This window comes from Streptomyces sp. NPDC032822 (assembly GCF_055578825.1).
Window position 1 is genome coordinate 1 of record NZ_JBVIOL010000011.1, and the last position, 57671, is coordinate 57671.

At 70.6% G+C, this 57671-nt stretch carries 50 protein-coding genes (1 of these 50 running past the window's edge); 35 read left to right on the forward strand and 15 right to left on the reverse strand.

The annotated features are described in order from the left end of the window. Window positions 1-210 precede the first annotated feature (210 nt). The 3 genes from ACZ5VD_RS28355 to ACZ5VD_RS28365 all read left to right on the forward strand — a co-directional run bounded on the left by ACZ5VD_RS28355 (window position 211) and on the right by ACZ5VD_RS28365 (window position 4579). Window positions 211-912: an HAD family hydrolase gene (locus ACZ5VD_RS28355; protein ID WP_468552356.1), complete on the forward strand. Its 702-nt coding sequence runs from the start codon at window positions 211-213 to the stop codon at window positions 910-912. Window positions 913-1323: 411 nt separating this feature from the next. After that, on the forward strand, window positions 1324-2928 hold the full coding sequence (locus tag ACZ5VD_RS28360) for an ABC transporter substrate-binding protein (protein ID WP_468552355.1): 1605 nt from the start codon (window positions 1324-1326) through the stop codon (window positions 2926-2928). A gap of 70 nt (window positions 2929-2998) precedes the next feature. After that, window positions 2999-4579 (forward strand): ABC transporter substrate-binding protein, encoded by a 1581-nt coding sequence (locus ACZ5VD_RS28365; protein WP_468683715.1) that lies wholly within the window; start codon window positions 2999-3001, stop codon window positions 4577-4579. A gap of 71 nt (window positions 4580-4650) precedes the next feature. Here the strand turns inward: ACZ5VD_RS28365 and ACZ5VD_RS28370 are convergent, their stop codons facing one another. Both ACZ5VD_RS28370 and ACZ5VD_RS28375 read right to left on the reverse strand, forming a co-directional pair. Continuing rightward, on the reverse strand, window positions 4651-5322 hold the full coding sequence (locus ACZ5VD_RS28370; RefSeq protein WP_086728460.1) for a response regulator: 672 nt from the start codon (window positions 5320-5322) through the stop codon (window positions 4651-4653). Window positions 5323-5336: 14 nt separating this feature from the next. Beyond that, window positions 5337-6344, reverse strand: coding sequence for a RecB family exonuclease (locus tag ACZ5VD_RS28375; protein ID WP_468552353.1), 1008 nt, complete (start codon window positions 6342-6344; stop codon window positions 5337-5339). A gap of 176 nt (window positions 6345-6520) precedes the next feature. Here ACZ5VD_RS28375 and ACZ5VD_RS28380 point away from each other — a divergent pair, with 176 nt between their 5' ends. From ACZ5VD_RS28380 to ACZ5VD_RS28390, 3 genes are all read left to right on the forward strand, one after another. Further along, the gene (locus ACZ5VD_RS28380) at window positions 6521-8083 is read left to right on the forward strand and encodes a site-2 protease family protein (RefSeq protein ID WP_468552352.1); all 1563 of its coding nucleotides are present in this window, start codon (window positions 6521-6523) and stop codon (window positions 8081-8083) included. Between the two features lie 38 nt (window positions 8084-8121). Beyond that, on the forward strand, window positions 8122-9024 hold the full coding sequence (locus tag ACZ5VD_RS28385) for a tRNA (adenine-N1)-methyltransferase (protein WP_468552351.1): 903 nt from the start codon (window positions 8122-8124) through the stop codon (window positions 9022-9024). 209 nt (window positions 9025-9233) lie between these two features. Further along, the gene (locus ACZ5VD_RS28390; RefSeq protein WP_468552350.1) at window positions 9234-9812 is read left to right on the forward strand and encodes a hypothetical protein; all 579 of its coding nucleotides are present in this window, start codon (window positions 9234-9236) and stop codon (window positions 9810-9812) included. A gap of 59 nt (window positions 9813-9871) precedes the next feature. Here the strand turns inward: ACZ5VD_RS28390 and ACZ5VD_RS28395 are convergent, their stop codons facing one another. Next, window positions 9872-10177, reverse strand: a complete 306-nt coding sequence (locus ACZ5VD_RS28395) for a ferredoxin (protein ID WP_468683716.1) — start codon at window positions 10175-10177, stop codon at window positions 9872-9874. Window positions 10178-10433: 256 nt separating this feature from the next. On the opposite strand from ACZ5VD_RS28395, the gene arc reads away from it, so the two are divergent. The 5 genes from arc (at window position 10434) to prcA (ending at window position 16121) form a co-directional block, all read left to right on the forward strand. After that, complete coding sequence (arc, locus tag ACZ5VD_RS28400) at window positions 10434-12200, forward strand: proteasome ATPase (RefSeq protein ID WP_468552348.1); 1767 nt, start codon at window positions 10434-10436, stop codon at window positions 12198-12200. A 233-nt stretch (window positions 12201-12433) separates the two neighbouring features. Beyond that, entirely contained in the window at window positions 12434-13945 is a 1512-nt protein-coding gene (gene dop / locus ACZ5VD_RS28405; RefSeq protein WP_468552347.1) for a depupylase/deamidase Dop, read from the forward strand. A gap of 156 nt (window positions 13946-14101) precedes the next feature. Next, window positions 14102-14317 (forward strand): ubiquitin-like protein Pup, encoded by a 216-nt coding sequence (locus ACZ5VD_RS28410; protein WP_030606474.1) that lies wholly within the window; start codon window positions 14102-14104, stop codon window positions 14315-14317. Window positions 14318-14466: 149 nt separating this feature from the next. Continuing rightward, the gene (gene prcB, locus ACZ5VD_RS28415) at window positions 14467-15312 is read left to right on the forward strand and encodes a proteasome subunit beta (protein WP_468552346.1); all 846 of its coding nucleotides are present in this window, start codon (window positions 14467-14469) and stop codon (window positions 15310-15312) included. Between the two features lie 62 nt (window positions 15313-15374). Then, window positions 15375-16121 (forward strand): proteasome subunit alpha, encoded by a 747-nt coding sequence (gene prcA, locus ACZ5VD_RS28420; protein WP_468552345.1) that lies wholly within the window; start codon window positions 15375-15377, stop codon window positions 16119-16121. 54 nt (window positions 16122-16175) lie between these two features. Here the strand turns inward: prcA and ACZ5VD_RS28425 are convergent, their stop codons facing one another. Next, window positions 16176-17192, reverse strand: a complete 1017-nt coding sequence (locus ACZ5VD_RS28425; protein ID WP_468552344.1) for a LacI family DNA-binding transcriptional regulator — start codon at window positions 17190-17192, stop codon at window positions 16176-16178. A gap of 116 nt (window positions 17193-17308) precedes the next feature. On the opposite strand from ACZ5VD_RS28425, the gene ACZ5VD_RS28430 reads away from it, so the two are divergent. The 12 genes from ACZ5VD_RS28430 to ACZ5VD_RS28485 all read left to right on the forward strand — a co-directional run bounded on the left by ACZ5VD_RS28430 (window position 17309) and on the right by ACZ5VD_RS28485 (window position 29633). Continuing rightward, a complete protein-coding gene (locus ACZ5VD_RS28430) occupies window positions 17309-18568 on the forward strand; it encodes an MFS transporter (protein WP_468552343.1) in 1260 nt (419 codons plus the stop codon). Between the two features lie 9 nt (window positions 18569-18577). Then, on the forward strand, window positions 18578-19939 hold the full coding sequence (pafA, locus tag ACZ5VD_RS28435; RefSeq protein WP_468552342.1) for a Pup--protein ligase: 1362 nt from the start codon (window positions 18578-18580) through the stop codon (window positions 19937-19939). Window positions 19940-20067: 128 nt separating this feature from the next. Next, window positions 20068-21072, forward strand: coding sequence for an FKBP-type peptidyl-prolyl cis-trans isomerase (locus ACZ5VD_RS28440; RefSeq protein ID WP_468552341.1), 1005 nt, complete (start codon window positions 20068-20070; stop codon window positions 21070-21072). Window positions 21073-21132: 60 nt separating this feature from the next. Then, entirely contained in the window at window positions 21133-21504 is a 372-nt protein-coding gene (locus ACZ5VD_RS28445) for an FKBP-type peptidyl-prolyl cis-trans isomerase (RefSeq protein ID WP_020128331.1), read from the forward strand. 129 nt (window positions 21505-21633) lie between these two features. Continuing rightward, window positions 21634-22587: a helix-turn-helix transcriptional regulator gene (locus ACZ5VD_RS28450; protein WP_468552340.1), complete on the forward strand. Its 954-nt coding sequence runs from the start codon at window positions 21634-21636 to the stop codon at window positions 22585-22587. Between the two features lie 14 nt (window positions 22588-22601). After that, window positions 22602-23642 (forward strand): helix-turn-helix transcriptional regulator, encoded by a 1041-nt coding sequence (locus tag ACZ5VD_RS28455; protein ID WP_468552339.1) that lies wholly within the window; start codon window positions 22602-22604, stop codon window positions 23640-23642. Window positions 23643-23821: 179 nt separating this feature from the next. Further along, window positions 23822-24055, forward strand: a complete 234-nt coding sequence (locus tag ACZ5VD_RS28460) for a hypothetical protein (RefSeq protein ID WP_468552365.1) — start codon at window positions 23822-23824, stop codon at window positions 24053-24055. A gap of 9 nt (window positions 24056-24064) precedes the next feature. After that, window positions 24065-24259, forward strand: coding sequence for a hypothetical protein (locus ACZ5VD_RS28465; protein ID WP_468552338.1), 195 nt, complete (start codon window positions 24065-24067; stop codon window positions 24257-24259). 261 nt (window positions 24260-24520) lie between these two features. Beyond that, a complete protein-coding gene (tatA, locus tag ACZ5VD_RS28470; RefSeq protein ID WP_468552337.1) occupies window positions 24521-24811 on the forward strand; it encodes a Sec-independent protein translocase subunit TatA in 291 nt (96 codons plus the stop codon). A 47-nt stretch (window positions 24812-24858) separates the two neighbouring features. Beyond that, on the forward strand, window positions 24859-25809 hold the full coding sequence (tatC, locus tag ACZ5VD_RS28475; RefSeq protein ID WP_468552336.1) for a twin-arginine translocase subunit TatC: 951 nt from the start codon (window positions 24859-24861) through the stop codon (window positions 25807-25809). Between the two features lie 31 nt (window positions 25810-25840). Beyond that, window positions 25841-26731 (forward strand): diacylglycerol kinase, encoded by an 891-nt coding sequence (locus ACZ5VD_RS28480; protein ID WP_468683718.1) that lies wholly within the window; start codon window positions 25841-25843, stop codon window positions 26729-26731. 40 nt (window positions 26732-26771) lie between these two features. After that, window positions 26772-29633 carry a DEAD/DEAH box helicase gene (locus ACZ5VD_RS28485; RefSeq protein ID WP_468552334.1) on the forward strand — a complete coding sequence of 954 codons (2862 nt, stop codon included), beginning with the start codon at window positions 26772-26774 and terminating at the stop codon, window positions 29631-29633. 72 nt (window positions 29634-29705) lie between these two features. On the opposite strand, the gene atzF is transcribed toward ACZ5VD_RS28485, so the two are convergent. From atzF to ACZ5VD_RS28505, 4 genes are read right to left on the reverse strand one after another with little or no spacing between them, the layout of a single operon-like run. Continuing rightward, entirely contained in the window at window positions 29706-31361 is a 1656-nt protein-coding gene (atzF, locus tag ACZ5VD_RS28490) for an allophanate hydrolase (protein WP_468552333.1), read from the reverse strand. 21 nt (window positions 31362-31382) lie between these two features. Continuing rightward, entirely contained in the window at window positions 31383-34919 is a 3537-nt protein-coding gene (locus ACZ5VD_RS28495) for a 5-oxoprolinase/urea amidolyase family protein (protein ID WP_468683719.1), read from the reverse strand. Next, on the reverse strand, window positions 34916-35557 hold the full coding sequence (locus ACZ5VD_RS28500; RefSeq protein ID WP_468552331.1) for an urea amidolyase associated protein UAAP2: 642 nt from the start codon (window positions 35555-35557) through the stop codon (window positions 34916-34918). Before ACZ5VD_RS28500 ends, ACZ5VD_RS28495 begins: the two co-directional genes overlap by 4 nt. Beyond that, window positions 35554-36378 carry an urea amidolyase associated protein UAAP1 gene (locus tag ACZ5VD_RS28505; protein ID WP_468552330.1) on the reverse strand — a complete coding sequence of 275 codons (825 nt, stop codon included), beginning with the start codon at window positions 36376-36378 and terminating at the stop codon, window positions 35554-35556. Before ACZ5VD_RS28505 ends, ACZ5VD_RS28500 begins: the two co-directional genes overlap by 4 nt. Window positions 36379-36584: 206 nt before the next feature. Here ACZ5VD_RS28505 and ACZ5VD_RS28510 point away from each other — a divergent pair, with 206 nt between their 5' ends. The 6 genes from ACZ5VD_RS28510 to ACZ5VD_RS28535 all read left to right on the forward strand — a co-directional run bounded on the left by ACZ5VD_RS28510 (window position 36585) and on the right by ACZ5VD_RS28535 (window position 42097). Then, window positions 36585-37220 carry a TetR/AcrR family transcriptional regulator gene (locus tag ACZ5VD_RS28510; RefSeq protein ID WP_468683721.1) on the forward strand — a complete coding sequence of 212 codons (636 nt, stop codon included), beginning with the start codon at window positions 36585-36587 and terminating at the stop codon, window positions 37218-37220. A gap of 314 nt (window positions 37221-37534) precedes the next feature. Next, complete coding sequence (locus ACZ5VD_RS28515; RefSeq protein WP_468552328.1) at window positions 37535-39130, forward strand: sensor histidine kinase; 1596 nt, start codon at window positions 37535-37537, stop codon at window positions 39128-39130. Next, window positions 39127-39534 (forward strand): roadblock/LC7 domain-containing protein, encoded by a 408-nt coding sequence (locus tag ACZ5VD_RS28520; protein WP_468552327.1) that lies wholly within the window; start codon window positions 39127-39129, stop codon window positions 39532-39534. Before ACZ5VD_RS28515 ends, ACZ5VD_RS28520 begins: the two co-directional genes overlap by 4 nt. Continuing rightward, on the forward strand, window positions 39531-39947 hold the full coding sequence (locus tag ACZ5VD_RS28525; protein ID WP_468552326.1) for a DUF742 domain-containing protein: 417 nt from the start codon (window positions 39531-39533) through the stop codon (window positions 39945-39947). Before ACZ5VD_RS28520 ends, ACZ5VD_RS28525 begins: the two co-directional genes overlap by 4 nt. Beyond that, window positions 39928-40548 carry a GTP-binding protein gene (locus ACZ5VD_RS28530; protein WP_468552325.1) on the forward strand — a complete coding sequence of 207 codons (621 nt, stop codon included), beginning with the start codon at window positions 39928-39930 and terminating at the stop codon, window positions 40546-40548. The genes ACZ5VD_RS28525 and ACZ5VD_RS28530 overlap by 20 nt, the downstream gene beginning before the upstream one ends. Before the next feature lie 55 nt (window positions 40549-40603). Beyond that, window positions 40604-42097: a cytochrome P450 gene (locus ACZ5VD_RS28535; RefSeq protein ID WP_468683723.1), complete on the forward strand. Its 1494-nt coding sequence runs from the start codon at window positions 40604-40606 to the stop codon at window positions 42095-42097. 67 nt (window positions 42098-42164) lie between these two features. Here ACZ5VD_RS28535 and ACZ5VD_RS28540 read toward each other — a convergent pair whose 3' ends face one another. From ACZ5VD_RS28540 to ACZ5VD_RS28555, 4 genes are all read right to left on the reverse strand, one after another. Continuing rightward, window positions 42165-43100: a pseudouridine synthase gene (locus tag ACZ5VD_RS28540; RefSeq protein WP_468552323.1), complete on the reverse strand. Its 936-nt coding sequence runs from the start codon at window positions 43098-43100 to the stop codon at window positions 42165-42167. A 60-nt stretch (window positions 43101-43160) separates the two neighbouring features. Further along, window positions 43161-44687, reverse strand: coding sequence for an amino acid permease (locus ACZ5VD_RS28545; RefSeq protein WP_468683724.1), 1527 nt, complete (start codon window positions 44685-44687; stop codon window positions 43161-43163). Window positions 44688-44993: 306 nt separating this feature from the next. Continuing rightward, on the reverse strand, window positions 44994-45839 hold the full coding sequence (locus ACZ5VD_RS28550; protein ID WP_468552321.1) for a siderophore-interacting protein: 846 nt from the start codon (window positions 45837-45839) through the stop codon (window positions 44994-44996). A gap of 180 nt (window positions 45840-46019) precedes the next feature. Continuing rightward, window positions 46020-46949: a 5'-3' exonuclease gene (locus ACZ5VD_RS28555; protein WP_468552364.1), complete on the reverse strand. Its 930-nt coding sequence runs from the start codon at window positions 46947-46949 to the stop codon at window positions 46020-46022. A gap of 196 nt (window positions 46950-47145) precedes the next feature. Here ACZ5VD_RS28555 and ACZ5VD_RS28560 point away from each other — a divergent pair, with 196 nt between their 5' ends. From ACZ5VD_RS28560 to ACZ5VD_RS28575, 4 genes are all read left to right on the forward strand, one after another. Then, window positions 47146-48234: a quaternary amine ABC transporter ATP-binding protein gene (locus ACZ5VD_RS28560; RefSeq protein WP_468552320.1), complete on the forward strand. Its 1089-nt coding sequence runs from the start codon at window positions 47146-47148 to the stop codon at window positions 48232-48234. Further along, window positions 48227-50842 (forward strand): ABC transporter permease/substrate binding protein, encoded by a 2616-nt coding sequence (locus ACZ5VD_RS28565; RefSeq protein ID WP_468683726.1) that lies wholly within the window; start codon window positions 48227-48229, stop codon window positions 50840-50842. Before ACZ5VD_RS28560 ends, ACZ5VD_RS28565 begins: the two co-directional genes overlap by 8 nt. 433 nt (window positions 50843-51275) lie before the next feature. After that, complete coding sequence (locus ACZ5VD_RS28570; protein ID WP_468683727.1) at window positions 51276-51881, forward strand: helix-turn-helix domain-containing protein; 606 nt, start codon at window positions 51276-51278, stop codon at window positions 51879-51881. Further along, a complete protein-coding gene (locus ACZ5VD_RS28575) occupies window positions 51878-52597 on the forward strand; it encodes a helical backbone metal receptor (protein ID WP_468683728.1) in 720 nt (239 codons plus the stop codon). The genes ACZ5VD_RS28570 and ACZ5VD_RS28575 overlap by 4 nt, the downstream gene beginning before the upstream one ends. On the opposite strand, the gene ACZ5VD_RS28580 is transcribed toward ACZ5VD_RS28575, so the two are convergent. Then, window positions 52509-53681, reverse strand: a complete 1173-nt coding sequence (locus tag ACZ5VD_RS28580; protein WP_468683729.1) for a TDT family transporter — start codon at window positions 53679-53681, stop codon at window positions 52509-52511. The two genes, ACZ5VD_RS28575 and ACZ5VD_RS28580, sit on opposite strands and share 89 nt — an antisense overlap. A gap of 70 nt (window positions 53682-53751) precedes the next feature. Between ACZ5VD_RS28580 and ACZ5VD_RS28585 the strand changes: the two genes are divergently transcribed. Continuing rightward, window positions 53752-54687 carry a LysR family transcriptional regulator gene (locus ACZ5VD_RS28585; protein ID WP_468552315.1) on the forward strand — a complete coding sequence of 312 codons (936 nt, stop codon included), beginning with the start codon at window positions 53752-53754 and terminating at the stop codon, window positions 54685-54687. 19 nt (window positions 54688-54706) lie between these two features. On the opposite strand, the gene ACZ5VD_RS28590 is transcribed toward ACZ5VD_RS28585, so the two are convergent. Next, the gene (locus ACZ5VD_RS28590) at window positions 54707-55471 is read right to left on the reverse strand and encodes a gamma-glutamyl-gamma-aminobutyrate hydrolase family protein (protein WP_468552314.1); all 765 of its coding nucleotides are present in this window, start codon (window positions 55469-55471) and stop codon (window positions 54707-54709) included. A 66-nt stretch (window positions 55472-55537) separates the two neighbouring features. Further along, complete coding sequence (locus ACZ5VD_RS28595) at window positions 55538-56272, reverse strand: FadR/GntR family transcriptional regulator (protein ID WP_468552313.1); 735 nt, start codon at window positions 56270-56272, stop codon at window positions 55538-55540. A gap of 95 nt (window positions 56273-56367) precedes the next feature. On the opposite strand from ACZ5VD_RS28595, the gene ACZ5VD_RS28600 reads away from it, so the two are divergent. Next, on the forward strand, window positions 56368-57671 hold the 5' portion of the coding sequence (locus tag ACZ5VD_RS28600; RefSeq protein WP_468552312.1) for a glutamine synthetase family protein. 61 nt of this gene lie beyond the right edge of the window; the window shows 1304 of its 1365 coding nt (coding positions 1-1304); it begins with the start codon at window positions 56368-56370; its stop codon lies beyond the right edge, outside the window.

Genomic DNA, 57671 nt, shown 5'->3' on the forward strand with positions numbered 1-57671 from the left:
GGCGTCCACCTCTCCGAGGAATTCCAACTCCACCCCGAACAGTCCACCGACGCCATCGTCATCCACCACCCCGAAGCCAAGTACTTCAACGCACGATAAGAAGTGCGCCGAGGCGCGCGCTGATCGGACGAGACGTATACTTGTCGGTCCACCGCAGGCCGGTTCCCTTTCGGGAACCGGCCTGATCGTCCCTCAAGGAGGTGCGCCCGGATGACCAGTACGGTCCCAGCGCCAAACACCCGTACGGCCGAAGGCTCAGCACTGCAGGCCGTTCTCCTCGACATGGACGGAACCCTGGTGGACACCGAGGGTTTCTGGTGGGACGTCGAGGTCGAGGTCTTCGCCCGTCTCGGTCACACCCTCGACGACTCCTGGCGGCATGTCGTGGTCGGCGGCCCCATGACCCGCAGTGCGGGATTCCTGATCGAGGCCACCGGCGCCGACATCCCTCTCGCGGAGCTCAGCGTGCTGCTGAACCAGGGCTTCGAGAAGCGCATCGACCGTGCCCTGCCGCTGATGCCGGGGGCGGCCCGGCTGCTCGCCGAACTCGCCGCGCACGAGATCCCCACGGCCCTGGTCTCCGCCTCGCACCGGCGCATCATCGACCGGGTACTGTCCTCGCTCGGCCCGCAGTACTTCGCCCTGACGGTCGCCGGTGACGAGGTGGGGCGTACCAAGCCGTATCCCGACCCGTATCTGTTCGCCGCCGCCGGACTCGGCGTGGACCCGGCCAGATGCGCGGTGGTCGAGGACACCTCCACCGGTGTGGCGGCTGCGGAGGCCGCGGGATGCCATGTGGTGGCGGTGCCGTCCGTGGCGCCCATCGCCCCGGCCGCCGGGCGCACCGTCGTGACCTCGCTGGAAGAGGTCGACCTGGCATTTCTCCGCGGCCTGATGACGGAAATGCGCTAGGGCGTTCACCCAGCGTGCCGTGTCGATTGGGCGCGAATTACCCAAGGGGAATTCGACCGTGCAGGATGGCTGAATTCCGGCTTGGCGGCAGACTGTTGTGTATGTGACGTTCCCCACTCGCGCAGGGGTCGACAGGGTATTGAGAGGTGTGGTCCCGCCTCCCTTGTGGTGGGTCGAGGCGTGCCCTTGTGTCCCGATTCATGAAACCCTGCACTAATCCTTCCACCCTCGGGTTTTCGGACTGTCCGCAGCCGGTTTCGCTGCGTGATGGGGTCTCAACTCCGGTGACCGCGAACCTTCGTGCGGGTCCGGACTAATCTCCTAGCGAGAACATCGCCCTTACCCCGTGATCCGCTGCGACACCCCTGCATGCCGGGTACACGGACTCGACAGCTCTGGAGAAACTCGAGCATGAACCGCAAGACTTTGGTGCTGCCGGCCGTGATCGGTCTGCTCGCGCCGGTGCTCGCCGCATGCGGGGGGTCCGGCAGCGGGAGCGACAGTGACGGTGCGATCGTCGTCGGTACCACGGACCGGTTCACGGCATCGAAGGACGCCCCCGCGCCCGTCGACCCGGCGTACGCCTACGACGTCGGCACCTGGAACATCCTGCGCCAGACCGTGCAGACGCTGATGATCCAGCCCAAGGGCGATGGCGAACCGGTGCCGGAGGCCGCCCAGAGCTGCGGCTTCACCGACTCGGGCAACGAGCGATACGCCTGCAAGCTCCGCGACGACCTCAAGTTCGCCGACGGTGACGCCGTCACGGCCGAGGACGTGAAGTTCTCCATCGACCGCGCCCGGGCCATCAAGGCCGACAGCGAGGTGTTCGCCCTGCTGTCCACCATCGACACCGTCGAGGCGAAGGGCGACAACGAAGTCATCTTCCACCTGAAGACCGCCGACGCCACCTTCCCGTTCAAGCTGTCGACCCCCGTCGCCGGCATCGTCAACCCCGACGACTACGAGAAGGACAAGCTGCGCGACGGCTTCGACGTGGACGGCTCGGGCCCGTACACGATGAGCGCCAAGGTCGAGAACGACGAGCTCGTCGAGGCCGTGTTCACCAAGAACCCCCATTACGAGGGGACGCTCAAGGTGAACAACGAGAAGGTCAGCATGCGCTCCTTCGAGGACGCCGACGCCATGGGTGCCGCGCTCAAGAAGGGCAGCATCGAGGTGATGACCCGCACCATGTCGCCGGAGCAGATCGACAAGCTCACCAACACCTCGGGCAGCGACATCGACGTCGTGGAGACGGCCGGTCTGGAGATCCGCTACCTCGGCTTCGACACCGATGCCCCGTCGGTGAAGTCCAGGGCGGTCCGCCAGGCGATGGCGCAGCTCATCAACCGCAGCGAGCTCGTCTCCAAGGTCTACGGCTCCCAGGCCGATCCGCTGTTCTCGATGGTCCCGGCCAGCATCACGGGTCACTCCAACGCGTTCTTCAACATGTACGGCGACCCGAACACCACCAAGGCCAAGTCCCTGCTGACCGCGGCCAACATCACCACCCCGGTGAAGCTGACCCTGCACTACACGACCGACCACTACGGTCCGGCCACCAAGCAGGAGTTCGAGGTGCTGCAGAAGCAGCTCAACGACAGCGGCCTGTTCGACGTCGGCATCGAGGGCACTCCGTGGGCGACCTTCCGTCCCGCCGAGAAGAAGGGCGCGTACGACGTCTACGGCATGGGCTGGTTCCCCGACTTCCCGGACGCCGACAACTACCTCGCGCCGTTCCTGGACAAGGACAACACCATCGGCTCGCCGTATGTGAACAGCGAGATCCGCAACACCCTGATCCCGGAGTCCCGCAAGGAGGCGGACCGTATCGCCGCCGCCACCAGCCTGACGGACATTCAGGACATCGTCGCCCGCGACGTCCCCGTACTGCCGCTGTGGCAGGGCAAGCAGTACGTGGCCGCCCGCGACGACGTCACGGGAACCGCGTACGTGCTCAACTCCTCCTCGACGCTCCAGCTGTGGGAGCTCGGCCGTGGTGTGAGCAGCTGACACCGCCCCGCCCGGCCCGGGCCCGGGAGGACGGCCCGGGGCACCGACATCGACGACAAGGCACCCCCACGTGAATGTGCGCAACCAGTGGCCGGTCCTGCCCCTCGTGGCGGGACTGGCCTCCGGCCTGTTGACCGGCTGCGGAACGGAGTCCGGCGGCTCCGGGGACAGCGGCTCCTCGGTGGTGATGGGGATGTCCGACGACGTCCTGGCCACCGACCCCGCCTCCGGCTACGACCCCGGGTCCTGGCTGTTGTTCAACAACGTCTTCCAGTCGCTGCTGAGCTTCCCCAAGGGCGCCACCGAACCCCAGCCCGAGGCCGCCGAGAACTGCTCCTTCACGGACACCCGGACCCAGGTCTACGAGTGCACCCTGAAGGACGGCCTCAAGTTCAGCAACGGTGACTCGCTGACCTCGGAGGACGTCAAGTTCTCCTTCGACCGGATACTGAAGATCAACGACGACGCCGGTCCCGCGATCATGTTCCCCATGCTGGACAAGGTCCAGACACCGGACGCGAAGACCGTGGTCTTCCGCCTCAACACGCCGGACGCCACCTTCCCCAGCAAGATCGCCTCGGGTGCGGGCTCCATCGTCGACCACACCCAGTACGACGCGGACGGGCTGCGCGAGGACGGCGAAGCGGTCGGCTCCGGTCCCTACCGGCTGGACTCCTTCGGCGAGGACGAGGCCGTCTTCTCCGTCAACGAGAACTACCAGGGCACCGCCGACGTCCAGAACACCGGCGTCAGCCTGAGGTTCTTCCACGGCGACCAGTCCGCGCTCAAGGCCGCCCTGCTCGACAACAAGGTCGACATCGCCTACCGAGGCCTGTCCGCGGACGCCATCGCCGACATCGAGCAGGCCGACGACAGCTCCGGCGTCGAGATAGTCGAGGGCAGCAGCGCCGAGGTCCAGCACCTGGTCTTCAACATGAACGACCCGGTCACCGGGCAGCTCGGCGTCCGCAAGGCCATCGCCCACCTGCTGGACCGCGACGCCCTCATCAACGACGTCTACCAGGGCACGGCCACCCCGCTGTACTCGATCGTCCCGGCGGGCATCTCCGGCCACAACACGGCCTACTTCGACACCTACGGCGCCCGCCCCTCCAAGGCCAAGGCCGCCGCCGCGCTCCAGGCCGACGGCATCACCGACAAGGTCGCACTGACCCTCTGGTCGACCCCGTCCCGCTACGGCCCCGCCACCGACGACGAGCTGAGGGCCATCGCCGAACAGCTCAACGCCAGCGGCCTGTTCGACGCCGACGTGAAGTCCGTGGCGTTCGGCCAGTACGAGCGGGACATCGAAGACGGCAAGTACGGCGTCTACGTCAAGGGCTGGGTGCCCGACTACCCGGACGCCGACAACTTCACGGCCCCCTTCTTCGGTGAGGGCAACGTGCTGGGCAACAACTACACCAACGACACGATCACCGGCACGCTCATCCCGCGGACCGCCGCCCAGAGCGACCGCGGCGCGACCGACGACGCCTACGGCAAGCTCCAGGACATCGTCGCCGACGAACTCCCGATCCTGCCCGTCTGGCAGGCCAAGCAGTACGCCGTCACCCGCGACGACGTCTACGGCCTGGAGTACTGCCTCGACGCCTCGACCGTCTTCCGGTTCTGGGAGCTCAGCAAGGGCTGAGCGACCGCCGTACGACAGGGAGGGCGCCCCCGCCCATCAGCGGGGGGCGCCCTCCCTGTCGTGGAACCCAGCTATTGCGCGCCGGGACGCACCAGCCCGCTCTCGTAGGCGTACACCGCCGCCTGCACCCGGTCGCGCAGCCCCAGCTTGGTGAGGACGTGACCGACATGCGTCTTGACGGTGGTCTCGCTGACGAAGAGGTCGGCGGCGATCTCCGCGTTGGACAGCCCGCGCGCCACCAGCTTCAGTACCTCCACCTCGCGCTCGGTGAGGGTGTGCAGGGTGTCCGGCACCGGCTCGTCGCCGGACGGCAGATGCGTGGCGTACTTGTCGAGGAGCCGGCGGGTGATGCTCGGCGCGAGCATCGCCTCACCCGCGGCCACCACCCGGATCGCCTGGACCAGTTCGTCGGCCGGGGCGTCCTTGAGCAGGAACCCGCTGGCCCCCGCGCGCAGCGCCTCCACCACGTACTCGTCGAGGTCGAACGTGGTCAGCACCAGCACCTTGGCCGGGCCGTCCCGGCCGGGACCGGTGATCTGCCGGGTCGCCTCGACACCGTCCATCCGTGGCATACGGATGTCCATCAACACCACGTCGGGCTGCAGGGCCCGTACCTGATCGAGCGCCTGCAGGCCGTCTCCGGCCTCGCCGACGACCGCGAGGTCCTGTTCTGCCTCCAGGATCATTCGGAAGCCGGTGCGCAGCAACGGCTGGTCGTCGACCAGTAGGACGCGGATGGCCACGTAAGTCTCCTTCGCTAGTCCGGCCCCATTCTGCCCTGCGTCACGTCCCCGGACTCGGGCGCCCTCACCGGCAGCGGATAGGGCGGAGGAGTTCCGCCGAACTCCGGGCAGTGGGCCTGGTGGTCGCACCAGCCGCACAGCTTGGTGGGGCGGGGCCGCCAGTCGCCCGTCTCCGTGGCCTCGCGGATCGCCTCCCACAGCGCGTGCAGCTTGCGCTCGACGCGCTCCAGGTCGGCGAGGACCGGGTCGTAGGTCAGGACGTCACCGCTGCCGAGGTAGACGAGCTGGAGCCGACGCGGGACGACGTTCTTCAGCCGCCACACCACCAGGGCGTAGAACTTCATCTGGAACAGGGCACCCTCGGCGTACTGGGGCCGGGGCGCCTTGCCGGTCTTGTAGTCGACGATCCGCACCTCGCCGGCGGGCGTCACGTCCACCCGGTCGATGATCCCGCGCAGCTTCAGCCCGGAGTCCAGCCGGGCCTCGATGAACAGCTCGCGCTCCGCCGGCTCCAGCCGCGTCGGGTCCTCCAGCGTGAACCAGCGCTCCACCAGCCGCTCCGCGTCGCCGAGCCAGGTCGCCAGCCGCTCGCCCTCGGGATCGTCGGCGAACAGCTCGACGACCTCGGGCCGGGTCTCCCTGAGCCGGTCCCACTGGCCGGGAATGAGCGACTTGGCGTGCGGCGCGGTCCGCTCCGCCGCCGGGGCGTCGAACAGCCGCTCAAGGACCGAGTGCACCAGCGTGCCCCTGGTCGCCGCCTCGCTCGGCTTCTCGGGAAGCCGGTCGATCACCCGGAACCGGTACAGCAGCGGGCACTGCATGAAGTCACTGGCGCGGGAGGGAGACAGGGAGGCGGGCGCTATGGCGGTGGACCCGGCGGCGGCCGGCCCGGCCGCCGCGGGTGTCGGTTCGGCGCCGTCCACCGCCGCTGCCGGTGTCGTCGGCTCGGTCGTGACCAGCGGGTCCACCTCTGTGGTGGGGCCGCCGGTGGCCTCCGTGACGCCCTCGGTGCTCGTCTCCATGCCCACAGACCTTACGGCCCGCCACCGACAGTGACCCAGCCACTGTCGCGGCCGGTGCGACGGCGGCGGAAACACGGGGGGTGCCCGGGGCGGAACGCGTCGCGACCGCCGCATACCATCGACCCGAGACCCTCCCGTCCGGCAGGCGCGGGAGACGCTGCGAACGAGGGGACACCGTGGACGAGAGCGGCGGTAGCGGACAGCCGCGGCCCGGCAACGACGAGTCGGCCGAGCACCACGCAGCACCTGCGACCCCGACCCCCGACCCCACCCCGAAGGCCCCGGACACCGACGGGACCCCGCCGCCCGACGAACCGACCATGGTCGTACGCCGGTCGGACCTTCCCCGCGAGGACTCGGATCCCTCCCGTGGCGACTCGGGTCTTCCCCGCGGCGACAGCGACCGCACCGGGAGCGACACCACGGGCGAGGGCGGCCCGGAACACAAGCGGCCCGAGGACACGGACCGCGCAGGTTCCGACGCCGGGAACCACGACGCCCCCGACCAAGAGCGGCACGCCCCCGCGGGCGACCGCACCCTCACCCGCACCCGTATCGCCAAGGGCCGTCCGCCCCGGCGTCCCAAGGGGCCCGGCGGCGGGCTGCTGATGGGGCGGCCGTTCGGGGTGCCGGTGTATGTCGCGCCCAGCTGGTTCCTCGTCGCCGCCCTGATCACCTGGGTGTTCGGCGGCCAGCTCGACCGCGTGCTGCCGGAACTCGGTGCCGCCCGCTACCTGGTCTCCCTCTTCTTCGCGGTCGCCTTCTACGCCTCCGTCCTCATCCACGAACTGGCCCACACGGTCGTGGCCCTCCGCTTCAAGCTGCCCGTCCGCCGTATCCAGCTGCAGTTCTTCGGCGGGGTCTCCGAGATCGAGAAGGAGGCCGAGACCCCCGGCCGGGAGTTCTGGCTGGCCTTCGTCGGCCCGCTGCTCTCCCTCGTGCTGTCCGGGGTCTTCTACCTCGCCCTGCTGCCCGTCGAGCCCGGCACCGTCCCCGGCGTCCTGCTGGCCGGCCTGATGATCTCCAACCTGATCGTCGCCGCCTTCAACCTCCTGCCCGGCCTGCCCCTGGACGGCGGCCGGATGCTCCGCGCGGTCGTCTGGAAGATCACCGGCAAGCCGATGAGCGGCACGATCGCCGCCGCCTGGGTCGGCCGCGCGCTCGCCGTCGCCGTCCTGATCGGCCTGCCGCTGCTCACCCAGTCCGGGGCGCTCGGTTCCAACGCCGAGGACAACGTCGGCATGGACACCGTCATGGACGCCCTGCTCGCCGCGATCCTCGCCGCGATCATCTGGACCGGCGCGGGCAACAGCCTGCGCATGGCCCGGCTGCGCGAGCATCTGCCCGAGCTGCGTGCCCGCAACCTCACCCGCCGCGCGGTCCCCGTGGAGACGAACACCCCGCTCTCCGAAGCCCTGCGGCGCGCCAACGCGGCCGGCGCCCGCGCCCTGGTCGTCGTCGACGCCGACGGCCATCCCCTCTCCCTCGTCCGCGAGGCCGCCATCGTGGGCGTACCGGAACACCGTCGCCCCTGGGTCGCCGTCAGCGGCCTCGCCCAGGACCTCACGGACGGCATGCGGGTCTCCGCGGAGCTGGCCGGCGAGGACCTGCTGGACGCCCTGCGGGCCGCCCCGGCCACCGAGTACCTGGTCGTCGAGGAGACCGGCGAGATCTTCGGCGTGCTGTCGGCGGCCGACGTGGAGCGCGCCTTCGTGAAGGCCATGGCCAGGCCGTCCTAGTGGTCGGCGGCCCCGACAAACGCCGGTAGGCTGGTCACATGTCCGAACCGACCGGTGCCGCCCGCAGGCGCGGGCCCTTCAAGGTCGGGGACCAGGTTCAGCTGACCGACCCCAAGGGCCGCCACTACACGTTCACGCTCGAGGCCGGGAAGAATTTCCACACCCACAAGGGTTCCTTCCCGCACGACGAGCTGATCGGTGCTCCCGAGGGCAGCGTTGTCCGCACCACCGGAAACGTCGCCTACCTCGCGCTGCGCCCCCTGCTCCCCGACTACGTCCTGTCCATGCCCCGCGGCGCCGCCGTGGTCTACCCCAAGGACGCGGGGCAGATCCTCGCCTTCGCCGACATCTTCCCCGGCGCACGCGTCGTGGAAGCGGGCGTGGGCTCCGGCTCGCTCAGCAGTTTCCTGCTGCGTGCCATCGGCGACCAGGGCATGCTGCACTCCTACGAGCGCCGCGAGGACTTCGCCGAGATCGCCCAGGCGAACGTCGAGCGCTACTTCGGCGGCCCGCACCCCGCCTGGCAGCTCACCGTCGGCGACCTCCAGGACAACCTGAGCGACACCGAGGTCGACCGTGTCGTCCTTGACATGCTCGCCCCCTGGGAGTGCCTGGAGGCCGTCTCCAAGGCGCTCGTCCCCGGCGGCATCGTCTGCTGCTACGTGGCGACCACCACCCAGCTCGCCCGGACCGTGGAGTCCATCCGCGAGATCGGCTGCTTCAACGAGCCGAGCGCCTGGGAGTCGATGGTCCGCAACTGGCACATCGAGGGCCTGGCCGTCCGCCCGGACCACCGGATGATCGGCCACACCGGCTTCCTGCTCACCGCCCGCCGCCTCGCCGACGGCGTCGAGCCTCCCATGCGCCGTCGCCGCCCCTCCAAGGGCGCCTACGGCGAGGACTACACCGGCCCCAACGCCGACGGCGGCGCCGGCCGCTGAGCCGGCCCCGTGCCACCACCAACGCGCAGGCGCCGTGGCCGAGTTCCCGCAGATCCGGGGAGTTCGGCCACGGCGTCTCTCTGTCGACGCGGCGCCAGAACCCGCCGTACCGAAGGCCCACGAGAGGCCACCCCACCGTTCCGCCGTCCTGTGCCGTGTGGCACCATGCAGGCCACCCCCACCGGCACAGCCCACGGGAGACACTCCTAGTGCAGCAATCCGCCGTCCCGGAACTGGCACACACCCATACCCGTCCGATCCACTGGGTCGCCACCGCGACGGCGGTCGCCGGAGTCGTGGCGCTCTCCTCGGTCCTGCAGCCCGGCCCGGCGACGGCGGCGCAGGCGACCGGCCCGGAGACCAAGGGCGCCCCGGCCGTCACCGCGCCCCCCGATCCCACGGGGGTCGACTTCCCGATCGAGTGCGGTCCGGTGAGGGAACTCGTGCAGAAGAGGGTCTCCGGAGACCTCGACGGCGACGGCAGGCCGGAAACCGTGGTCGTGGTGCACTGCGACGCGGCGATGGGCACCCCGCCCGACGGTGTGTACGTCCTCACCCGGTCCGCGGACGGCGGCGGGCCCCGGGTCGTCGCCACCCTGATCGACCCCAAGGACCGTCTCACCGTGACCGACTTCGCACTGCGGGACGGAGCCGTCCTCGCGACGCTCCTCGGCTACTCGACCCCCGATGTGCCCAGTTGCTGTCCGGACGTCAAGGACAGCGCGAAGTGGGCGTGGAAGAACGGCGCGTTCGTCCGCTCGACACCCGCCGGCTCACAGACCGTCTGAAACCCGCGCCACCGGCGCGGGTGAGGAACGGACAGCCGTAGCAGCGGGTGACGGGTCGGTCACCCGGCGTCGGGCCCGTAGACCTCGATCTTGTCCGAAACCCGACGGACATGGATGCAGTCGCCCGGACATTCCTTCGCGGAGTCCACCACATCGGTGAGAAGCGGCAGCGGTACGGGTGTTGTGGCGCCCTTGTCCTGAAGCAGTTCGTCGCCGGGACTCTTCACATAGGCCAGGCCGTCGATGTCCAGTTCGAAGACCTCGGGCGCGTACTGGGCACAGATGCCGTCGCCGGTACAGAGGTCCTGGTCGATCCAGACCTCGAGGTCCTCGCTGTCGGCCCCGGCCTCCTGCTGCACGCTCATGTCTCCTGCCGTTTCGATCGCCGTTTCAACGCCGTGCCTTTTGGGAATCCGGCCAGCTCTGACGGGTGTTGAACACTTCGACCCTACCTCCGGCGGCTTTCCAATCATGTTCGGTGGGTATTCCCCTGACGTGAGGGAGAGCGCAAGGGTGAAGATCGGACACACCCCGACAGTCTTTGTGATCTAGGGGTTTCAATCGACACCCACCCAGGTAGGGTCTGGAAGCGTCCAGCTCCCCTTGGAGGAGGTGAGGACCGTGGCAGCCCACGACGACGACATGAACCGCGGCATCCGCCCGGGACGAGGGTCCGAGGACCCCGTCGGGCAGATTGCCTACCTTGAGCAGGAGATCGCCGTCCTGCGGCGCAAGCTCGCCGACTCTCCGCGACACACGAGGATTCTCGAAGAGCGGATCGTCGAGCTGCAGACCAATCTGGCCGGCGTGTCCGCCCAGAACGAGCGACTCGCCAACACACTCCGTGAGGCACGAGACCAGATCGTGGCCCTCAAGGAGGAAGTCGACCGGCTCGCGCAGCCGCCGGCCGGATTCGGTGTCTTCCTTCAAGCGAACGAGGACGGCACCTCCGACATCTTCACCGGCGGTCGCAAACTCCGCGTGAACGTCAGCCCCAGCGTTGACGTCGAGGTACTCAGGCGCGGCCAGGAAGTGATGCTCAACGAAGCTCTCAACGTGGTCGAGGCCATGGAGTACGAGAGCATCGGCGACATCGTCACCCTCAAGGAGATCCTGGAGGACGGCGAGCGCGCCCTTGTGGTGGGGCACACCGACGAGGAGCGGGTGGTGCGGCTCGCCGAGCCGCTGCTGGACGTGAACATCCGCCCCGGCGACGCCCTGCTGCTCGAACCCCGCTCCGGCTACGTCTACGAGATCGTGCCCAAGAGCGAGGTCGAGGAACTCGTCCTGGAAGAGGTCCCGGACATCGGCTACGAGCAGATCGGCGGTCTGGGCGGCCAGATCGAGATGATCCGCGACGCGGTCGAGCTCCCGTACCTCTACCCCGACCTGTTCAAGGAGCACGAACTGCGGCCGCCCAAGGGCGTCCTGCTGTACGGGCCTCCTGGATGCGGCAAGACGCTCATCGCCAAGGCCGTCGCCAACTCGTTGGCGAAGAAGGTCGCGGAGGTGACCGGACAGGCCACCGGCAAGAGCTTCTTCCTCAACATCAAGGGCCCCGAGCTCCTGAACAAGTACGTCGGTGAGACCGAGCGGCAGATCCGCCTGGTCTTCCAGCGTGCCCGGGAGAAGGCCAGCGAGGGCACCCCCGTCATCGTCTTCTTCGACGAGATGGAGTCCCTCTTCCGTACCCGTGGCTCCGGTGTCAGCTCGGACGTGGAGAACACCATCGTCCCGCAGCTGCTCGCCGAGATCGACGGTGTGGAGGGCCTGCAGAACGTGGTCGTGATCGGTGCCTCCAACCGTGAGGACATGATCGACCCGGCCATCCTGCGCCCCGGCCGACTCGATGTGAAGATCAAGATCGAGCGTCCGGACGCCGAGGCGGCCAAGGACATCTTCCAGAAGTACCTGACCGAGCGCCTCCCGCTGCACCCCGAGGACGTGGGGGAGCACGGCGGCGACAAGGTGACCACGGTCCAGAGCATGATCCAGACGGCCGTGGAACACATGTACACCGAATCCGAGGAGAACCGCTTCCTGGAGGTCACCTACGCCAACGGTGACAAGGAAGTCCTCTACTTCAAGGACTTCAACTCCGGCGCCATGATCGAGAACATCGTGGGCCGGGCCAAGAAGATGGCCATCAAGGACTTCCTGGACCACAAGCAGAAGGGCATTCGCGTCTCCCACCTCCTCCAGGCCTGCGTGGACGAGTTCAAGGAGAACGAGGACCTGCCGAACACCACCAACCCGGACGACTGGGCTCGCATCTCCGGCAAGAAGGGCGAGCGGATCGTGTACATCCGTACGCTCATCACCGGCAAGCAGGGTGCGGACACCGGACGCTCCATCGACACGGTGGCGAACACTGGTCAGTACCTGTAAAAAACAGGGCGGCTGCGGGTGCCCTCACCGGGTACCCGCAGCCGACTGTTTTCCAGGCGAGACCGGAGCAAGGCAATGACGCAAATGATCTCCCCACCAGCGCAGTGGCGCTCTAGGCTCTTCGGTACCGCCGAGTCGCGCAGTGCGGGGACGGGCACCGCACACGCACCGGAGCGCCAGCGGTACTTGAGCGGCGTCCCCGACCGAGGACGCCGCCGGGCAAGGAGGGCCGCATGACCGTACGGCGAGTAATGGGTATCGAGACGGAGTACGGGATCTCCGTCCCCGGTCACCCCAACGCCAATGCCATGCTCACCTCGTCCCAGATCGTCAACGCCTACGCGGCGGCGATGCACCGGGCCCGGCGGGCCCGCTGGGACTTCGAGGAGGAGAACCCGCTGCGGGACGCGCGAGGCTTCGACCTCGCCCGCGAGTCCGCCGACTCCACCCAGCTCACCGACGAGGACATCGGCCTCGCCAACGTGATCCTCACCAACGGCGCTCGGCTCTACGTGGACCACGCACACCCCGAGTACAGCGCCCCCGAGGTCACCAACCCGCGCGACGCCGTCCTCTGGGACAAGGCCGGCGAGCGCATCATGGCGGAGGCGGCGGAGCGGGCGGCCCAGCTCCCCGGCGCCCAGCCGATCCACCTCTACAAGAACAACACCGACAACAAGGGCGCGTCCTACGGCACGCACGAGAACTACCTGATGAAGCGGGAGACCCCCTTCTCGGACATCGTGCGCCACCTGACACCGTTCTTCGTCTCCCGCCAGGTCGTCACCGGAGCCGGCCGCGTGGGCATCGGCCAGGACGGGCACGAGCACGGCTTCCAGCTCAGCCAGCGGGCCGACTACTTCGAGGTCGAGGTGGGCCTGGAGACCACCCTCAAGCGCCCGATCATCAACACCCGCGACGAACCGCACGCCGACGCCGAGAAGTACCGGCGCCTGCATGTGATCATCGGCGACGCGAACCTGTCGGAGATCTCGACCTATCTGAAGCTGGGCACGACGGCGCTCGTCCTGTCCATGATCGAGGACGGCTTCATCGCCGTCGACCTGGCGGTGGACCAGCCCGTCCGCACCCTCCACCAGGTCTCCCACGACCCGACGCTCAAGCGTCTGGTCACGCTCCGCAGCGGCCGTACGCTCACCGCGGTCCAGCTGCAGATGGAGTACTTCGAGCTGTCGCGCAAGTACGTCGAGGAGCGGTACGGGGCGGACGTCGACGACCAGACCAAGGACGTCCTGGCCCGCTGGGAGGACACGCTCAACCGGCTGGAGAACGATCCGATGAGCCTGGCCGGCGAGCTGGACTGGGTCGCCAAGCGGGAGCTCATGGAGGGCTACCGGCGCCGTGACAGCCTCGACTGGGACGCGGCGCGGCTGCACCTGGTCGACCTCCAGTACGCCGACGTACGGCCCGACAAGGGCCTCTACAACCGGCTGGTGGCCCGTGGCCGGATGAAGCGCCTGCTGGACGAGGACGAGGTCGAGCGGGCCCGTACGAAGCCGCCGGAGGACACCCGGGCGTACTTCCGCGGTCGCTGCCTGGAGCAGTACGCCGACGACGTCGCGGCGGCCTCCTGGGACTCCGTGATCTTCGATCTGCCGGGCCGGGACTCGCTCCAGCGTGTTCCAACCCTCGAACCGCTTCGCGGAACGCGAAATCACGTCAAGGAGCTCCTGGACCGCTGTCGGACGGCGGAAGACCTGGTCAGGGTGCTGTCGGGCGGCTGAGGGGGTACTCGGGACCGACTCGGTCCCCCAGGGTGGAATCCCCGCCGTCCGGGAATCATCGAGGTGGTCCCCGGACGTTGTGGGAACTGCGGGGCCGATGTCGGACCCTGCTTGTAGGGTCTGATCAAGAACGTCGAACCGAGCGGGGTGAGGGTTATGGCGACCAAGGACACCGGCGGCGGACAGCAGAAGGCGACGCGCAGCACCGAGGAGGTCGAGGAGGCGCCCGAGGCGCAGGCATCCGAAGACCTCAAGGAGCGCCAGGAGAAGCTGAGCGACGACGTGGACTCCGTCCTGGACGAGATCGACGACGTCCTGGAGGAGAACGCCGAGGACTTCGTCCGCTCCTTCGTGCAAAAGGGCGGTCAGTAACGCCCGTTGTCCGTCCCGGAGTCGGCCTGTGTTCAGCAGGTCGGCGCCGGGACGGATGACCGGCGTCGGCACGGGTATGGTCCGTGCACGGATTTGATGATCGGCTCGGCCGTTCCGGGCGGGCCGCCGCCTTACGTGGAAGGAATCGCGTGGAAGCCAACCCTCGTAGCACCGGGCGTCTGCCGGCTGCCTTCCTGACGCCCGGCTCGGCCTCGTTCATGGACTTCCTGTCCGGGCATCAGCCGGAGATGCTCCCGGGCAACCGGCAGCTCCCGCCCACCCAGGGCGTGATCGAGGCGCCGCACGGCACCACGATCGTGGCCGTGACGTTCCCCGGCGGTGTCGTGCTCGCCGGTGACCGCCGCGCCACGATGGGCAACGTCATCGCACAGCGCGACATCGAGAAGGTCTTCCCGGCCGACGAGTACTCCGCGGTCGGCATCGCCGGCACCGCCGGTCTCGCCGTCGAGATGGTCAAGCTCTTCCAGCTGGAACTGGAGCACTTCGAGAAGGTCGAGGGCGCGCAGCTCTCCCTGGAGGGCAAGGCGAACCGCCTGTCGACCATGATCCGGTCCAACCTCGGCATGGCCATGCAGGGCCTCGCCGTGGTCCCGCTCTTCGCCGGGTTCGACGTGGACCGGGCCAAGGGCCGCATCTTCTCCTACGACGTCACCGGCGGCCGTTCCGAGGAGCACAACTTCGCGGCCACCGGCTCCGGCTCGGTCTTCGCCCGCGGAGCCATGAAGAAGCTCTTCCACAGCGACCTGACCGAGGCCGAGGCCACCACCCTCGTGGTGCAGGCCCTGTACGACGCGGCCGACGACGACTCGGCGACCGGTGGTCCCGATGTCGCCCGCCGGATCTACCCGATCGTCACCGTGATCACCGAGGACGGCTTCCGCCGCCTCACCGAGGACGAGTCCTCCGAGATCGCCCGCGCGATCCTGGAGCGGCGCCTGGAGCAGCCCGACGGCCCGCGCGCCGCGCTGCTCTAGCCCGCGGTCCGTTTTCCTACCCAGGTGATCCAGTGACTTCGACAGAAAGGGACGGATAACCGGTGTCGACGCCGTTCTATGTCTCACCCCAGCAGGCCATGGCCGACCGGGCGGAGTACGCCCGCAAGGGCATCGCCCGTGGCCGCAGCCTGGTCGTGCTGCAGTACGCCGACGGCATCGTGTTCGTCGGCGAGAACCCGTCCCGCGCGCTGCACAAGTTCAGCGAGATCTACGACCGCATCGGCTTCGCGGCCGCCGGCAAGTACAACGAGTACGAGAACCTCCGCATCGGCGGCGTCCGTTACGCCGACCTCCGGGGTTACACCTACGACCGTGACGACGTGACCGCCCGCGGTCTCGCCAACGTCTACGCCCAGACACTGGGCACCATCTTCTCCAGCGCGGCCGAGAAGCCGTACGAGGTGGAGCTGGTCGTCGCCGAGGTCGGGGAGACCCCCGAGGGCGACCAGATCTACCGGCTGCCGCACGACGGTTCGATCGTGGACGAGCACGGCTCGGTCGCGGTCGGCGGCAACGCCGAGCAGATCAGCACCTACCTCGACCAGCGTCACCAGGACGGCATGAGCCTCTCCGAGGCCCTCAAGCTCGCCGTCCAGGCCCTGTCCCGCGACACCAACGGGAGCGAGCGGGAGATCCCCGCGGAGCGCCTGGAGGTCGCGGTGCTGGACCGCACCCGTCCGCAGCAGCGCAAGTTCAAGCGCATCGTCGGCCGCCAGCTCGGCCGGCTGCTGGAGACCGGCGGGGCGACCACCGAGGCGGAGAGCGCCGACGAGGCCGAAGAGAAGTAGCCCGACCCGTTCCCGCTGTGCCCCGGCCGATCCCTCGGCCGGGGCACAGCCGCTTCAGGAGGCGCGCGGCGGGGCCGTGGAGCCCCGTACGACCAGCTCGACGGGAATGTCCCCCGCCTCGGGCGTACGGCCCTCCAGGACCGCCAGCAGGGCCCGCATCCCGCGCTCGCCGAACAGCTCCGCGTCCAGGCGTACGGTCGTCAGCTCCGGGTCGATGGCCGTGGCCAGGGCGAGGTCGTCCAGCCCGGTGACGGACACGTCGTCGGGAACGCGCAGGCCGCTGCGGCGCAGCGCCTTGTAGGCGCCGGCGGCGAGCTTGTCGTCGTCGCAGACCAGTGCCGTCGGCCGTGGACCGGGGGCGGACAGGGCTGCCTCGGCGGCGGCCACCGCGCCCTCGATGGAGATCGGGGCGCGGGCCGTGCGGACCGAGGTGCCGGGCACCGCGCCGACCCGGGTGGCCAGCTCCCGCGCGCGCACCTCGAAGGTCCACGACGGCACGTCCGCCGCCAGGTGGAGGAAACGCCGGTGCCCGAGCCCCAGCAGATGCTCGGCGACCTGTCGGATCCCGTCGACGATGTCCAGGTTGACCGTGGCCGCGCCGAGGTTCCCGGACGGGTCGCTGTCCAGCATCACCAGGGGCAGCTGGTCGCCGCGGATCGCGGAGAGGGCGTCGGCGGCCATGGAGGAGGCGATCACGCCGTCCAGGGCGGCCTGCGCGGAGGCGAAGGGGTCCCGGGCGGGGCCGATGCCCTCGGGGGAGGGGTACAGGACCACGCCGAAGCCGTGTGCGGCGGCGACCCGGGCCGCGCCCGTGTAGACGCCCGCGAAGAACTCGGTGGTCAGCGCGGGTACCACCAGGAGCACCGTGCGGGTGCGGCCCAGGCGCAGGTTGCGGGCCGCCAGGTTGGGCCGGTAGCCCAGGTCCCGTGCGGCCTGCCGGACCCGCTCGGCCGTCGTCTCCGCCACCCGGCCGCGCCACTTGTCGCCGAGGACCAGGGAGACCGCGGCCTGGGAGACGCCGGCGGCCTGGGCGACGTCACGGCTCGTGGGGCGGGTGCTGCCTCGTGCCACCGGCTGCCTGCTCCTTCGTCTGGACGTGCGAACAGCGCACATGGTACGTATGACGGAGGAAGTTATACGTAAAACCTCACGCGTCACCGGCGCACCGGGCGAGCAAAGGGTGGGACATGGCCGTGGGATACCTGGAGATCCTCAGGGCGAGGCACGCCGTCCGGCTGCTCGCCGGAACGCTGGTGGGGCGGCTGCCGAACGCCACCGCCGCGATCGCGATCGTCCTGTTCGTGCGCGCCGAGGGCGGCACCTACAGCCTGGCCGGCGGGCTCGCCGCCGCGTACGGCGTGGCCAACGCCGTCGGACAGCCGGTTCTCGGGCGCCTGGTGGACCTCCACGGCCAGCCGCGCGTCCAACTGCCCGCAGCCCTCCTGTCGGCCCTCGCGATGGCCGCCTTCGCCTTCACGGGCACCGACCCGCTGCCGCTCGCCTACGCCGCCGTGGCGGCCGCCGGACTCCTCACACCGCCCCTGGAGGGCGGCCTGCGCGCGCTGTGGGCGTCCGTCCTCCACAAGGAGGAGCAGGTGCACACCGCCTACGCCATGGACGCGGTCGCCCAGGAAGTCATGTTCACCGTCGGGCCGTTGCTGGTGACGCTGTGCGCGTCGCTGTGGTCGGCGCAGGCCGCGCTGCTGGTCCTGAACGTCGTCGGCGTGTTGGGGGCACTCTCCGTGGTCGTGTCGCCGCCCTCGCGCGCGTGGCGCTCGGCCCCGCGCGAGGCGCACTGGCTAGGCGCGCTGCGCTCGCCCGGACTCCTCGCCATGCTCGGCGCGTTCCTCCTCGTCGGTGTCGCGCTCGGCTCCATCACCGTCGCCTCCGTGTCGTACGCCGACGACCACGGCGGCGACGCGGTGTACGGCTGGTTGATGGCGGCCATCGGGCTGGGGGCCCTGATCGGCGGCCTGTTCTACGGGGCGCGGCAGTGGACCGGCGAGCCGGCCCGCCGACTGCAGGTCCTGGTGGCGCTTCTGGCGGTGTGTTACCTCCCGCTGACGCTGATGCCGGGTGCCGTCGCCATGACCCTGCTGATGGTCCTCGCCGGCGTCTTCCTCGCGCCCGCCATCGCCTGCGCCTTCGTGCTGGTCGACCGGCACGCCCCGCGCGGAACGGTCACCGAGGCGTTCTCCTGGCTGGTGACGACGTTCACCGTCGGGGCGTCCCTCGGGACGGGCCTCACCGGGCCGATCGTCGAGACCGGCGGGACGGTGTGGGGCTTCGTCGTGCCGGGCGCCGCGGGAGGCGTCTCGCTGCTCGTGCTGCTGGCCACCGGGCGGGTCCTCGCAGCTTCCGCGCGGGGCGCGGTGGTTGCGGCTTCATCGGAAAATGATCCAAACCGTGCTGCCGAACCCCGTTTCAGCTCGGGGGATCGGGCGTAATGTTCAGTCATGGACCGCCGCATTTTCGGGCTGGAGAACGAGTACGGCGTCACGTGTACGTTCAGGGGACAGCGACGCCTGTCTCCCGACGAGGTGGCGCGGTACCTCTTCCGCCGTGTCGTGTCATGGGGCCGCAGCAGCAATGTCTTTCTGCGAAACGGTGCCCGCCTCTATCTCGATGTCGGGTCACATCCGGAATACGCGACACCCGAATGTGACAACGTGACCGAACTGGTCACGCACGACAAAGCAGGCGAGCGCATTCTCGAAGGACTCCTGGTGGACGCCGAACGACGCCTGCACGAGGAAGGAATCGCGGGCGACGTCTACCTCTTCAAGAACAACACCGACTCGGCGGGCAACTCCTACGGCTGCCACGAGAACTATCTGGTGGCCCGTCACGGGGAGTTCTCCCGGCTCGCGGACATTCTCATTCCGTTCCTCGTCACCAGGCAGCTTCTCTGCGGCGCCGGCAAGGTGCTGCAGACCCCGCGCGGCGCGGTCTACTGCGTCAGCCAGCGGGCCGAGCACATCTGGGAGGGCGTCTCCTCGGCGACGACCCGCTCCCGGCCGATCATCAACACCCGCGACGAACCGCACGCCGACGCCGAGCGCTACCGCCGCCTGCACGTCATCGTGGGCGACTCCAACATGTCCGAGACCACGATGCTGCTCAAGGTCGGCGCCACCGACCTGGTGCTGCGCATGATCGAGGCGGGCACCGTGATGCGGGACCTGACCCTGGAGAACCCGATCCGGGCGATCCGCGAGGTCAGCCACGACATCACCGGCCGGCGCAAGGTGCGTCTGGCCAGTGGCCGCGAGGCCTCCGCCCTGGACGTGCAGCGCGAGTACTACGAGAAGGCCGTGGACTTCTGCGAGCGCCGGGGCATCCGCACCGGCACCGTCGAGCAGGTCCTGGAGCTGTGGGGCCGCACCCTGGACTCGATCGAGGCCGAGGACCTCGACCGGATCGGCACCGAGATCGACTGGGTCATGAAGTACAAGCTCATCGAGCGGTACCGGGCCAAGCACAACATGACCATGTCCCACCCGCGGGTCGCGCAGATAGACCTCGCCTACCACGACATCCACCGCCGTCGTGGCCTGTACTACCTGCTGGAGAAGAGGGGCCAAGCAGCCCGGATCTGCAACGACTTGAAGATCTTCGAAGGCAAGTCGGTTCCACCGCAGACCACTCGGGCACGGCTGCGCGGCGACTTCATCCGGCGGGCGCAGGAACAGCGCCGTGACTTCACGGTCGACTGGGTCCACCTCAAGCTCAACGACCAGGCCCAGCGCACGGTGTTGTGCAAGGACCCGTTCCGTTCCGTGGACGAGCGGGTGGAGAAGCTGATCGCCGGAATGTGAGCAATGCGTTCCGGCCGAACATTCGGAACGCCACACGGGCGCCGTACGTTTCACGTACGGCGCCCTTCTCACGTCGTAGAGTTGCGCGCACGCCATCAACAAGATCAACCGATTACGAGGCCCTCACCGTGCGCCGACGCTCACTCATCATCGCCGTTCCCACAGGACTGGTCGCGCTCGCCGGATGCGGCGACGACGAGTCCGGCTCCAGCGAGACGAGCGACAGCGCGTCTCCCTCGGCGTCGGCCTCCCCGTCGTCCGTTCCCGCGCCGAAGATCGTCGACGGACCCCTGCCGGCGATCACCAAGGGCACCAAGTTCGGTGAGAAGCCGACGGTCGCCAAGGGCAGCGGCGACCCGTCCGAGAACCTCGCGGTGAAGACGGTCACCGCGGGCGGCGGCACCACCGTCGCGGAGAACGACTACATCCAGGCGAACTACCTCGGTCAGATCTGGGACACGGCGAAGGTCTTCGACAACTCCTACGACCGCAAGACCCCGCTGCTCATCCAGCTCGCCCAGGGCAGCATCATCGACGGCTGGCGGTACGGCCTGAGCGGCAAGAAGACCGGCAGCCGCGTCCAGCTCGCCGTGCCGCCGACCTGGGGCTACGGCACGGAGGGCTACAAGGAGGGCGGCATCAAGGGCACCGACACGCTGGTCTTCGTCGTCGACCTGGTCAAGACCTTCAACGCGAAGAGCTCCGCCAAGGGCACCGAGGTCGCCCAGGACGACGTGGACCTGCCCAAGGTCGGCACCAACACCGACGGCAAGGCGCCCTCCGTCGAGATCCCCAAGTCGGACGCGCCCAAGAAGCTGGTGGCGAACTACGTCATCGAGGGCGACGGCGACGAGGTGGCCGCCGAGAACACGGTCCTCGTGCAGTACAAGGGCGTCCTGTGGGACGGCGGCAAGGAGTTCGACTCCACGTACGGCCGCAAGGCCCTGACGTCGTTCTCGCTCCAGCAGGTCGTCAAGGGCTGGTCGCAGGGACTGACCGGCAAGAAGGTGGGTAGCCGGGTCCTCGTCGTCGTCCCGCCGAACCTCGGCTACGGCGACAGCCCGCCCGCGGGCAGCGACATCAAGAAGGACTCCACACTGGTCTTCACGGTCGACATCCTCGCGAAGATGTGATCCCGCCGGGATGCAAGACTGTGCCCGTTGCCTTTCCGTACACAAGCAGGAGCTAGAGACGTGAGCATCGACAAGCCCGAGATCGACTTCCCGGGCGGCGAGCCCCCGGCGGACCTGGAGATCAAGGACATCTGGGAGGGCGACGGCGAGGTGGCGCAGGCGGGCCACAACGTCTCCGTCCACTACGTCGGCGTTGCCTTCAGCACCGGCGAGGAGTTCGACGCCAGCTGGAACCGCGGCACTCCGTTCCGATTCCCGCTGGGCGGCGGCCGCGTCATCAAGGGCTGGGACCAGGGCGTGCAGGGCATGAAGGTCGGCGGCCGTCGCCAGCTGACCATCCCCGCCCACCTCGCCTACGGCAACCAGAGCCCGACCCCGGCGATCAAGCCCGGCGAGACCCTGATCTTCGTGGTCGACCTCCTCGGGGTCTGATCGTCGTACGACCGGTCTCGATCACCTGGGGCCCATGCCTGTCCGGGCATGGGCCCTCGGCTTTTGCCGCGCCACTTCGGGGCGGTACGGTCATCGTCCGTAAGCACCATAGGGAGGCGAAGGGCGTAGATGGCCATTGCCAAGGCCGAGCGGCTGATGAACCTGGCGCTCTGTCTGCTCGGGACGCGGCGGCCGCTCAGCAAGCGCGAGCTGCGTGATTCCATCGAGGCCTATCTGGAGTCCGGCTCGGACGACTCCTTCAACCGGATGTTCGAGCGCGACAAGGACGATCTGCGCGAACTCGGCCTGGTCATCGAGACCGTCGAGAACCTGGACGGCGAGGTCGGCTACCTCGCCCGCCGCGACAGCAACCGTCTGCCGCCCGTCACCCTGGACGCCGAGGAGGCCGCCGCCCTGGGGCTGGCCGCCAAGGTGTGGCAGCAGGCCCGCCTCGCGGGTGCGGCCAGCGGCGCCCTGCAGAAGCTGCGCGCGGCCGGCCTCCCCGAGGACTTCGACCCGAACGAGTCGCATGGCGCCCTGGAGCCCCGCATCCCGGTGCACGAGGCCGCGTTCGAACCGCTGATGCTGGCCTGCCGCGACCGTCGCCCGGTCGCCTTCGACTACCGCAAGGCCACCGCCGCCCGCCCCGAGCCCCGGCACGTCGAGCCGTGGGCACTGGAGTGCTGGCGCGGCCACTGGTACCTGGCGGGGTGGGACCGCGACCGGAACGCGGAGCGGGTGTTCCGGCTGTCCCGGATCACCGGCAAGGTACGCACCCGCGGTGCCCGCTTCACCGCCCCCGTGCCGGACGTCGTCATCGTCCGTGAGACCGTCGCGAGCTGGGCCGGCGAGACCGCCGACCGCTCCGCGCTGATCCGGCTGCGCGCCGGCGCGGGCTACCCGCTGCGGTCGAAGGCCGTCTCCGTGCGGGAACTGGGGGACGGCTGGGACGAGTTGGAGATTCCGTACGGCCATGGGCTGGACGCCTGGCTGGTGGAGTTCGGGCCGGACGTGGTGGTCCTGGAACCCGCCGAACTGCGGGCCGATGTGGTGGACCGGCTGCGTGCCGTGGCCAAGGGCTGAGGGGACGTAAGAACGTGGTGGGAAAACCGGCCAGGCCGGCGAACGCCATCGACCAGACCCGGCGGATGCTCTCCCTGGTGACCTATCTGCGGGAGCGCCCCGGCGCCCGGGTCGAGGACGTGGCCCGGGCCTTCGGGATCACCGAGGACGAACTGGTCTCCGACCTCGATGTGCTGCCCATGTGCGGCACCAGCTTCCGCGGCGGCGATCTGCTCGACATCGACACCGACGGCGAGCGCATCTGGTGGCACAACCCCGATGACGTGGCCGAGCCGCTGCGGCTCGCCGCCGACGAGGCCACCGCGCTGCTGGTCGCCGCGCGCGCGGTGTCGACACTGCCCGGCCTGCGCGAGAGCGACCGGCAGGCGCTGCTGCGGGCGACCGCCAAGGTGGAGGCCGCGGCCGGTGAGCAGGCGGGGGCCAGCTCCCGGCTGTCCGTGACCTTCGAGTCCGAGGGCGGTGTCTTCGCGGACGTCGACCGGGCCATCTCCGAGCGCCGCCGACTGTGGATCCGCTACTACTCGCCCGCCCGCGACGAGGTCACCGAGCGCGAGATCGACCCGATCCGCCTGGTCAGCGTCGGTCACACCTATGTCGAGGCCTGGTGCCGCCGCTCCGAGGCGCGCCGCACCTTCCGGCTCGACCGGGTGGCCGAGATCAAGATCCTCGACGAGCCCTCCGTACCGCCGGAGATCCAGCTGCGGGACCTGTCCGAAGGCCTGGTGCAGCCCGCCGCCGAGGACCCCGAGGTGGTCGTCGAGGTCGGCCCCGGCGGGCGCTGGGTCGCCGAGTACTACCCGCACGACAGCGCGGACGAGCTGCCGGACGGAGGGCTGCGGATCACCCTGCGCACCCCGGAGCCCGCCTCGCTGCGGCGGCTGGCGCTGCGGCTGGGCCGCGAGGGCCGGATCGTGTCTCCGAGCGATCTCGCCGACAGCGCGCGCGACGCGGCCCGCGAGGCGCTGGCGGCGTACGACGGGGTCGAGGCGCACGGCGCTCCGGGCGCGCGGGCGGTTCACGACGGACAGACCGACAGGCAGGAGCAGGAGCTTTGAGCGAGTCGTCGACGTCTGGTGCGGAACTGACGATGGACGCGGGAACGCAGGTGGGCGCCGGGACGCCGGTGGCCGTGGAGTGGCCCATGGGCGTGGGGACGCAGAGGGGCACGGGGAGGGCGGCGGGCCCCGGAGTGTCGGTGGGCTCCGAGGTGTCGGTGGCCGCCGCGTTCGCCGGAATGAGAAGCGTGACCCCGGTGACCTTCAGGGCGGGCTGCCCGGACTGCCGGGGCCGCTTCGAGCTCGCCGCGAGCGCCCTGCGACTGGCGATCGGCGCGTCGAGCCGCAGCACCTTCTACTCCTTCACCTGCCCCGACTGCGGAACGGCCGTCCGCAAGCCGGCCGGCGAGCGGATCGTCGAGCTGCTCACGGGTGGCGGGGTCAGGACCCTGCGGCTCCACTCCACCCTCTAGGCTCGCCTCATGTTCTGGCCGATGTTCGCGGTAGCCGTGGGTTTTGTGGGTCTCGCCGTTCTCGGTGTGTTCGCCGTGCGGGTCTTCCTGGAGGCGCAGCGGCTGGGCAGGCAGGTCACGGACTCGGCGCAGCGCATCGGCCGGGCCGCGGAGGATCTGGAGCGGGCCTCCCTGAGCGTGGCCCGCTCTGTGGACTCGCTGTGAGGTGCCCCGGGTGTTCTCTGTGAGTTCCGGGTGTGATGCGCTTTGGGTCACTTCGCCCTGTCGACTTGGCGGTCCCGGCAGGTACGCTGCTGGTCGCGACCCGGAGAACGAGGCCCGGACCGCGGACCGGGAGTAAGCACAGGGATTGCCACGCGTTTACCCCTGAGCGTTACGATCGCTGTCAGCACGGTCGATCGGACACTTGTCCGACCGGTCGGACAGCACCCCACTCCAGCCGCCTCGGTGAGAAGGTAAAGACTTATGTTCGGAAGGCTCGGCGCCCCCGAGATCATTCTCATCCTCGTCGTCATCATCCTGCTGTTCGGCGCCAAGAAGCTTCCGGACATGGCGCGTTCGCTCGGCAAGTCCGCGCGGATCCTCAAGAGCGAGGCGAAGGCGATGAAGACCGAGGGCCAGGACAACGCGTCCGCTCCCGCGGCACCGCCGCAGGACGACCAGCAGCCCCCCGTCCAGCGCACCATCCAGGCGGCTCCCGGCGACGTGACAAGTGCCCGCCCGGTCACCGAGCCGACGGACACGACCAAGCGCTGACGCAGGGCCGGTGACCTCCGGCCCGCCGCACGAGATGGGAACGTGGGTTGCTGAAGTCTGCCCGCAAAGAGGAGAAGGATCCCGAGGGGCGGATGCCCCTCGCGGAACACCTTCGTGAGCTCCGCAACCGGCTCTCGAAGGCGATGCTGGCCATCGTCGCCATCACCGTCGTCGCCGCGTTCTTCTACAACGACATCATCAACCTGATCACGAAGCCGATCCTCGACTCGGTCGGGTGTGACAAGACCTTCGCGGAACTGGCGAAGTCGACGCAGTCCACCAAGCCGTGCGCGGAGATCACCATCAACGGTCTCCTCACCCCCTTCACGCTGGCGCTGAAGGTGTCGCTGATGGCCGGTGTCGTGCTGGCCTCGCCGGTCTGGCTCTACCAGCTGTGGGCGTTCATCGCCCCCGGCCTGCACCGGAACGAGAAGAAGTACGCCTACGCCTTCGTCGGCACGGGCGCCCCGCTGTTCCTGGTCGGCGCCTACTTCGCCTACACGGTGCTGCCCACCACGGCGGAGGTGCTGATCGGCTTCACGCCGAGCGGCACGTCCAACCTGCTGCCGCTGGACGACCTGCTCGACCTCGTCCTGCGCATGGTGCTCGTCTTCGGGCTCTCCTTCGAACTGCCCCTGCTGCTCGTCTTCCTCAATCTCACCGGGGCGATCACCGGCAAGCGGATGCTCGGCTGGTGGCGCGGGATGATCATGGGCATCACGGTGTTCGCGGCCGTCGCCACGCCCAGCACCGACCCGCTGACCATGATGGCGCTCGCCGGACCCATCTGGGTGCTGTACTTCGCGGCCGTCGCCTTCTCCCTGCTCAACGACCGCCGGAGGCGCCGCCGTGACGAGCTGGGCCCCGACGACGACGAAGCCTCCGAACTCGACCTCACCCCCGAGGCGATCGGCGAGGTGGAGACCGTCTCGGCCACCCGGGCACTGCCCGAACAGGCGAGCACGGACCGGGTCAACGGTTATGACGACGTGACCTGATCGAGCACACCGCCCTTGTAACGTCCAGGGCGTGACCAGCGAGATCACCCTTTTCGTCAACCCCACCGCGGGGCGCGGCCGGGGCGCCCACGCGGCGCAGCCGGCCGCTTTCGCGTTGCGGGCGGCCGGATTCTCCGTGCGGAGCGTCCTCGGGGCGAGCGCCGAGGACGCCCTCGCCCGCGCGCGTGCCGCCGTCGCCGAGGGCACCGGCGCGCTGATCGCCGTGGGCGGCGACGGTATGGCGCACCTCGCCCTCCAGGCGGTCGCCGGCACCCCCACACCCTTCGGCCTGGTCGCCGTCGGCACCGGCAACGACTTCGCCCGGGCCCTGGGCCTGCCGGTGCGCGACCCGGCCGCCGCGGGCCGGCTGATCGCCGACGCCCTCAAGGGCGGCCGACTGCGCGAGGTCGACCTCGGCCGGGCCGACGGCCGCTGGTTCGGCACGGTCCTCGCCTCCGGCTTCGACTCCCGGGTCAACGACCGCGGCAACCGCATGAGATGGCCGGCCGGACGCCTCAAGTACGACCTCGCGATGCTCGCCGAACTCGCGGCCTTCCGCCCCTACCCGTACCGGATCACGCTGGACGACACGGACGTCCGGGAGGTCGAGGCGACCCTCGTGGCCGTCGGCAACGGGTCGTCGTACGGCGGCGGCATGCGGATCTGTCCGGGCGCGGACCTCACCGACGGCCTGTTCGACATCACCGTGGTCGGGGACTGCAGCCGCAGGACCCTGCTCCGGGTGTTTCCGGCCGTCTACCGGGGCCGGCACGTCGACCATCCCAAGGTCACCGTGCTCAGGGCGGCGAAGGTCGAGATCGCGGCCCCGGGCATCACCGGCTACGCCGACGGCGAGCCGCTCGGACCGTTGCCGCTGACCGTGCGCTGCATGCCGGGTGCGGTGCGGGTCATAGGGCCGTGAGCTGCGGGGATTCGATGTTTATCCGCATCGGATCCGGATAATGATCGTCCTGTTGTCAGTGGCGCCCGGTAGTCTCGAAAGCACGATGACAGAGGAACTCTCACCGGCCGAGCGGTACGTGGCAGCCCGTAAGCGTGCCGTCGAGCAGGCCACCGCCCTCGCGGACTTCCGCGAGATGTACGACTTCGGCCTCGACCCCTTCCAGATCGAGTCCTGTCAGGCACTCGAAGCGGGCAAGGGCGTCCTGGTGGCCGCACCCACCGGTTCCGGCAAGACGATCGTCGGCGAGTTCGCCGTCCACCTCGCCCTCCAGCAGGGCAAGAAGTGCTTCTACACGACACCCATCAAGGCCCTGTCGAACCAGAAGTACGCCGACCTGTGCCGCCGTTACGGCGCGGACAAGGTCGGCCTGCTCACCGGCGACAACAGCGTCAACTCGGACGCCCCCGTGGTCGTGATGACCACCGAGGTGCTGCGGAACATGCTGTACGCGGGCTCGCAGACCCTCCTCGGCCTCGGATACGTGGTGATGGACGAGGTGCACTACCTCTCCGACCGCTTCCGCGGCGCCGTCTGGGAGGAAGTGATCATCCACCTCCCCGAGTCGGTCACCCTCGTCTCGCTCTCGGCCACCGTGTCGAACGCGGAGGAGTTCGGCGACTGGCTCGACACCGTGCGCGGCGACACCGAGGTGATCGTCTCCGAGCACCGGCCGGTACCGCTGTTCCAGCACGTGCTCGCCGGGCGGCGGATGTACGACCTCTTCGAGGAGGGCGAGGGCCAGAAGAAGGCCGTCAACCCCGACCTCACACGCCTGGCCCGCATGGAGGCACAGCGCCCGTCCTACCAGGACCGCAAACGCGGCCGGGCGATGCGCGAGGCCGACCGTGAGCGGGAACGCAGGCAGCGCTCCCGTATCTGGACCCCGAGCCGGCCCGAGGTCATCGAACGGCTCGACGCCGAGGGCCTGCTGCCGGCCATCACCTTCATCTTCAGCCGCGCCGCCTGCGAGGCCGCCGTCCAGCAGTGTCTGCACGCCGGCCTCAGGCTCAACGACGACGAGGCGCGGGAGAAGGTCCGCGCCCTGGTCGAGGAGCGCACCTCCTCCATCCCGACCGAGGACCTGCACGTCCTCGGCTACTACGAATGGCTGGAGGGCCTGGAGCGCGGTATCGCGGCCCACCACGCGGGCATGCTGCCGACGTTCAAGGAGGTCGTCGAGGAACTCTTCGTCCGCGGCCTGGTCAAGGCGGTGTTCGCGACCGAGACGCTCGCGCTGGGCATCAACATGCCCGCCCGCTCGGTGGTACTGGAGAAGCTCGTCAAGTGGAACGGCGAGCAGCACGCCGACATCACCCCCGGCGAGTACACCCAGCTCACGGGGCGTGCGGGCCGGCGTGGCATCGATATCGAGGGCCACGCGGTGGTGCTGTGGCAGCGCGGCATCAGCCCCGACCACCTGGCCGGCCTCGCCGGCACCCGCACCTATCCGCTGCGCTCCAGCTTCAAGCCGTCGTACAACATGGCGGTCAACCTGGTCGAGCAGTTCGGCCGGCACCGCTCGCGGGAGCTCCTTGAGACGTCGTTCGCACAGTTCCAGGCCGACAAGTCGGTCGTCGGGATCTCCCGGCAGGTGCAGCGCAACGAGGAGGGGCTGGACGGCTACAAGGAGTCCATGACCTGCCACCTCGGCGACTTCGACGAGTACGCGCGGCTGCGCCGCGACCTGAAGGACCGGGAGACCGAGCTGGCCCGGCAGGGCGTCAACCAGCGGCGGGCCGAGGCCGCCGTCGCGCTGGAGAAGCTCAAGCCGGGCGATGTCATCCACGTCCCGACCGGCAAGTACGCGGGGCTGGCGCTGGTCCTCGACCCGGGGCTGCCCGCCGGACGGTCCAACGGCCACCGGGGCTTCGAGCACCATGACGGTCCGCGCCCGCTGGTGCTGACCGCCGAGCGGCAGGTCAAGCGGCTCGCGTCGATGGACTTCCCGGTGCCCGTCGAGGCGCTGGAGCGGATGCGGATCCCCAAGTCCTTCAACCCGCGCTCCCCGCAGTCCCGCCGGGACCTCGCCTCCGCGCTGCGCACCAAGGCCGGGCACATCCCGCCGGAGCGGGCCCGCAAGAAGCGGGCGCAGGCCGCCGACGACCGGGAGATCGCCCGGCTGCGCACCGAGATCCGGGCCCATCCGTGCCACGGCTGCAACGACCGTGAGGATCACGCCCGTTGGGCCGAGCGCTACCACCGGCTGATGCGGGACACCTCGCAGCTGGAGCGTCGTATCGAGGGGCGCACCAATACCATCGCGCGGACGTTCGACCGGATCGTCGCCCTGCTGACCGAGCTGGACTATCTGCGCGGCGACGAGGTCACCGAGCACGGCAAGCGGCTCGCCCGGCTGTACGGCGAACTCGACCTGCTGGCGAGCGAGTGCCTGCGGGCCGGTGTGTGGGAGGGGCTCACCCCCGCCGAACTGGCCGCCTGCGTCTCGGCGTTGGTCTACGAGTCCCGGGTCTCCGACGATGCCATGGCGCCCAAGGTGCCCTCGGGCAAGGCGAAGGCCGCGCTCGGTGAGATGGTGCGGATCTGGGGGCGTCTGGACGCCCTGGAGGAGGACTTCCGGATCACCCAGACCGAGGGTGTGGGGCAGCGTGAGCCCGATCTCGGGTTCGCCTGGGCCGCGTACATGTGGGCCTCGGGGAAGGGGCTCGACGAGGTGCTGCGTGAGGCGGAGATGCCGGCGGGGGACTTTGTGCGGTGGTGCAAGCAGGTGATCGATGTGCTGGGGCAGATTTCCGCCGCGGCGCCGGTCTCCGGTAGTGCGGGGTCGACGGTGGCGCGCAATGCGCGCAAGGCCGTTGACGAGTTGCTGCGGGGGGTTGTGGCCTACTCGTCCGTGGGGTGACTGGTCGAGTGGTGGGTGCGGGGCGGTGCGTGACTGGTCGCGCGGTTCCCCGCACCCCTTGGGTGCCTCTTCTCAGCGGGCGTCGAGATATGAGCGCCAGCTTCCATGGCGTGTGATGTCCTCGGCGTCCGTCAGGGCGCTCGGTTCGCAGAGGAAGCCGGGGGCGTGGGTGCCGTCCGACAGTTCGATCCTGCCCAGGGTCATCGGGCGGGGGAGTGCCGTCAGCAGGCGGCCGAGGCCCTCTGCCGGGAGGCGCCAGATCTCTGTCTCGATCTCCGCGCCGCCCTCGCCCACGTGGACCAGGCCGGGCTTCGGCGGGTCGGTCCGCAGGGCGTGCAGGCGGTAGGCCGCAGCCGTGGTCGTGGTGCGGTCCAGGCGGGCCCCCAGGGACAGGAGTTGGGGGTTGAGAGGCTGGCCGGACAGGTGGGCGCCCACCACGGCCACCCGGGTTTCCGGCTGGAGCAGGGCGGCGATCCTCGCCAGGCGTTCGTCCGTGAACGCCGGGCCGATGAGCATCACGCCGAACGGGAGGCCGCCCACCTCGCCGGCGGGGGCGGCGACCGCGGCCAGGTCGAAGAGGTTGGTGGAGTTGGTGAAGCGGCCCAGGCGGGCGTTGGCGCCCAGCGGATCGGCGGCGACCTCGGCGAGAGTGGGGTGCCCGGGAGCCGTCGGCAGCAACAGGGCGTCCGCGTCGGCCAGTTCGGTGAGGGCGCGGGCCCGCAGGGCGGTCAGCCGGTCGGTGTCGGCGTAGAGCTGGTGGGCCGGGATGTCGCGGGCGCGGGTGATGATGCCGGCGACCGTGGGGTCGAGGGACGGATCACCTTCGGCTGTTGCCTTGTCGACAAAGCTCCCGACCGCCGTGTAGCGCTCGGCGACGAACGCGCCCTGGTAGAGCATCGCGGCGGCCTCGGTGAAGGGGCCGAGGTCGATGTCCCGCACCGAGACGCCCGCCTCGACGAGCCGGGCCACCGCGGCCTCGTAGGCCCTGGCCCACCCCTCGTCCAGTGCGCCGAGCTGTTCCCGTGCCGGGACCGCGATCCGCCAGGGGCCCGGGCCGCGAGCGGGGAGGGAGGGGAGGGCGCGGTCGGGCGGGGACGCCATGTACGCCAGCGCCCGCTCGGCCTCCGGGAGGGTGCGGGCGAAGACCGTCACGCAGTCGAGCGAGGCGCAGGCCGGGACGACCCCGGCCGTGGGGACCAGCCCGCGGGTCGGCTTGATGCCGACGATGCCGTTGAAGGCGGCGGGGACGCGCCCGGAGCCCGCGGTGTCGGTGCCGAGCGCGAGGTCGACGATGCCCAGGGCCACCGCCACGGCCGAGCCGGAGCTGGAGCCGCCGCTGATCCGCGCCGGGTCGTGGGCGCCCCGGACCGCACCGTACGGGGAGCGGGTGCCGACCAGGCCGGTCGCGAACTGGTCCAGGTTCGTGGTGCCCAGCACGATCGCGCCCGCGGCCCGCAGCCGGGCGACCACCGGGGCGTCGGCCTCGGGAGCATAGGCGTAGGAGGGGCAGCCCGCGGTGGTGGGCAGGCCGGCCACGTCGATATTGCCCTTGGCGGCGAACAGGCGCCCTGCCAGGGGGAGCCGTTCGCCGCCGGACACCCGCTCGTCGATCGCGCGGGCCTCCGCCTCGACCTCCTCCCGCGGACGCAGGTCGATCCAGATCTCGGGGCGGTCCACGGCCTCGATACGGGCGTAGGCGGCGCGGACTCGGGAGAGCGCGGTGCTCATGGGGCGTTCCTCTTTCCTCTTCTAGCGCGCGGCCGGGGCCAGGACGACCAGTGCCGTGCCCGCCTCCACCTGGTCGCCCGGCCTGGCCAGGACCTCCGCGACCACACCGGCCATCGGCGCGTGCACCCTGGACTCCATCTTCATCGCCTCCAGGGCGAGCAGCGGCTGGCCGGCCGTCACCTCGTCACCCGGCTCGACGTTCAACTGCCATACCGACGCGGCGAACTCGGCCTCGACCAGTCGGCCGCCCGCGGGGACGTTCACCTCGGCCGGGGGAGCGGCCGGCGCGGACGCCGCCTCGGCCCGGGTGAACTCGCCGGCCGCCTCCCACGCGTCCCGCTCCGCGGAGAACGCCGACTGCTGGCGGGACCTGAACGCGGCGATCGGCTCGGCGTTCTGGGCCAGGAAGGCCTGGTAGTCGGCCAGCGAGAAGGTGCCCTCCTCGATGCGCGGAACGAAGCGGCCGGACATGATGTCGGCGCGTAGCTCCAGGAGTTCGTCGGCGTCCACCGGATACCACTTGATGCGGTCGAAGAAGCGCAGCAGCCAGGGCGAGCCGGCCTCGAACGCGCCGCGCTGCTGCCAGCCCGACCACACCTGGGTCGTCCGTCCCACGAACTGGTAGCCGCCGGGGCCCTCCATGCCGTAGACGCACAGATAGGCGCCGCCGATGCCGACCGAGTTCTCCGCGGTCCAGGTGCGGGCCGGGTTGTACTTCGTCGTCACCAGGCGGTGCCGGGGATCGAGGGGGGTGGCCACCGGCGCGCCCAGATAGACGTCGCCGAGGCCCAGGACGAGGTACTCCGCGTCGAAGACGGTGTCGTAGACCTCCGCCACCGACCCCAGGCCGTTGACCCGGCGGATGAACTCGATGTTCCACGGGCACCAGGGCGCGTCGTCGCGGACGCCCGCCATGTAGCGGGCTATCGCCTCGCGGGTGGCCGGGTCGTCCCAGGAGAGGGGGAGGTGGACCGTGCGGGAGGGGACCACGAGTGCGTCGCTCGGCGGGAGGGAGGCGGTGATCTCCCTTACCGCGGTGAGGAGTTCGGACTGCGACAGCCGGTTCGGGTCGGTGCGGATCTGGAGGGAGCGGATGCCCGGCGTGAGGTCGGTGACCCCCTTTGGGCCCTGCTCCGACACCGCCTCCATCAGCGCGTGGACCCGCATGCGCAGCGCGAGATCGAGCTGCATCGGACCGAACTCGACCAGCAGGTTGTCGTCGCCGCTGCGCCGGTAGGTCACATCCCCGTCGCGGGCCAGGATCCCGCCGTCCACGATCGGCGGGCGGGGCCCGCCCGACACGTCGACCGGCGCGAAGCGCACGGTGTCGCCCGGCCGCAACTGGCCCAGCTTCCAGCGCTCGGTGCTGATCACGGTCGCCGGGCAGACGAACCCGCCCAGCGACGGGCCGTCCGGGCCCAGCAGCACCGGCATGTCGCCCGTGTAGTCGACGGCGCCGACGGAGTACGGGGTGTCGTGGATGTTGGACGGGTGCAGGCCCGCCTCGCCGCCGTCGGTCCGCGCCCAGCGGGGCTTCGGGCCGACCAGGCGGACGCCGGTGCGCGCCGAGTTGAAGTGGACCTTCCAGTCGGCGGCGTAGAAGTCGTGGATGTCCTCCTCGGTGAAGAACTCCGGTGCGGCGTGCGGGCCTTCGACGGCCTGGACGTGCCAGAGGGCCCCGAAGTCCGGGCGGTCCTCCAACGGGACCGGTCCGCCCGCCGTCACCGGCTCCGTGACCGGTTCCGGCACCGAGCGGCCGTGCAGGACGTCCCCCGTGCGCAGTGCCCGGCCGCCGTGGCCGCCGAAGCGGCCCAGGGTGAAGGTGCTCGCGCTGCCGAGGAAGGCGGGCACGTCGAGACCGCCGGCGAACAGGACGTAGGTCCGCAGGCCGTGCTCGGAGGGGGCGCCGATCTCCAGGAGGGCTCCGGCGGGTACCGTCACCGGCTCCCACTGCGCGACCCGCGTCCCGTCGACGGTGACCGGCGCCGGGGCGCCCGTGACGCACACGGTCGTGGGGTGGGTGAACCGCAACGAAGGGCCCTGGAGGGTGCATTCGAGGCCGGGAGCGCTCTGCGGGTTGCCCAGTGCCCGGTTGCCGAGCCGGAACGACAGGTCGTCCATCGGACCGCACGGGGGGACGCCGACCTGCCAGTAGCCGGTACGGCCCGGCCAGTCCTGCACCGTGGTGAGTGTGCCGCCGGAGACGACCTCGATACGGGGCGTCGGGTCGCTCACGGAGGCGAGCGTCGCGGTGGAGTGCGTGGCGGTGGTGAAGTCCCGGTGTGCGAGGGCCGCCCGGACCAGGCCGAGGTTCGTCTCGATGCCGTCGACGCGGGTACGGGCCAGCGCCTCGTCCAGCCGTCGCAGGGCGTGCGCCCGGTCCGGGCCGTACGCGACGACCTTCGCGAGCATCGGGTCGTAGGACGTCGTCACCTCGGTGCCGGTCTCGACCCAGCCGTCCACGCGCACGCCCGGCGGGAACTCCACCCGGGTCAACAGGCCCGCGCTGGGACGGTGTTCGCGTGAGGGGTCCTCGGCGTAGACGCGGGCCTCGACGGCGTGACCGCGCGGTGTGCCCGGGTCGCGGACGACGTCCCGCTCGCCGCGTGCCAGCCGGAGCATCCAGCCGACCAGGTCGACGCCGTAGATCTCCTCGGTGACCGGGTGCTCCACCTGGAGGCGGGTGTTGACCTCCAGGAAGTACGCCTCCTCGCGGGCGGCGTCGTAGACGAACTCGACGGTTCCGGCGGAGCGGTAGCCGACCGAGGCGCACAAGTCCCGTGCGGAGGAGGCGAGTTGCGTACGGATGTGGGTGGGCAGACCCGGTGCCGGGGCCTCCTCCAAAACCTTCTGGTTGCGGCGCTGGAGGGAGCAGTCGCGGTCGCCGAGGGTGACGACCCTGCCCTCGCCGTCGCCGAAGACCTGCACCTCGACATGGCGGGCGTGCTCCACCAGGCGCTCCAGGAAGACACCGGCCAAGGAGAAGGAGGCGGCGGCGACGCGCTGCACCCGCTCCCAGGCGTCGGCGAGTTCGTCGGCGGAGTGGCAGGCCGACATGCCGATGCCGCCGCCACCGCCGGTGGCCTTGAGCATGACGGGGAAGCCGATCACCCGGGCCTCGGCGAGCGCGTCGTCCAGGTGCGCCAGCAGGCCCGTGCCCGGGGCCAGCGGCACCCCGGCCGCCCGAGCCGCGGTGCGGGCCGTGTGCTTCGCGCCGAACAGCTCCAACTGTTCCGGCGTCGGGCCCACGAACACGATCCCGGCGTCCTCGCAACGCCGCGCGAACGCCGCGTCCTCGGACAGGAAGCCGTAGCCGGGGTGGATCGCGCCCGCGCCGGTGTCCTTGGCCGCCTTGAGGACGAGGTCGGCGTCGAGGTACGACTCCTTCGCGGGCGCCGGGCCGAGCCGGACCGCCTCGTCGGCCAGCCGGACGTGCGGGGCGGAGCGGTCCGGGTCGGAGTACATGGCGATCGTGCGCAGCCCGAGTTCGCGTGCGGTGCGGATGATCCGGACCGCTATCTCGCCCCGGTTGGCGACGAGGAGGGTGTCGAAGGTCATCCGGGGGCTCCGATCGTCATCTGCACGGCCGTCGGCTCGAAGCCGTTGCACGGGTTGTTGATCTGGGGGCAGTTGGAGACCAGGACCAGGACGTCGCGCTCGGCCCGCAGGGTCAGCTTCAGGCCGGGGGCGGACAGACCGTCGACGATGCCGAGGGTGCCGTCCTTCTCGACGGGCACGTTCATGTACCAGTTGATGTTGGAGACCAGGTCGCGCTTGCCGAGGCCGTGCCGGGCGCCCTCGGCGAGGAAGTTGTCCACGCAGGCGTGCTGCGACCAGGTGTGATGGCCGTAGCGCAGGGTGTTGGACTCCTTGGAGCAGGCGCCGCCGACCGTGTCGTGGCGGCCCACGTCGTCCGCGAGCACTGTCATCAGCGGGGTGTACTCGTTCGACATCAGCACGCTGCCCGTGGTGAGGAAGAGGTTCCCCTGGGCGTGGATCGTGTCGGGCGCGCTGTAGCGGACCGACGTGTCGTGGGCGTCGTAGGCGAGAAAGTCGACCGCCTGGTTGCCGTGCAGGTCGGTGATGGTGAGGGTGTCGCCCGAACGGACGACGGACGACCAGGCGGCGCGGGCCGCGACGACGGTCGTGCTCGGCCGGGGGCCGGTGTGCGGGACGGGTTCGGTCCGGGTGCTCATGCGATCCCCCTCGCGGCGAGGAACTCGGCGGTGTTGAGGAAGGCGCGGCGGGCCTCGGGCCCGGCGTCCCACAGCGGGTCGCCCGGCCCGGTCGCCTCCGCGCGCCAGGCGAGCACCTCCAGCGGGGTGCTGACGTACTCCGCGCGGGGGTCGGCCGGGTGCGGCACGTTGGCGATCAGGACGGTCAGGTCCTGCTCGGCGCGCAGCGTCACGCTGCCGCCGGGGCCGGCCGAGCCGGTGAAGTCCAGGGCGCCGTCCTCGCGGACCTCCACGCCCTGGAAGAAGGAGAGCGAGGGCGGCAGGTCGCGGGGCTCCAGACCGTTCTTGGCGGCGGCCAGCTTGAACAGCTCGCGGCCCGCGGGGGAGGGGCTCTGCGGGGTGCCGTCGCCGTACCGCCCGGTGTTGCGGGCGAGGGTGGACGTGCCGCACAGGGCGTCGTGCCGGCCCGAGGTGTCGGTGACCAGCGAGGCGAGGACCCGGCCCTGGTCGGAGAGGAGGAGGTGGCCCTCGCCGAGGTAGGCGTTCCACTGCACCTTCACCGTGTCGGCCACGTTGAGGCGCTCCCAGGGCCGGTCGGCCACGAACAGCAGGAGGTGCGCGCAGGCGTCTCCCCGGGGGTCGGTCAGGCGCAGTTCGGTGCCGCGGGCCAGCACCCGGTGGGTGTAGTTGCCGCCCGCCACCGTCTCGGCCCACACCAGGTGGCCCGCCTCGCAGGGCGGGTTCGGCCAGTTGCCGGCCGGGACGACGGGCATGGCCTCGGTGCGCGTGCCCTCCTGGGCACGGGCATGGGCACGGGCTCCGTACGTGGTCGCTGTCGCCATCGCGGGTCCTCCGGCTCCGGGGGGTCGTTCGTACTGGTGACTACTGACTACTGACTACTGACTGCTGAAGTGCCGGCTGCGCTAATTTCTGTCGCTCGACAGAAATTAGAGGCGGGCCGGGTCACGGGCATTGCCGCGCTGTTGCCGCTCGGTTACCGGGCCCTCACGAAGATCACCACGGGCGGCCGTGTGCGAGGATCGAACGCATGGGGACAACGGGTGCGGACCGGAGCCGACGGGTCGGCAGGCCGCGTGCCGCGCAGCGGCCGGACAGCGGCCTGGAGCCGCGTGCGGAACTGATCGCGGCCGCCGCGGAGTTGTTCACCACGCTGGGCTACGCGGCCACCTCCACCCGTGCCGTCGCCGAGCGCGCGGGCATGCGGCAGGCGTCCATGTACCACTACGTCTCCGGCAAGGAGGAGCTGCTCGCCCAGCTCCTGGAGTCCACGGTCACGCCCTCGCTGGCGTACGCCCGGGAGCTCCTCGCCGACGACACCGCCCCGGCCGGGGACCGGCTGTGGGAACTGTGCCGCGCGGATGCCGAGGTGCTGTGCGGCGGACCGTACAACCTCGGTGTCCTCTACCTGCTCCCCGAGGTGCGCACCGAGCGGTTCGCCGGCTTCCACGCCGTGCGCGCCGAACTCAAGGACGCCTACCGGCAGCTGCTCGCCGCGACCGCGGCGGGCGGTGCACTCGCCAAGGGGGAGCTGGATCTGCGCACGGACCTGGTGTTCGGGCTGATCGAAGGCGTCATCCTCGTGCACCGCTCCGACCCAGAGCGGCCGGTGTCGGCGTTCGCGGAGGCGACGGCGGACGCGGCGCTGCGTATCGCGGGGGTCTGAGGCCGGTCCCGTACAGGGCACTTCACTCGTCACGGTGAGTGTTTTCGCACGCCCGTCCACGGTTACACACCGTGTGCGAATGGAACCGCTGTGTGTAAATGGAGCTGAGCGTACTCCTCCCCTTGGTCCCTTTTCCGGTGCTTGCCGAATATGACACGGCGATGATCCGGTCGGACTAAGCTCGCCCGCAGCGCACCGAGTTGAGATGGATTCGTGCGCCTGTTCCCAAACATACCGAAAATACCGACAGTTCCCAGACGTTCCCCCCTGCAAGCTCCCCCGAACCCCCCGCCGATTTGTTTCAGAGGGCCCACATGGTGAGTGTTCAATCCCCTCCAGGTCGCCGTGAACTCCCGTACCTGCGCGCCTTGTTGCCACCCGCCATACTGATGGCCGCGGTGACCGGGGCCGCCGTCGCCGCGGTGACGGAGCCGGCCCGGGTGGCCGTCGGCTTGTGCGGAGCCGTCGCCACACTGCTGGTGATCGTGACGGCGGCCGAATCGATGCGGCACCGCCGCGCACTGCAGGATCTGCGGACGGACCACGCCCGTCACACCGCGTATCTGGAACGGCGGATCGCCGGCCATGACGCGGAGATGGACCGCCTCGCCAAGGAGATCGCGCCGGCCGCGCTGGACCGGTTGCGCCGCGGAAACACCCCCCTGGAGGTGATGCGCGACCTCGGCGAGATGGACCCCGCCTGGCGCGATCTCCCCGAGGCGCAGCAGTCCTTGATCATGACGGTGCTGAAGATCGTCGACCAGGAAGACATCCTGCGCGACTCCACCCAGCGCTCCTTCGTCAGCATCGCCCGCCGCGTCCAGGCGATCGTCCACCAGCAGGCCAGTGAACTCCGCGAGATGGAGGAGGACCACGGCCGCAACCCCGAGGTCTTCGACGACCTGCTGCGCATCGACCACGGCACCGCGCTGATCGGCCGGCTCGCCGACTCCATCTCCGTCCTCGGCGGCGGCCGGCCCGGCCGCCAGTGGCCCGAGCCCGTCGCGCTCTACAGCGTGCTGCGCGGCGCCATGTCCCGGATCCTGGAGTACGGCCGCATCGACCTCTCCTCGATCGCCAAGGTCAACGTCAAGGGCACCGCCGTCGAGCCGGTCATCCACGCCGCGGCCGAACTCCTCGACAACGCCACCCGCTACTCCCCGCCGCAGACCAAGGTGCACGTCACCGCGACCGAGGTGCAGACCGGCGTCTGCATCGAGATCGAGGACGCCGGCGTCAGCCTCAGCGAGGAGACCCGCGCCCGCGTCGAGGGCATGCTGGAACGCGCCAAGGCGGGCGTCGACTTCCAGGACCTCGGCGAGTCGCCGCGCCTGGGCCTCGCCGTCACCGGCCGGCTCTGCAAGACGTACGACATGCAGGTCTCGCTACGCGCCTCCGCGTACGGCGGGGTCCGCGCGATCCTCGTCGTCCCCAGCGACATGCTCACCTCCGAGCCCGGCGTCGGACTCGCCCACGGCATCGGCGCCACCGCCGTACCGCAGGCCGAACTCGGCGCGCTCCCCGGCCCCAAGCGCACGATCAAGAAGCGCCGCCCCACGAGCCCCAAGTTCACCGCCGCCGCGCTCTCCGCGGAGGACGACATCCCCGAGGTCACCGAGTGGACGGCCAACGGACTGCCGCAGCGCCGCAGCCGGGTGAAGATGTCGCTCACCGAGCGCTACGCCGAGCAGGCCGCCATCGAACAGGCGGAACGGGAGGGACGGCCGACCATCTGGTCGACCTCCCAGCCGGAACCCGAGCCCGAGCCCGAGAAGGCCCCCGAACGCCCACCGGGCCTGTGGGTCCAGGCGTTCATGGACGGCCTCAAGCGCCCGTCCCCCACCGCAGTCACCCAGCCGACCAGTGAACCGGCCCGTGTCGAGGCCGACGACGAGGGGAACCTCAAGTGATCCAGCAGCGAGGCAACTTCGACTGGATGCTCCAGGACCTCGCCAAAGGCGTCCCCGGCATCCAGATGATCGTGGTGCTCTCCGCCGACGGTCTGCGCATCGCCCGCCACGGCGACGACCCGGACGCCGCCGACCGGGTCGCCGCGGCCTGCGCCGGCCTGCAGAGCCTGGCGACCGCCGTGGCCCAGGAGATCCCGGGCAGCGACGGCGAGATGAAGATGGTCCTCATCGAGATCAACGGGGGCTACTTCTACCTGATGGCCGCCGGCGCCAACGCCTATCTCGCCGTGCTCTCCGACGTGCGCGCCGAACCCGGCTTCATGAGCGCCCGCATGAGCGACCTGGTCATCCGGATCGGCGAGCACCTCACCAGTCGGCCCCGGCGCAACGGCCAGACCGTATGACGCCTCCGCAACGCCGGCGGCGCTTCCCCCAGTCGGAACCCGAACCGCAACCCCCGCAGGAGGAACAGCAGCCCCCCGAGGGGCAGAAGAGGAACCCCGAGCGGCTGTACGTGATCACGGGACCGGACGGCATCGAGCGCATCGAACTCGACCTGGTCACGTTAATCGTGGCGCGCGCCGACCCACCGCCCTCCGCCACGCCCGAGCAGGCGGCGCTGCTCCGGCTGTGTACGGCACCCCTGTCCGTGGCCGAGCTGTCGGCCTACCTCGGTCTGCCGTTCAGCGTGGTGACCGTCCTGCTCACCGAGCTGGAGACGGCCGAGCTGGTGACGCCGCGCGCCCCGATCATCCGCCAGGCGCTGGCCGACCGTTCCCTCCTCGAAGCGGTGATGCATGGACTTCAAAAGCTCTGACACCATCACGGGTCCACGAACCGAGGACCAACTCCCGCAGACCGCCCAGGCGGCGGTCAAGATCGTCATCGTCGGCGGCTTCGGGGTCGGCAAGACCACGATGGTCGGCTCGGTCAGCGAGATCAAACCGCTGACCACCGAGGAGACCATGACGCAGGCCGGGGTGGGTGTCGACGACAACTACGGCTCGGACACCAAGACCGCCACCACCGTGGCGATGGACTTCGGCCGCATCAGCATCACCGACCAACTGGTGCTGTACCTCTTCGGCACACCCGGCCAGGAACGCTTCTGGTTCCTGTGGAACGGCCTCTTCGAGGGCGCGCTCGGCGCGGTCGTACTGATCGACACCCGCCGTCTGGAGGTCAGCTTCGACGTCATGGGGCGCCTGGAGGAGCGCGGTGTGCCGTTCGTCGTCGCCGTCAACTCCTTCCCCGACGCGCCGCACTACGCCGTCGAGGAACTGCGCACGGCACTCGACCTGAGCGACGACATCCCCATCGTCGAGTGCGACGCGCGCCGCCGCGCCTCCAGCCGGGACACCCTGATGACCCTCATGCGCTTCCTGCACTCCCTCGCGATGACGGGTTCCCTGCGATGACCCACCCCCAGACCAGCCCCCACACAGACACCGGATCCACTGCGGAGCGACCACTGTGACGCCTGAATCCCACTCCCTCACCGGTACGGACCCCGCACCCGGCCCGCCGCCCGGCTGCCCCGCCCACGGCCGCGGACCGGGCGGACTGCACCGGCTCTACGGTCCCGACGCGGAGGACCTCGGCTCCCTCTACGAGCGACTCCGCGAGGAGCACGGCCCGGTGGCGCCCGTACTGCTCCACGACGACGTACCGATGTGGGTGGTGCTCGGCCACACCGAGAACCTGCACATGGTGCGTACGCCCTCGCAGTTCTGCCGGGACAGCCGGGTCTGGACCCCGCTGCTGGAGGGCATGGTCAAACCCGACCACCCCCTGATGCCGCACATCGCCTGGCAGCCCATCGCCTCGCACGCCGAGGGGGACGAGCACCTGCGGCTGCGCGGCGCGGTCATCGGCGCCATGTCGACGATCGACCACCGCGGGGTCCGCCGCCACATCAACCGCCACACCCAGCGCCTGGTCAACCGCTTCTGCGAGGAGGGCACGGCCGACCTCGTCAGCGAGTTCGCCGAGCACCTGCCCATGGGCGTGATGTGCGAGATCTTCGGCATGCCGGACGAGTACAGCGACCGGCTGGTGCAGGCCGCCCGCGACGCGCTCAAGGGCACCGAGACCGCGATCGCCAGCCATGGCTACGTCATGGACGCGCTGAGCCGGCACACCGCCCGCCGGCGCGCCCAGCCCCAGGAGGACTTCACCAGCCACCTCATCACCCACCCGGCCCGGCTGACCGACGACGAGGTCAGGGAGCACCTGCGCCTCGTGCTCTTCGCGGCCTACGAGGCGACCGTCAACCTCCTGTCCAACGCGCTGCGCATGGTCATCACCGACCCGCGCTTCCGCGCCCAGCTCAGCGGCGGGCAGATGACGGTGCCGGAGGCGGTCGAGCAGTCCCTGTGGGACGAGCCGCCGTTCAGCTCGGTCTTCGCCTACTTCGCCAAGCAGGACACGGAGTTGGGCGGTCAGCGCATCCGCAAGGGCGACGGACTGCTCCTCGGTATCGCGCCGGGCAACATCGACCCGCGGGTCCGGCCCGACCTGGCCGCCAACATGCAGGGCAACCGGTCCCACCTCGCCTTCGGCGGCGGGCCGCACGAGTGCCCCGGCCAGGACATCGGCCGTGCCATCGCCGACACCGGCGTCGACGCGCTGCTGATGCGCCTCCCGGACGTGGAACTCGACTGCGACGAGGAGGAGTTGGGCTGGGCGGAGTCGATCTCCTCCCGTCACCTGGTGGAGCTGCCGGTGCGGTTCGACCCGAAGCCGCAGCAGGACGTGATGGCCAAGCCCGGCCACGACGCGGTTCCGCAGCAGCGGTCCACCTGGCAGGTCGGCACCCACAAGCCGGAGCCGGAGCCGGAGCCGGCTCCGGCGGCCGTACCGGAACCGCTGCCGGCCGCGGCCCCGCCGCCGCCCGTCGCGGCTCCCGAACCGGTCCGCCCGATGGGTGCCTGGCGGCGGTTCCTGCTCTGGTGGCGCGGCTACTGAGACCGTATGGGCCGGTCACCGACCGGCCCGGTTCTTCAGTCCACCGGTTCGTCAGTCCACCGGTCCGTCAGTCCGAGGACCACGCTTCGAGGGTCCTCGGACTGACGAACCGGTGCGCCACCCCTGTCACCGGATCGGTGAACTCCAGTCTCCGCGCGAGCAGTTGGAGCGGGTGCCGGAAGTCACCGGCCGGTACCGGGTCGGCCACCACCGGGTAGAGCGGGTCTCCGAGGATGGGCACACCGAGGGCGTTCATGTGGACGCGCAGCTGGTGGGTCTGCCCGGTGGCGGGTGTGAGCCGGTACCGGCCGAGGCCGCGCCGCCGGTCCGGTGCGGCCAGTTCGACATGGCTGACCGCGTTCGGCTCGCCCTCGACCTCGTAGGCGGCCAGCACCCCGCGTTCCTTGACGATCCTGCTGCGCACGGTCCGGGGCAGGGCGAGCGCGGGATCGTACGGCGCCACGGCCTCGTACTCCTTGCCCACCAGCCGGTCGCGGAACAGCGACTGGTAGGCGCCGCGCTCCTCGGGCCGCACGGTGAACAGCACCAGCCCGGCCGTGAGCCGGTCCAGCCGGTGCGCGGCGCCGAGCGTGGGGAGGCCCAGCTCCCGCCGCAGCCGGGCGAGCGCGGTCTCGGTGACATGGCTGCCGCGCGGGGTGGTGGCCAGGAAGTGCGGCTTGTCGGCGACGACGATGTGCTCGTCCCGGTACACGACCTCGACGGGGAACGGCACCGGCACCTCGGGCGGCAGGTCCCGGTGGAACCACACGAACATCCCCGGCACGTACCCCGCGTCCGCCGCCACCGCCCGCCCGTCCGCCCCGACGACCCGCCCCGCGTCGAACATCCCGTCCACCACCCCGGCACCCGCCCCGGAGAGCCGCTCCGTCAGATACGTCCGTACGGTCGCCCAGGCCCCGTCGGCGGGCAGCCGCACCCGCACCGGATCCACCCCTTCGCGCTGGGGGAGGGGAGAGGGCGGAACCCGGTGGTTGCGTGTCATCACGGCAAGCGTATGCGGCCCGGACGGCCTCCGGTCCCGGTGACCGGACGCCGGGACCGGCTACGCCGGCACCTGCTCCCGTCGGGTCCGCAGCGCCCGGTACAGAACGCCGAGTCCCACCGTGACCAGCAGGAACAGCACGGTGAACCACTGGAAGTACCAGTGGCCGCCCGCCGGGTCGTACACCTCGGCGCGCGGCCAGGCGAGGTTGACCGTCATGAACAGGCCGTACAGGAGGGCCAGCGCGTTGACGGGGACGCCCCAGCGGCCGAGGGAGAAGAGGCGGGCGCCCGTCTCGTCGGTGCCCTCGAGGGCGAACTCGCCGCGCAGCCGGCGTACCAGGAGCGGGCCGGTGACCATCGCGTAGGCCAGGTACAGCATCACGATGCAAGTGGTGCCGATGGCCAGGAATGCCTCCGGGGAGGCGAAGTTGAGCAGCAGCAGGGCCGCCGCGAGAACGCCGACGACCAGGGCCGGGGCGCTCGGCATGCCGGTCCGCGGGTTCACCCGGGAGAGGCGGCCGGAGAAGGGCAGTTGGCCGTCGCGGGCCATCGAGAACAGCATGCGGCAGGCCGACGTCTGGATCGCCAGGGTGGCGACCGCGATGGCCACCACCACGTCGGCCAGCAGGAAGCGGCCGACGCCGTCGCCCAGGCTGCTGGTGAGGACGTAGCTCAGACCGTCGACCGCGAGATGCCCGTCGGTGAGGCTGGGGGCGGCGAGCAGGCCGCCCAGCACGATCAGGCCGCCGAGCAGCCCGGCCGCACCGAGCGCGGTGAGGATCGTGCGGGGCGCGGTACGCCGGGGGTTGTGGGTCTCCTCGCTCATCTCTCCCGCGCTGTCGAACCCGATCATCACGTACGCCGCCGTGAACGAGCCCACCAGCAGTGCCCCGAGCAGGCCCGACTGCGCGGCGCCTCCGGTGTGGAAGGTGATGCCGGGGGAGCGCTCGGAGTGGGTCAGCAGCAGGACGACGATCAGGACCGCGCCGATGATCTCGGCGGTCACGCCGACCCGGTTGACCACCGACATCACCCGGTTGTCCAGGAGGTTCACCAGCGTGGTCAGGGCCAGCAGGATCACGCCCAGGACGGCCGCGTTGGCCGCGCCGTCCGCCGAGGTGGGCGCCGGGTCGGTGCCGATCAGCTGGAAGCCGGACCAGATCGCGGGCAGCACCATCTGGAGCGCCAGCGCGGCCGCCGCGACCACCACGATCTGCCCGATCACCATGATCCAGCCGGCGAGCCAGCCGAAGGTGAGGTTCGAGAGCCGCGACGACCACTGGTAGATGGCGCCCGAGATCGGGTAGCGGGCGGCCAGTTCGGCGAAACAGGCGGCGACCAGGAGCTGTCCGACCAGGACGGCCGGCCAGGCCCAGAAGAAGACGGGGCCGCCGAACGCGTACCCGAAGGCGAAGAACTGGAAGACGGTCGTCAGTACGGAGATGAAGGAGAACCCGGCGGCGAACGACGCGTACCGGCCCAGGCTGCGGTGCAGCTCCTGGCGGTAGCCGAACTCGGCGAGGGAGCGGTCGTCGGGGGCGTGCGGCGGATCGGGGCGTAGGTCGGAAGGGGTGGTGATGGTCACGGCGGCACCTGCCTTCGGCGCGGAATTCCTGTCGGTTGACAGAAATTAGGGACGCGCTGTTTCGGCCGCATGACGTCGCCGTGTCCGCGACGGGCCCAAGTGCTCACGTTCTCGCCGTGCCGCGTGTGTCGCGACATGTCGCATCTGGCCGTGGCGGGTCTACGGCGGTCGGCGCGGGCCCTGATCGCCGTGTGCGGGGCGGTGTCGCGCCCCGGTCGGCGCGGCCTGCCCCGACCGGGGCGCGACGCGCGGAAGCGGCGGCACCCTCGAAGGGTGTCGCCGCTTCCGCGCGTTTTGGGGGGCGGGCTAGGCGGCCGGTGCCTTGCCCTCCTGCTCCGCCTCGATCCGCGCGTTCCACTCCTGCTTCGACGCCTGCCAGCCGTCCTCGTTGTGGCCGAGCCGCCAGTAGCCGGAGATCGACAGGTCCTGGCGCTCCACCGCGCGCTCGACCCGCAGGAGATGGCGCAGCTGCTTCACGAAGTGCGCCTCGCCGTGCACGAACGCGTGCACCCGCCCCTCCGGGAAGTCCAGGGCCCGCACGGCCTCGGTCAGCGCGTCGCCGACGCGCCCGGTACCGCGGTGCAGCCAGACGACCTCCACGTCGGAGTCGATCTTCTGCTCCTCCTCGGGCCCGGCGACCTCGATGAAGGCGTGGGCGCGGGCGCCGTCGGGCAGCGCCTCCAGGGAACGGGCGATGGCGGGCAGCGCGCTCTCGTCCCCGACGAGCAGATGCCAGTCCGCGGTGGGGTCGGGGGTGTAGGCGCCGCCGGGGCCCATGAACCACACGATTTCACCCGGTTGGACGCGTCGGGCCCAGGGTCCGGCGAGGCCCTCGTCGCCGTGGATCACGAAGTCCAGGGTCAGTTCGCGGTGCTGGGGGTCCCAGTAGCGGACCGTGTAGGTGCGGGTCACGGGCCACTGCTCGCGCGGGAACTCCTCGCGGATCCGCTGCACGTCGAAGGGTTCGGGGTAGGTCGCGCCCGGGGCCGGGAACAGGATTTTGACGTAGTGGTCGGTGCAGGTGTCCGCCGAGAAGTCGGCCAGACCCTCGCCGCCCAGCACCACGCGCTGCATGTGCGGGCTCAGTCGTTCGGTGCGGATGACCTGCGCGAAGTGAGGCCTGCGCGGCTGTCGTCCCGGTCGTTCTGCCATGACGGCCTCCCAGTTCCCTGTGCTTAGGCTTACCTAAGTTAGCATCTCCCCCCAGTGAACACCCCCCGGATGAGAGGTGTATGAGCCTCTCTGAGGGGCCTGTCAACCCCTCGGGCAAGCGTCGCGCCCCCTCGCACACTCCCGTGTGCGCCCTGTGGACTTCCTCCCGCCGAACGCCGCCTACCCGGCGAGCGTCGTGAGCAGCCGCTGCAATGATCCTCCCAGTCCCCACCGGGACGCCAACTCCTCCAGCGCCACCGGATCGCGCGGCACCCGCGGCAAGGTGGTGTCGACGTCCGGCAGCGGGACGTCGTCCGCGACCTTGACGACCGTCGGCGCCACCGCCAGATACGGCCGTGACTCGTCCAGCCGCTTGCGCTGGGTCGGCGTGAGCTTCGCCTTCGGGTCGTCGATCGCGGCGATGATCCCGGCCAGGTCTCCGAACTCGGCGAGCAGCTTGGCCGCCGTCTTCTCACCGACGCCGGGCACCCCCGGCAGCCCGTCGCTCGGGTCGCCGCGCAGCAGTGCGAGATCCGCGTACCCGCGGCCGTCGACGCCGTACTTCTCGCGCAGCCACGCCTCGTCCGTCAGCTGCAGTGTGCCGACGCCCTTGAGGGGGTACAGCACGCGCACCCCACGCGCGTCGTCCACCAGTTGGTAGAGGTCGCGGTCGCCGGTGACGATGTCGACCGGGCCCTCGGCCCGCGCGGTGAACGTGCCGATCACGTCGTCCGCCTCGTACTCCGCGACGCCCACGCGCGCGATGCCGAGCGCGTCGAGAACGGCCTCGATGACGGGCACCTGCGGCGAGAGCGTGTCCGGCACCTCCTCCGCGTCGGGGCCGGCCGCGCGCTCCTCGGCGACGCGGTGCGCCTTGTAGGAGGGGATCAGCTCGACCCGCCACTGGGGGCGCCAGTCGGCGTCCATGCAGGCCACCAGGTGGTCGGGACGGTGGTCCTTGACCAGGCGGTCGATGAATTCCAGCAGCCCGCGCACGGCGTTCACCGGCGTGCCGTCCGGGGCCTTCACGGACTCCGGGACGCCGAAGTAGGCGCGGAAATAGAGCGAGGCACTGTCGAGGAGCATCAGTCGTCCGGTCACGCCACGCATCATGCCGTACGCCACTGACAGAGACCGCGCGACGACGCAGCGCTCACCGCCGGTGAACGTCCTGTGAACTGGGCCACCTGTGCGTTTGGCCGGAACGGGTCAGGGCAGGGGCGGCTTCGGAGAGATGCCGGTTGCAGATTCAACTGTTCGTGGCCCTTTGTCTCCCCTTCCCTGGCCGCCGAGACAAGAGGTACGCGTGTCATCCAGACTTGAGGCCGAAGAGCTTTTCAAGGTGTTCGGCAGACGACCGGACCAAGCGGTGGAACGGCTCCGCGAGGGCGCCGACCGCGAGGAACTGCGGGCCGACGGCATCACCGCGGCGGTGATCGACGCCTCCTTCACCGTGGAGCCGGGCGAGATCTTCGTCGTCATGGGCCTCTCCGGATCCGGCAAGTCCACCCTGCTGCGCATGCTCAACGGCCTTCTGGAGCCCACCGCGGGCCGGGTCCGCTTCGACGGCCAGGACCTCACCGCCCTCGCCGACCGCGACCTGCGCGCGGTCCGGGCGCAGAAGATCAGCATGGTCTTCCAGCACTTCGCGCTCTTCCCGCACCGCAGCGTCCTGGAGAACGCCGCCTACGGCCTGGAGGTGCAGGGCGTACCGCGCGCCGAACGCCACGAGCGCGCCACCAAGGCACTGGTCCTGGCCGGGCTCGCGGGCTGGGAGAAGTCCTGGCCCGACGAACTGTCCGGCGGTATGCAGCAGCGCGTGGGCCTCGCCCGGGCGCTCGCCACCGACGCCGACCTGCTGCTGATGGACGAGTCCTTCAGCGCGCTCGACCCGCTGATCCGCCGGGACATGCAGGACCAGCTGATCGAACTCCAGAAGAAACTCAAGAAGACCATCGTCTTCATCACCCACGACCTCAACGAGGCCATGCGCCTGGGCGACCGGATCGCCGTCATGCGGGACGGCCGCATCGTCCAGATAGGCACCGCCGAGGACATCCTCGTCCGCCCCGCGAACGACTACGTCGCCTCCTTCACCCAGGACGTCGACCGCTCCCGGGTCCTGACCGCGGCCTCCGTCATGGACACCGAGCTGCGGGGCGACGAGGCCGACTGCGGCTGTGAGACCGCGCGGCCCGACTCCTCGTTCGGTGAACTGTGCGCCATCAGCGCGCGGCTGACGCACCCCGTGGCCGTCGTCGACAAGAAGGGCAAGCTCGTCGGGGTCGTCCCCCGGCAGCGGCTCGTCGGCTTCCTCGGCGACGAACAGGGCGAACCCGTGCCCTGCGACACACCGCGCGACAAGATGGCCAAGGCGGTGCGGGCCGGTGCCTAGGATCCCGTTCGGCGACTGGGTCAACGACACGGTCGACTGGCTGCTCCAGCACATGGCGTGGCTCTTCGACTTCCTCAAGACCGTCTTCCAGGGCACCTACGACGTCATCAACGACGTCCTCCAGGCACCCGAACCCCTGCTCCTCGCGGGCATCTTCGCGGTCATCGCGTTCTGGCTGCGCGGCGTGTCCGCCGGTGTCCTCGCCTTCGTGGGATTCGCCTTCATCGACTCCCTCGAACTGTGGGAGAACGCGATGGTGACCCTGTCGCTGGTCCTGGTGGCCACGATCATCGCGCTCGTCATATCCGTGCCCGTCGGCATCTGGGCGGCACGCTCGGACCGCGTCAGCGGCATCGTCCGCCCCGTGCTCGACCTCATGCAGACGATGCCCGCGATGATCTACCTCATCCCGGCGATCCTGTTCTTCGGCACCGGCGGTCCCGCGGGCATCGTGGCCACCCTGATCTTCGCCCTGGCGCCCGGCGTCCGGATGACCGAACTGGGCATCCGCCAGGTCGACAAGGACCTCGTCGAGGCCGCCGACGCGTTCGGCACCACCCCCGGCAACATCCTGCTGCGCGTCCAGCTGCCGCTGGCGCTGCCCACCGTGATGGCCGGTGTCAACCAGGTCATCATGCTGGGCCTGTCCATGGCCGCCATCGCGGGCATGGTCGGCACCGGCGGCCTCGGCGGCGACGTGAACGAGGCGATCGGCCAGCTCAACGTCGGCCTCGGTGCCGAGGCGGGCATCGCCATCGTCATCCTCGCCATCTACCTGGACCGCATGACCAGCGCCCTCGGTACCGAGGTCTCGCCGCTGGGCCGGCGCACCGCCGCCAAGCTGCGTGCCGCGCAGGGGCTGACGATCTGGTCCTACCGCCCGCGGGCCGCCGTGGCCGTCGTCGGTGTCGTCGTGCTCGCGCTCGTCGCGGGCGGCATGGGCGTCTTCGGCTCCGGCGACGGCGAGAGGACCGCGGCCGGCGGCGACGACGTCGGCCAGGGCAAGAAGGTCAGCATCGGCTACATCCCGTGGGACGAGGGCGTGGCCTCCACCTTCCTCTGGAAGGAGATCCTGGAGCAGCGCGGATTCGAGGTCGAGGCCAAGCAGTTCGACGCCGGTCCGCTCTACACGTCGCTCGCGCAGGGCGACATCGACTTCCAGACGGACTCGTGGCTGCCGACCACCCACGAGGAGTACTGGAAGAAGTACGGCAAGCAGCTGGACGACCTGGGCTCCTGGTACGGCCCGACGTCTTTGGAGCTGAGCGTGCCCGCCTACATGAAGGGCATCGACTCGCTCGCGGACCTCAAGGGCAAGGGCGCCACCTTCGGCGGGAAGATCACCGGCATCGAGCCGAGCGCCGGAATGATGAGCCTGCTCAAGACGAAGGTCCTCAAGGCGTACGGCCTCGACAAGGAGTACAAGGTCGTCGACAGCTCCACGCCCGCGATGCTGGCCGAGCTGAAGCGCGCGTACGCCAAGAAGGAGCCGTTCGTCGGCACGCTCTGGTCGCCGCACTGGGCGTACAGCGAGTACAAGCTGAAGAAGCTCGAGGACCCGAAGGGCGCCTGGGGCAAGGGCGACGGCGTGCACACGCTCTCCCGCAAGGGCTTCGCGCAGGACAACCCGGTCGTCGCCCAGTGGCTCAAGAGCTTCAAGATGACCGAGAAGCAGCTCACCGGCCTTGAGGCGGAGATCAACAAGGCCGGCAAGGGCAACCAGCAGGACGCCGTGCGCACCTGGCTGAAGAGCAACCCCGGCGTCGTCGACAAGCTGGCCCCGGTCGCGGACTCCTCGTCCAACACCCCCGCCGAGGCGAAGCGTCCGGTGGACGTCGCCTGGTTCCCCTGGGACGAGGACATCGCCGTCACCTACCTGTGGAAGAACGTCCTGGAGAAGCGCGGCTACCGGCTGAACCTCAAGCAGATGGACGTCGGCCCGGTCTACACCGGCCTCGCCTCCGGGGACCTCGACCTCAACTTCGACGCCTGGCTGCCGTACGCGCAGTCGAACTACTGGGAGAAGCACAAGAACAACCTGCGCGACCTCGGCACCTGGTACGAACCGACCTCGCTGGAGGTCTCCGTGCCCTCGTACGTCAAGGGCGTGAAGTCCTACGAGGACCTCAAGGGCAAGGCCGACCTCTTCGACGGACGGATCATCGGCATCGAGCCGGGCACCGGCGAGATGAACCTGCTCAAGACGAAGGTGCTGCCCGGCTACGGCCTGGACAAGGAGTACGACGTCGTCGACGGCTCCACGCCGGCGATGCTCGCCGAACTCAAGCGTGCCTACGCCAAGAAGGAGCCCGTCGCCGTCGTCCTGTGGTCGCCGCACTGGGCGTACAGCCAGTACGACCTGACCAAGCTGAAGGACGACAAGAAGCTCTTCGGCGAGGGCAACACGATCCGCACCATCTCGAACAAGGAGTTCCCCGCGCGGTACCCGCAACTCACCAAGTGGATCAAGAACTTCACGATGAGCGAGAGTGAACTCGGCAGCCTGGAGGCCGAGATCAACGAGCGCGGCCAGGGCCACGAGGAGGATGCGGTCGCCGCGTGGCTGAAGGACCATCCGGACATGGTCGGCCGGATGACTCCCCAGTAGCGCAGCAGCCGCAGTACCCGAGCCGCCCGAGGGGCGGGCCCTCCCCGCGCGACCTGACGGCGCGTGGCCGGGCCCGCCCCTCGGGTCATGTCCGGAGGCTCCGCGGGGGCCTCGCGGCGGGCTCGGGGAGGACCGCGCCCACGGTAGGGATCCGGCCAATCACACAGAGGTACGGACCTCTGGCCCAGGCTGCCGTCCGGCCTGCTGGTCGGTACCTTCTCCCGGCACGGGGCGACCGCCCCTGTCGGCTCCGGGGCGCCGAACCACTGGCGCGATCTGTGAGGTCCGGTGACACGCGGTGTGTCGTCGATGTGACGGGCGCATGAAACGGTTTGCCGAACATGCGTAGGGTGCAGAGAACTCATCAGAAGCAGTGCGCCGAAGGCGCGGCGCACCGGGTGCGGACCTACGGGCGAAGGAGGGAGCCGGAGCGATGGGCGACCACAAAGAACAGCCACTTCGAGTGGGCGCGGCCGTGCGACGCCGTCGCCGGACGCTCGACCTCACCCTCGCCGTCGTGGCCGAGCGCAGCGGCCTCTCGGTCCCCTTCCTGAGCCAGATCGAGAACGAACGCGCACGGCCCAGCCGCGCTTCCCTGGAGAAGGTGGCCGACGCCCTGCGCACCACCGCCGTCGAACTCCTCGCCGCCGCCGACCCCGCGTGCAGCGTCGACGTCGTCCGCGCGGAGCCACCGGAGACTCTGGAGACAGCGGAGACGGGGGAGGGCATCGGACCGGCGTACGCGCCCCGGGCGCGTTCCCTGGTGCGCGGTCACCACCAGATGCACGCCTCGGAGTTCACCGGCGACCACGACGCGGGCCGTGAATTCCAGTACCGCAACGACCAGTTGATGTATGTCGCCGACGGTGCCGTCGAGATCGAGGCCGAGGGCCGCGCCTACCGCCTGGGCCGGGGCGACACCCTGTACCTGACCGGCGGCGTACGGCACCGCTGGCGAGCCACGGTGGCCGACACCCGGGTGGTCGTCGTCGCCGTGGCCGAGCACATCGAGGCCGTCCAGGACCGACCGCGCCCGTGAGGGTCGTCTCGCTCGTGCCGTCCCTCACGGAGGCGGTGGCCGTGACGGCCCCCGGTGTCCTGACCGGGGCCACCGACTGGTGCACGCACCCGGCCGGCCTCGACGTCACCCGCGTCGGCGGCACCAAGAACCCGAAGGTCGACCGGATCGTCGCGCTCGCCCCCGACCTGGTGATCGCCAACGAGGAGGAGAACCGCGCCCCGGACCTGGCCGCCCTGCGCGCGGCGGGCGTCGAGGTGCTGGTGACCGAGGTGCGGGATGTGCCGGGGGCCCTGGGGGAACTGTGGCGCGTGCTGCGGGCCTGCGGGGTGGGCGCCCGCCCCCGCTGGCTGGATCAGGCCGAGGAGGCCTGGTCGGCGCCCCGGCCGCCCGGGCGCCCTACGACGGCGGTGGTGCCGATCTGGCGTCGCCCGTGGATGGTTCTGGGCCGGGACACGTTCGCGGGCGACGTCCTGGCCCGGCTGGGCGTCGACCACCTGTACACCGGCCACACCGAGCGCTATCCGCGGATCCCCGTCGAGGAGCTGCTGGCCGCCGCGCCCGACCTCGTCGTCCTCCCCGACGAGCCCTACCGCTTCACGCCGGACGACGGCCCGGAGGCCTTCCCGGGGCTGCCCCACGCGCTCGTCAGCGGGCGGCACCTGACGTGGTACGGACCGTCGCTGGCCGAGGCGCCGCGGGTGCTGGGCGAGGCGCTGCGAGCAGCGAGCCGTTGAGCAGAGAGCGCGCGGTGTGCGCGGCGGCGGTGCCCCAGGCGACCACGAGGACGCCGTACAGGGCGACGGCGAGACCGTCGTAGGCGAGCAGGCCGGTGTGCCGGGCCAGGGTCGCGGCCCCCGTGACACAGGTGCCGACCGGGAAGGTGAACGCCCACCAGGTCATCGCGAAGCCCATGCCGTGCCGCCGGGCCCGCACGACGTGGGCGGTCGCGAGCCCGAGCCAGAGCAGGGCGAGGCCCATCACGGGGACGCCGTACAGCACCACGAGGGCGTCGAAGCCCTCGCTGTAGGCGGCGGGGACGATGCCGGGTGCCACGGCCGCGAAGTTGCCGACGGCGGTGGTCGACTGGCCGAGCGGGCCGAGCACCAGGAACAGGGTCGGGGTCAGCGTGAGAGGGAGCGGCCCGCCGGTCAGCAACCGGGCGAAGACCAGCGGCAGCACGGCCAGCGTCGCCAGCAGGCTCAGCCCGAACATCGCGACGCACGCGAACAGCAGGGCCTCCCGCGGCAGGCCGGGCGGCAGATGCGGCACCAGCAGCGGCCCGAGCGCGGCCGACACCATGGGCGCGACCACGGGCAACAGCCAGACGGGCGTGGCCTGTCCGGGCTCCACCCGATGCCGTACGGCCATCAGGTACGGCACGGCGACGGCCGACGCCAGTCCCACGGCCGTACCGGCGGTGAACAGCACCGCGTCCAGGGCGAGGGCCGCTCCGGTGCCGATCCAGTCCCGGCCGACGCCGAGGGCGCCGCCGCCGACGGCCGTCAGGGCCATGGAGAGACAGCCGTAGAAGGGGGCCGTGGCCGGGTCGAGGAGATGGGCGCGGGCCTGGTCGCGGTGGTGGCGCCAGTGCAGGGACCGGGCCGCGAGCAAGGCGAGCAGCAGTGCGCAGGACAGGGCCCAGACGGCGGTGCAGGCGGTGCGCAGGCCGGGGACCCGTACCGGTAGCGCGGCTCCCGCCGTGGCGACCATGGCGGTGCCCATGACGGTGGCGTACCAGTTCGGGCCGAGGTGACGGACCGCGAGGGCGCGCGGCGGGTGTGCGGTGGCACGGGGGAGGGGCCGGACTGCGGTGACCATGTGTCCACCGTCTCGCCGGTGGACCGCCGCGACCAGGGAGTATGGCTCTATGAGGGCATAAGCTGTCTTTATGGGCGGCGATGCGGATCAGGACACTCCCCGGTTCGGGGCGGGCGGCTCGGTGGCGCACCGGGTGCCGGACCTCGGGGCACTGGAACTGCTGCTGGCGGTGGCGCGGCTCGGCAGCCTCGGCGCGGCGGCACGCGAGGTCGGCATCACCCAGCCCGCGGCCAGCAGCCGGGTCCGCTCGATGGAACGCCAGTTGGGGGTGGCGCTGGTCGACCGGTCACCGCGCGGCTCCCGGCTCACCGACGCCGGGGCGCTGGTCACGGACTGGGCGCGGCGGATCGTGGAGGCGGCCGAGGCCTTCGACGTGGGGGCGCAGGCACTGCGGGACCGCCGGGACTCCCGGCTGCGGGTGGCGGCGAGCATGACCATCGCCGAGTACCTGCTGCCGGGATGGCTGCTCGCCCTGCGCGCCCAGCGGCCGGACACCGCGGTGTCGCTGCTCGCCGGCAACTCGGCGGCGGTCGCCGAGCGGTTGCTGTCGGACGAGGCGGACCTCGGGTTCGTGGAGGGGCTCAGCGTCCCGACCGGCCTGGACTCCGTGGTCATCGCCCACGACCACCTGATCGTCGTGACGGCACCGGGTCATCCCTGGGCGCGCCGGCGCCGCCCGCTGGAGGCCGCCGAGCTGGCCGCCACCCCGCTGATCCTCCGGGAGGAGGGCTCGGGCACCCGACAGGTCCTCCACACGGCCCTGGGTGGACTGGCCCGCCCGCTGATCGAGCTGTCGTCCACCACGGCGGTCAAGGCGGCGGCGGTGAGCGGGGCGGGGCCCGCGGTGCTGAGCGAGCTGGCCGTGGGGGAGGAGCTGGCGATGCGGCGGCTGGTGAGCGTGCCGGTGGCCGGGGTGTCCCTGGCCCGGGACCTTCGGGCGGTGTGGCCCACGGGGCACCGGCCGGTGGGACCGGCGAGGGAACTGCTGTCGCTCACCCGCGGGTAGCGCCTGCGGCGGACGCCGGTCAGGAGACGCCCTGTGACGCGGAGGCGGATGCGGAGGGCGAGGCCGAGGACGGGGGTGAGGCCGAGCGCGGTGACGACGACAAGGCCGCCGCCACCACCAGCGCCCGCATCACCCGCACGTCCTCCCCCATCTCCGGATGCCACTGCACGCCCATCACCCAGCGGGGGCCGGGGAGTTCGACGGCCTCCACCGTGCCGTCCGCCGCGTGGGCCGACGGGATCAGGCCGGTGCCGAGGCGGTCCACGGCCTGGTGGTGGAAGGTCGGCACGGAGGTCTCCTCCGGGACGGCATCGGCGTACGACGTGCCCGGCACGGGCTTGACGGGGTGCCGGCCGAAGACGCCGGGCACCTCCGCGTGGCCCTCGATGTGCTGGACGAGGCTGCCGCCCAGGGCGACGTTCAGCAGCTGCATGCCCCGGCAGATGCCCAGCAGGGGGACACCGGAGGCGAGGGCCGCCTCGACGAGGGCGAGTTCCCAGGCGTCCCGGGCGCGCGCGGGCGGGCCGGTGCGCGGGTGGGGGTCGGCGCCGTAGCGGGCCGGCTCGACGTCCGGGCCGCCCGCGATCACCAGACCGTCGAGACGCGCGACGGCCGCGGCGGCGTGCTCCGGGGCGTCCGGCGGGAGCATCGCGGCCAGCCCGCCCGCGCGCTGCACCAGCCGCGGGTATCCGGCGGGCAGCAGCGCCGCCTCCAGCTGCCAGGTGCCCCAGCGCGCCCCCGCCTCCAGGTACGTACTCACACCGATCAGCGGCCTGCCCGACATGTGCCCCTCCGGCCCTTCAATGGACTGACGTAAAACCTTTTCACCGCGCGATTCCAGCCTTCCCTGTCACGCCAGGAAGCCCCGCAGCAGCGCCGCCGTGCCCGCGCAGTGCTCCCGCATCATCTCCCGCGCCCCGTCGGCGTCCCCGTCCAGGACCGCCTCCACCAGGGCGCTGTGCTGGCGCTGCGAGTGCTCCAGGTTGCGCACCAGCAGCGGGATGCAGTCGAGGAGGCCGTTCACCGAGGCCCGTACCGCCGCGTACTGCGCAGTCAGGGTCGGCGAGCCGCACAGTTCGGCGAGGGTGAGGTGGAGCAGCGTGTCCAGACGGCGGTAGTGCGACAGCGGCGCGTCCTGCGTGGCGGACAGGGCCTCCCGCAGCCGTCCCGCCTGCTCCTCCTTCAGGCCGTGCGCCGCGCACAACCCGGCAGCCCCCACCTCCAGGACCTCACGGAAACGCAGCACGTCCTCGATGTCGGCCTCGGCGATCCGCCGCCGCAGCTCGTCCTCGCCGCCCCCGTCCGTGCGGGGCAGCACGAACGTTCCGCCGTAGCGTCCCCGCCGCGACTCCACCAGCCCCTGGTCCTGGAGCACCTTCAGCACCTCGCGCAGCGTCACCCGGCTGATCCCGAGCCGCTCCGCCAACTCCCGCTCCGCCGGCAGCCGCTCCCCGCCGGGCACCAGGCCGAGCCGTACCACCTGGAGGATCTGCTCCAGCGCCTCCTCGAACCCGTTGCCCGCCCGCACCGGCCGCAGCACCGGCGTCAACCGGTCCTCCGGGCCGCCCTCCGCATCGAGCGACATCAGGCCGCACCCCCTTCCCAAGCAATGGTTCTCCGCAATACCTTATGGCTTCCGGCCCGGCCGAAACAGCGCGAAGAAGCCGAAGGAGCTTTCCCGTGGCAGACCGCACACCCCCGCTCGGCGTCGAGGAGCTGCACACCCTCGTCGCCGACGGTGAGATCGACACTGTCGTCCTGGCCTTTCCCGACATGCAAGGGCGGCTGCAGGGCAAGCGGTTCGCCGCCCGTTTCTTCCTCGACGAGGTCCTCCAGCACGGCACCGAGGGCTGCAACTACCTCCTCGCCGTCGACACCGAGATGAACACCGTCGACGGCTACGCGATGTCCTCCTGGGACAGCGGCTACGGCGACTTCGCCATGCACCCCGACCTGACCACCCTCCGCCGCGTCCCCTGGAACGCCGGCACCGCGATGCTGATCGCCGACCTCGCCTGGAACGACGGCTCCCCGGTCGTCGCCGCTCCTCGCCAGATCCTCCGCCGCCAGCTGGAACGCCTCGCCGAGCACGGTTTCACCGCGCAGGTCGGTACGGAGCTGGAGTTCATCGTGTTCAAGGACACCTACGAACAGGCCTGGGACGCCAACTACCGGGGGCTCACCCCCGTCAACCAGTACAACGTCGACTACTCGGTGCTCGGCACCGGACGCGTCGAACCCCTGCTGCGCCGCATCCGCAACGAGATGGCCGCCGCCGGCCTCACCGTCGAGTCGGCCAAGGGCGAGTGCAACCCCGGCCAGCACGAGATCGCCTTCCGCTACGACGAGGCCCTGGTCACCTGCGACCAGCACGCCGTCTACAAGACCGGCGCCAAGGAGATCGCCTCCCAGGAGGGCGTCTCCCTCACCTTCATGGCCAAGTACAACGAGCGCGAGGGCAACTCCTGCCACATCCACCTCTCCCTCGCGGACGCGGCGGGCGACAACGCCATGGCCGGCGACGGAGCGGGCGGCATGTCGGACGTCATGCGCCACTTCCTGGCCGGCCAGCTGGCCGCACTGCGCGAGTTGACGCTGCTCTACGCCCCCCACATCAACTCCTACAAACGGTTCCAGCCGGGCTCCTTCGCCCCGACCGCCGTCGCCTGGGGCTACGACAACCGCACCTGCTCGCTGCGTGTGGTCGGCCACGGCCGCTCCCTGCGCTTCGAGAACCGGCTGCCCGGCGGCGACGTCAACCCCTACCTCGCGGTGGCCGGGCTGGTCGCGGCCGGGCTGCACGGCATCGAACAGAAGCTGGAGCTGCCCGAGGAGTGCTCGGGGAACGCGTACACCGCCGGGTTCGAGCAGGTGCCGAGCACTTTGCGCGAGGCCGCCGACCTGTGGGAGAACAGCCCGATCGCCAAGGCCGCCTTCGGCGACGAGGTCGTCGCGCACTACCGCAACATGGCGAAGGTCGAACT

What these genes read in the sequence shown, in the direction of transcription:
- ACZ5VD_RS28355 (WP_468552356.1), top strand. Translation starts at nt 211, where the DNA reads ATGACCAGTACGGTCCCAGCGCCAAACACCCGTACGGCCGAAGGCTCA.
- ACZ5VD_RS28360 (WP_468552355.1), top strand. Translation starts at nt 1,324, where the DNA reads ATGAACCGCAAGACTTTGGTGCTGCCGGCCGTGATCGGTCTGCTCGCG.
- ACZ5VD_RS28375 (WP_468552353.1), bottom strand. Translation starts at nt 6,344, where the DNA reads ATGGAGACGAGCACCGAGGGCGTCACGGAGGCCACCGGCGGCCCCACC.
- ACZ5VD_RS28385 (WP_468552351.1), top strand. Translation starts at nt 8,122, where the DNA reads ATGTCCGAACCGACCGGTGCCGCCCGCAGGCGCGGGCCCTTCAAGGTC.
- ACZ5VD_RS28395 (WP_468683716.1), bottom strand. Translation starts at nt 10,177, where the DNA reads ATGAGCGTGCAGCAGGAGGCCGGGGCCGACAGCGAGGACCTCGAGGTC.
- dop (WP_468552347.1), top strand. Translation starts at nt 12,434, where the DNA reads ATGACCGTACGGCGAGTAATGGGTATCGAGACGGAGTACGGGATCTCC.
- ACZ5VD_RS28410 (WP_030606474.1), top strand. Translation starts at nt 14,102, where the DNA reads ATGGCGACCAAGGACACCGGCGGCGGACAGCAGAAGGCGACGCGCAGC.
- ACZ5VD_RS28430 (WP_468552343.1), top strand. Translation starts at nt 17,309, where the DNA reads ATGGCCGTGGGATACCTGGAGATCCTCAGGGCGAGGCACGCCGTCCGG.
- pafA (WP_468552342.1), top strand. Translation starts at nt 18,578, where the DNA reads ATGGACCGCCGCATTTTCGGGCTGGAGAACGAGTACGGCGTCACGTGT.
- ACZ5VD_RS28450 (WP_468552340.1), top strand. Translation starts at nt 21,634, where the DNA reads ATGGCCATTGCCAAGGCCGAGCGGCTGATGAACCTGGCGCTCTGTCTG.
- ACZ5VD_RS28460 (WP_468552365.1), top strand. Translation starts at nt 23,822, where the DNA reads ATGAGAAGCGTGACCCCGGTGACCTTCAGGGCGGGCTGCCCGGACTGC.
- ACZ5VD_RS28465 (WP_468552338.1), top strand. Translation starts at nt 24,065, where the DNA reads ATGTTCTGGCCGATGTTCGCGGTAGCCGTGGGTTTTGTGGGTCTCGCC.
- tatA (WP_468552337.1), top strand. Translation starts at nt 24,521, where the DNA reads ATGTTCGGAAGGCTCGGCGCCCCCGAGATCATTCTCATCCTCGTCGTC.
- ACZ5VD_RS28485 (WP_468552334.1), top strand. Translation starts at nt 26,772, where the DNA reads ATGATCGTCCTGTTGTCAGTGGCGCCCGGTAGTCTCGAAAGCACGATG.
- atzF (WP_468552333.1), bottom strand. Translation starts at nt 31,361, where the DNA reads ATGAGCACCGCGCTCTCCCGAGTCCGCGCCGCCTACGCCCGTATCGAG.
- ACZ5VD_RS28495 (WP_468683719.1), bottom strand. Translation starts at nt 34,919, where the DNA reads ATGACCTTCGACACCCTCCTCGTCGCCAACCGGGGCGAGATAGCGGTC.
- ACZ5VD_RS28500 (WP_468552331.1), bottom strand. Translation starts at nt 35,557, where the DNA reads ATGAGCACCCGGACCGAACCCGTCCCGCACACCGGCCCCCGGCCGAGC.
- ACZ5VD_RS28505 (WP_468552330.1), bottom strand. Translation starts at nt 36,378, where the DNA reads ATGGCGACAGCGACCACGTACGGAGCCCGTGCCCATGCCCGTGCCCAG.
- ACZ5VD_RS28510 (WP_468683721.1), top strand. Translation starts at nt 36,585, where the DNA reads ATGGGGACAACGGGTGCGGACCGGAGCCGACGGGTCGGCAGGCCGCGT.
- ACZ5VD_RS28515 (WP_468552328.1), top strand. Translation starts at nt 37,535, where the DNA reads ATGGTGAGTGTTCAATCCCCTCCAGGTCGCCGTGAACTCCCGTACCTG.
- ACZ5VD_RS28525 (WP_468552326.1), top strand. Translation starts at nt 39,531, where the DNA reads ATGACGCCTCCGCAACGCCGGCGGCGCTTCCCCCAGTCGGAACCCGAA.
- ACZ5VD_RS28530 (WP_468552325.1), top strand. Translation starts at nt 39,928, where the DNA reads ATGGACTTCAAAAGCTCTGACACCATCACGGGTCCACGAACCGAGGAC.
- ACZ5VD_RS28540 (WP_468552323.1), bottom strand. Translation starts at nt 43,100, where the DNA reads ATGACACGCAACCACCGGGTTCCGCCCTCTCCCCTCCCCCAGCGCGAA.
- ACZ5VD_RS28550 (WP_468552321.1), bottom strand. Translation starts at nt 45,839, where the DNA reads ATGGCAGAACGACCGGGACGACAGCCGCGCAGGCCTCACTTCGCGCAG.
- ACZ5VD_RS28555 (WP_468552364.1), bottom strand. Translation starts at nt 46,949, where the DNA reads ATGCGTGGCGTGACCGGACGACTGATGCTCCTCGACAGTGCCTCGCTC.
- ACZ5VD_RS28570 (WP_468683727.1), top strand. Translation starts at nt 51,276, where the DNA reads ATGGGCGACCACAAAGAACAGCCACTTCGAGTGGGCGCGGCCGTGCGA.
- ACZ5VD_RS28580 (WP_468683729.1), bottom strand. Translation starts at nt 53,681, where the DNA reads ATGGTCACCGCAGTCCGGCCCCTCCCCCGTGCCACCGCACACCCGCCG.
- ACZ5VD_RS28585 (WP_468552315.1), top strand. Translation starts at nt 53,752, where the DNA reads ATGGGCGGCGATGCGGATCAGGACACTCCCCGGTTCGGGGCGGGCGGC.
- ACZ5VD_RS28590 (WP_468552314.1), bottom strand. Translation starts at nt 55,471, where the DNA reads ATGTCGGGCAGGCCGCTGATCGGTGTGAGTACGTACCTGGAGGCGGGG.
- ACZ5VD_RS28595 (WP_468552313.1), bottom strand. Translation starts at nt 56,272, where the DNA reads ATGTCGCTCGATGCGGAGGGCGGCCCGGAGGACCGGTTGACGCCGGTG.